56 protein-coding genes (1 of these 56 cut by a window edge) are annotated in these 57,671 nt (G+C 32.9%); 27 read left to right on the forward strand and 29 right to left on the reverse strand.

The window, feature by feature from the left end; genetic code table 11:
* Window positions 1-246 precede the first annotated feature (246 nt).
* The 4 genes from IR010_RS03655 to IR010_RS03670 all read left to right on the forward strand — a co-directional run bounded on the left by IR010_RS03655 (window position 247) and on the right by IR010_RS03670 (window position 4,903).
* Complete coding sequence (locus tag IR010_RS03655) at window positions 247-1,524, forward strand: hypothetical protein (protein ID WP_194601681.1); 1,278 nt, start codon at window positions 247-249, stop codon at window positions 1,522-1,524.
* Window positions 1,525-2,002: 478 nt separating this feature from the next.
* A complete protein-coding gene (locus IR010_RS03660; RefSeq protein ID WP_194601684.1) occupies window positions 2,003-2,590 on the forward strand; it encodes a hypothetical protein in 588 nt (195 codons plus the stop codon).
* A 229-nt stretch (window positions 2,591-2,819) separates the two neighbouring features.
* The gene (locus IR010_RS03665; protein WP_194601687.1) at window positions 2,820-4,349 is read left to right on the forward strand and encodes a S10 family peptidase; all 1,530 of its coding nucleotides are present in this window, start codon (window positions 2,820-2,822) and stop codon (window positions 4,347-4,349) included.
* Window positions 4,350-4,396: 47 nt separating this feature from the next.
* Window positions 4,397-4,903 (forward strand): GNAT family N-acetyltransferase, encoded by a 507-nt coding sequence (locus IR010_RS03670; protein ID WP_194601690.1) that lies wholly within the window; start codon window positions 4,397-4,399, stop codon window positions 4,901-4,903.
* A gap of 155 nt (window positions 4,904-5,058) precedes the next feature.
* On the opposite strand, the gene IR010_RS03675 is transcribed toward IR010_RS03670, so the two are convergent.
* Window positions 5,059-5,628, reverse strand: coding sequence for a Crp/Fnr family transcriptional regulator (locus IR010_RS03675; RefSeq protein WP_194601693.1), 570 nt, complete (start codon window positions 5,626-5,628; stop codon window positions 5,059-5,061).
* A 228-nt stretch (window positions 5,629-5,856) separates the two neighbouring features.
* Between IR010_RS03675 and IR010_RS03680 the strand changes: the two genes are divergently transcribed.
* On the forward strand, window positions 5,857-6,966 hold the full coding sequence (locus IR010_RS03680; RefSeq protein WP_194601696.1) for a polysaccharide lyase family 1 protein: 1,110 nt from the start codon (window positions 5,857-5,859) through the stop codon (window positions 6,964-6,966).
* A gap of 366 nt (window positions 6,967-7,332) precedes the next feature.
* Here IR010_RS03680 and IR010_RS03685 read toward each other — a convergent pair whose 3' ends face one another.
* The 3 genes from IR010_RS03685 to IR010_RS03695 all read right to left on the reverse strand — a co-directional run bounded on the left by IR010_RS03685 (window position 7,333) and on the right by IR010_RS03695 (window position 9,566).
* Window positions 7,333-7,716 (reverse strand): DUF3037 domain-containing protein, encoded by a 384-nt coding sequence (locus IR010_RS03685; RefSeq protein ID WP_194566795.1) that lies wholly within the window; start codon window positions 7,714-7,716, stop codon window positions 7,333-7,335.
* Complete coding sequence (locus tag IR010_RS03690; RefSeq protein WP_194601699.1) at window positions 7,706-8,488, reverse strand: HipA family kinase; 783 nt, start codon at window positions 8,486-8,488, stop codon at window positions 7,706-7,708. The genes IR010_RS03685 and IR010_RS03690 overlap by 11 nt, the downstream gene beginning before the upstream one ends.
* Window positions 8,489-8,720: 232 nt before the next feature.
* Window positions 8,721-9,566, reverse strand: a complete 846-nt coding sequence (locus IR010_RS03695; protein ID WP_194601702.1) for an NAD(P)H-hydrate dehydratase — start codon at window positions 9,564-9,566, stop codon at window positions 8,721-8,723.
* A gap of 296 nt (window positions 9,567-9,862) precedes the next feature.
* Between IR010_RS03695 and gcvT the strand changes: the two genes are divergently transcribed.
* The 4 genes from gcvT (at window position 9,863) to IR010_RS03715 (ending at window position 14,531) form a co-directional block, all read left to right on the forward strand.
* Window positions 9,863-10,945 carry a glycine cleavage system aminomethyltransferase GcvT gene (gcvT, locus tag IR010_RS03700; RefSeq protein ID WP_194566798.1) on the forward strand — a complete coding sequence of 361 codons (1,083 nt, stop codon included), beginning with the start codon at window positions 9,863-9,865 and terminating at the stop codon, window positions 10,943-10,945.
* A 308-nt stretch (window positions 10,946-11,253) separates the two neighbouring features.
* Complete coding sequence (locus IR010_RS03705; protein ID WP_228515077.1) at window positions 11,254-13,188, forward strand: S41 family peptidase; 1,935 nt, start codon at window positions 11,254-11,256, stop codon at window positions 13,186-13,188.
* Window positions 13,189-13,482: 294 nt separating this feature from the next.
* The gene (locus IR010_RS03710; protein WP_029269334.1) at window positions 13,483-14,196 is read left to right on the forward strand and encodes a YebC/PmpR family DNA-binding transcriptional regulator; all 714 of its coding nucleotides are present in this window, start codon (window positions 13,483-13,485) and stop codon (window positions 14,194-14,196) included.
* A gap of 140 nt (window positions 14,197-14,336) precedes the next feature.
* Complete coding sequence (locus IR010_RS03715; protein WP_194566800.1) at window positions 14,337-14,531, forward strand: hypothetical protein; 195 nt, start codon at window positions 14,337-14,339, stop codon at window positions 14,529-14,531.
* 271 nt (window positions 14,532-14,802) lie between these two features.
* On the opposite strand, the gene IR010_RS03720 is transcribed toward IR010_RS03715, so the two are convergent.
* From IR010_RS03720 to IR010_RS03735, 4 genes are all read right to left on the reverse strand, one after another.
* A complete protein-coding gene (locus IR010_RS03720) occupies window positions 14,803-15,714 on the reverse strand; it encodes a LamG domain-containing protein (protein ID WP_194601708.1) in 912 nt (303 codons plus the stop codon).
* A gap of 372 nt (window positions 15,715-16,086) precedes the next feature.
* Window positions 16,087-16,968 (reverse strand): LamG domain-containing protein, encoded by an 882-nt coding sequence (locus tag IR010_RS03725; protein ID WP_194601711.1) that lies wholly within the window; start codon window positions 16,966-16,968, stop codon window positions 16,087-16,089.
* 335 nt (window positions 16,969-17,303) lie between these two features.
* A complete protein-coding gene (locus IR010_RS03730) occupies window positions 17,304-18,344 on the reverse strand; it encodes a PLP-dependent cysteine synthase family protein (protein WP_029269326.1) in 1,041 nt (346 codons plus the stop codon).
* Window positions 18,345-18,414: 70 nt separating this feature from the next.
* Window positions 18,415-20,550, reverse strand: coding sequence for a S9 family peptidase (locus tag IR010_RS03735; RefSeq protein WP_194601714.1), 2,136 nt, complete (start codon window positions 20,548-20,550; stop codon window positions 18,415-18,417).
* 68 nt (window positions 20,551-20,618) lie between these two features.
* Between IR010_RS03735 and IR010_RS03740 the strand changes: the two genes are divergently transcribed.
* Window positions 20,619-20,939 carry a YbaB/EbfC family nucleoid-associated protein gene (locus IR010_RS03740; RefSeq protein WP_194566806.1) on the forward strand — a complete coding sequence of 107 codons (321 nt, stop codon included), beginning with the start codon at window positions 20,619-20,621 and terminating at the stop codon, window positions 20,937-20,939.
* Window positions 20,940-21,027: 88 nt separating this feature from the next.
* Here IR010_RS03740 and IR010_RS03745 read toward each other — a convergent pair whose 3' ends face one another.
* Window positions 21,028-22,047: a threonine aldolase family protein gene (locus IR010_RS03745; protein ID WP_029269319.1), complete on the reverse strand. Its 1,020-nt coding sequence runs from the start codon at window positions 22,045-22,047 to the stop codon at window positions 21,028-21,030.
* Between the two features lie 151 nt (window positions 22,048-22,198).
* Between IR010_RS03745 and prfB the strand changes: the two genes are divergently transcribed.
* The 8 genes from prfB to hemN all read left to right on the forward strand — a co-directional run bounded on the left by prfB (window position 22,199) and on the right by hemN (window position 30,062).
* Window positions 22,199-23,297 (forward strand): peptide chain release factor 2 gene (gene prfB / locus IR010_RS03750; protein ID WP_157494947.1). Its coding sequence is split into 2 segments (ribosomal slippage): window positions 22,199-22,261 and window positions 22,263-23,297, totalling 1,098 coding nucleotides; the frame shifts between segments, so codons are not numbered across the junction.
* A gap of 109 nt (window positions 23,298-23,406) precedes the next feature.
* Window positions 23,407-23,853, forward strand: a complete 447-nt coding sequence (msrB, locus tag IR010_RS03755) for a peptide-methionine (R)-S-oxide reductase MsrB (RefSeq protein ID WP_194566810.1) — start codon at window positions 23,407-23,409, stop codon at window positions 23,851-23,853.
* A gap of 335 nt (window positions 23,854-24,188) precedes the next feature.
* Window positions 24,189-25,187 carry a UDP-3-O-(3-hydroxymyristoyl)glucosamine N-acyltransferase gene (lpxD, locus tag IR010_RS03760; protein WP_194601717.1) on the forward strand — a complete coding sequence of 333 codons (999 nt, stop codon included), beginning with the start codon at window positions 24,189-24,191 and terminating at the stop codon, window positions 25,185-25,187.
* Window positions 25,188-25,353: 166 nt separating this feature from the next.
* On the forward strand, window positions 25,354-26,982 hold the full coding sequence (locus tag IR010_RS03765; protein ID WP_194601720.1) for an acyl-CoA carboxylase subunit beta: 1,629 nt from the start codon (window positions 25,354-25,356) through the stop codon (window positions 26,980-26,982).
* A gap of 120 nt (window positions 26,983-27,102) precedes the next feature.
* A complete protein-coding gene (locus IR010_RS03770; protein WP_029269310.1) occupies window positions 27,103-27,525 on the forward strand; it encodes a DoxX family protein in 423 nt (140 codons plus the stop codon).
* Window positions 27,526-27,646: 121 nt separating this feature from the next.
* Window positions 27,647-27,994 (forward strand): hypothetical protein, encoded by a 348-nt coding sequence (locus tag IR010_RS03775; RefSeq protein WP_194601721.1) that lies wholly within the window; start codon window positions 27,647-27,649, stop codon window positions 27,992-27,994.
* Window positions 27,995-28,100: 106 nt separating this feature from the next.
* Window positions 28,101-28,577 carry a hypothetical protein gene (locus tag IR010_RS03780; RefSeq protein ID WP_194601724.1) on the forward strand — a complete coding sequence of 159 codons (477 nt, stop codon included), beginning with the start codon at window positions 28,101-28,103 and terminating at the stop codon, window positions 28,575-28,577.
* 120 nt (window positions 28,578-28,697) lie between these two features.
* On the forward strand, window positions 28,698-30,062 hold the full coding sequence (gene hemN / locus IR010_RS03785) for an oxygen-independent coproporphyrinogen III oxidase (protein ID WP_194601727.1): 1,365 nt from the start codon (window positions 28,698-28,700) through the stop codon (window positions 30,060-30,062).
* On the opposite strand, the gene IR010_RS03790 is transcribed toward hemN, so the two are convergent.
* The 8 genes from IR010_RS03790 to IR010_RS03825 form a co-directional block, all read right to left on the reverse strand.
* Window positions 30,059-30,760: a sulfite exporter TauE/SafE family protein gene (locus IR010_RS03790; RefSeq protein WP_194601730.1), complete on the reverse strand. Its 702-nt coding sequence runs from the start codon at window positions 30,758-30,760 to the stop codon at window positions 30,059-30,061. The two genes, hemN and IR010_RS03790, sit on opposite strands and share 4 nt — an antisense overlap.
* A 7-nt stretch (window positions 30,761-30,767) precedes the next feature.
* Window positions 30,768-31,217 carry a FixH family protein gene (locus IR010_RS03795; RefSeq protein WP_194566823.1) on the reverse strand — a complete coding sequence of 150 codons (450 nt, stop codon included), beginning with the start codon at window positions 31,215-31,217 and terminating at the stop codon, window positions 30,768-30,770.
* A gap of 12 nt (window positions 31,218-31,229) precedes the next feature.
* Window positions 31,230-32,648, reverse strand: a complete 1,419-nt coding sequence (gene ccoG, locus IR010_RS03800) for a cytochrome c oxidase accessory protein CcoG (protein WP_194601733.1) — start codon at window positions 32,646-32,648, stop codon at window positions 31,230-31,232.
* A 6-nt stretch (window positions 32,649-32,654) separates the two neighbouring features.
* Window positions 32,655-33,596, reverse strand: a complete 942-nt coding sequence (locus IR010_RS03805; protein ID WP_194566825.1) for a cbb3-type cytochrome c oxidase N-terminal domain-containing protein — start codon at window positions 33,594-33,596, stop codon at window positions 32,655-32,657.
* 1 nt (window position 33,597) lies between these two features.
* Window positions 33,598-33,792, reverse strand: coding sequence for a cytochrome c oxidase subunit IV (locus tag IR010_RS03810; protein ID WP_029269296.1), 195 nt, complete (start codon window positions 33,790-33,792; stop codon window positions 33,598-33,600).
* A gap of 4 nt (window positions 33,793-33,796) precedes the next feature.
* On the reverse strand, window positions 33,797-35,986 hold the full coding sequence (gene ccoN, locus IR010_RS03815) for a cytochrome-c oxidase, cbb3-type subunit I (RefSeq protein WP_194566826.1): 2,190 nt from the start codon (window positions 35,984-35,986) through the stop codon (window positions 33,797-33,799).
* A gap of 2 nt (window positions 35,987-35,988) precedes the next feature.
* The gene (gene ccoS / locus IR010_RS03820; protein ID WP_194566827.1) at window positions 35,989-36,180 is read right to left on the reverse strand and encodes a cbb3-type cytochrome oxidase assembly protein CcoS; all 192 of its coding nucleotides are present in this window, start codon (window positions 36,178-36,180) and stop codon (window positions 35,989-35,991) included.
* A gap of 97 nt (window positions 36,181-36,277) precedes the next feature.
* Complete coding sequence (locus tag IR010_RS03825; protein ID WP_194566828.1) at window positions 36,278-38,671, reverse strand: heavy metal translocating P-type ATPase; 2,394 nt, start codon at window positions 38,669-38,671, stop codon at window positions 36,278-36,280.
* 194 nt (window positions 38,672-38,865) lie between these two features.
* Here IR010_RS03825 and IR010_RS03830 point away from each other — a divergent pair, with 194 nt between their 5' ends.
* Window positions 38,866-39,549, forward strand: coding sequence for a Crp/Fnr family transcriptional regulator (locus IR010_RS03830; RefSeq protein ID WP_029269288.1), 684 nt, complete (start codon window positions 38,866-38,868; stop codon window positions 39,547-39,549).
* Here IR010_RS03830 and mazG read toward each other — a convergent pair.
* From mazG to def, 3 genes are all read right to left on the reverse strand, one after another.
* Window positions 39,546-40,316: a nucleoside triphosphate pyrophosphohydrolase gene (gene mazG / locus IR010_RS03835; protein ID WP_194566830.1), complete on the reverse strand. Its 771-nt coding sequence runs from the start codon at window positions 40,314-40,316 to the stop codon at window positions 39,546-39,548. The two genes, IR010_RS03830 and mazG, sit on opposite strands and share 4 nt — an antisense overlap.
* Window positions 40,317-40,416: 100 nt before the next feature.
* Window positions 40,417-40,902: a DUF5606 domain-containing protein gene (locus IR010_RS03840; protein ID WP_194566832.1), complete on the reverse strand. Its 486-nt coding sequence runs from the start codon at window positions 40,900-40,902 to the stop codon at window positions 40,417-40,419.
* 67 nt (window positions 40,903-40,969) lie between these two features.
* A complete protein-coding gene (gene def / locus IR010_RS03845) occupies window positions 40,970-41,560 on the reverse strand; it encodes a peptide deformylase (protein ID WP_194566834.1) in 591 nt (196 codons plus the stop codon).
* 201 nt (window positions 41,561-41,761) lie between these two features.
* Here def and IR010_RS03850 point away from each other — a divergent pair, with 201 nt between their 5' ends.
* The gene (locus IR010_RS03850; protein ID WP_194601736.1) at window positions 41,762-43,984 is read left to right on the forward strand and encodes an FUSC family protein; all 2,223 of its coding nucleotides are present in this window, start codon (window positions 41,762-41,764) and stop codon (window positions 43,982-43,984) included.
* Between the two features lie 37 nt (window positions 43,985-44,021).
* Here the strand turns inward: IR010_RS03850 and IR010_RS03855 are convergent, their stop codons facing one another.
* From IR010_RS03855 to IR010_RS03865, 3 genes are all read right to left on the reverse strand, one after another.
* Window positions 44,022-45,518: a malate:quinone oxidoreductase gene (locus IR010_RS03855; protein ID WP_194601739.1), complete on the reverse strand. Its 1,497-nt coding sequence runs from the start codon at window positions 45,516-45,518 to the stop codon at window positions 44,022-44,024.
* 123 nt (window positions 45,519-45,641) lie between these two features.
* Window positions 45,642-46,058, reverse strand: a complete 417-nt coding sequence (ruvX, locus tag IR010_RS03860) for a Holliday junction resolvase RuvX (RefSeq protein ID WP_029269277.1) — start codon at window positions 46,056-46,058, stop codon at window positions 45,642-45,644.
* A 139-nt stretch (window positions 46,059-46,197) separates the two neighbouring features.
* On the reverse strand, window positions 46,198-46,827 hold the full coding sequence (locus IR010_RS03865; protein WP_194601742.1) for a PAS domain-containing protein: 630 nt from the start codon (window positions 46,825-46,827) through the stop codon (window positions 46,198-46,200).
* A 283-nt stretch (window positions 46,828-47,110) separates the two neighbouring features.
* Here IR010_RS03865 and IR010_RS03870 point away from each other — a divergent pair, with 283 nt between their 5' ends.
* The 3 genes from IR010_RS03870 to IR010_RS03880 all read left to right on the forward strand — a co-directional run bounded on the left by IR010_RS03870 (window position 47,111) and on the right by IR010_RS03880 (window position 49,876).
* Window positions 47,111-47,926, forward strand: coding sequence for a 2,3,4,5-tetrahydropyridine-2,6-dicarboxylate N-succinyltransferase (locus tag IR010_RS03870; protein ID WP_194601745.1), 816 nt, complete (start codon window positions 47,111-47,113; stop codon window positions 47,924-47,926).
* Window positions 47,927-48,032: 106 nt separating this feature from the next.
* A complete protein-coding gene (locus IR010_RS03875; protein WP_228515079.1) occupies window positions 48,033-49,109 on the forward strand; it encodes a glycosyltransferase family 9 protein in 1,077 nt (358 codons plus the stop codon).
* Window positions 49,106-49,876 carry a glycosyltransferase family 2 protein gene (locus tag IR010_RS03880; RefSeq protein WP_194601747.1) on the forward strand — a complete coding sequence of 257 codons (771 nt, stop codon included), beginning with the start codon at window positions 49,106-49,108 and terminating at the stop codon, window positions 49,874-49,876. Before IR010_RS03875 ends, IR010_RS03880 begins: the two co-directional genes overlap by 4 nt.
* On the opposite strand, the gene IR010_RS03885 is transcribed toward IR010_RS03880, so the two are convergent.
* The gene (locus IR010_RS03885) at window positions 49,873-50,640 is read right to left on the reverse strand and encodes a Kdo domain containing protein (RefSeq protein WP_194601750.1); all 768 of its coding nucleotides are present in this window, start codon (window positions 50,638-50,640) and stop codon (window positions 49,873-49,875) included. The two genes, IR010_RS03880 and IR010_RS03885, sit on opposite strands and share 4 nt — an antisense overlap.
* Before the next feature lie 204 nt (window positions 50,641-50,844).
* On the opposite strand from IR010_RS03885, the gene IR010_RS03890 reads away from it, so the two are divergent.
* The gene (locus IR010_RS03890) at window positions 50,845-51,945 is read left to right on the forward strand and encodes a glycosyltransferase family 4 protein (RefSeq protein WP_194601753.1); all 1,101 of its coding nucleotides are present in this window, start codon (window positions 50,845-50,847) and stop codon (window positions 51,943-51,945) included.
* On the opposite strand, the gene IR010_RS03895 is transcribed toward IR010_RS03890, so the two are convergent.
* Window positions 51,942-52,727: a DUF5672 family protein gene (locus IR010_RS03895; RefSeq protein ID WP_194601756.1), complete on the reverse strand. Its 786-nt coding sequence runs from the start codon at window positions 52,725-52,727 to the stop codon at window positions 51,942-51,944. The genes IR010_RS03890 and IR010_RS03895 overlap by 4 nt on opposite strands.
* Window positions 52,728-52,935: 208 nt before the next feature.
* Between IR010_RS03895 and IR010_RS03900 the strand changes: the two genes are divergently transcribed.
* The gene (locus IR010_RS03900) at window positions 52,936-53,496 is read left to right on the forward strand and encodes an L-threonylcarbamoyladenylate synthase (RefSeq protein WP_194566850.1); all 561 of its coding nucleotides are present in this window, start codon (window positions 52,936-52,938) and stop codon (window positions 53,494-53,496) included.
* 82 nt (window positions 53,497-53,578) lie between these two features.
* Here the strand turns inward: IR010_RS03900 and IR010_RS03905 are convergent, their stop codons facing one another.
* Window positions 53,579-54,703, reverse strand: coding sequence for a cysteine desulfurase family protein (locus tag IR010_RS03905; RefSeq protein ID WP_194601759.1), 1,125 nt, complete (start codon window positions 54,701-54,703; stop codon window positions 53,579-53,581).
* An 86-nt stretch (window positions 54,704-54,789) separates the two neighbouring features.
* Between IR010_RS03905 and IR010_RS03910 the strand changes: the two genes are divergently transcribed.
* A complete protein-coding gene (locus tag IR010_RS03910; RefSeq protein ID WP_194601762.1) occupies window positions 54,790-55,788 on the forward strand; it encodes a hypothetical protein in 999 nt (332 codons plus the stop codon).
* 130 nt (window positions 55,789-55,918) lie between these two features.
* Here the strand turns inward: IR010_RS03910 and IR010_RS03915 are convergent, their stop codons facing one another.
* Complete coding sequence (locus tag IR010_RS03915) at window positions 55,919-56,470, reverse strand: Smr/MutS family protein (RefSeq protein ID WP_194601765.1); 552 nt, start codon at window positions 56,468-56,470, stop codon at window positions 55,919-55,921.
* The gene (locus tag IR010_RS03920) at window positions 56,460-56,645 is read right to left on the reverse strand and encodes a hypothetical protein (protein WP_029269253.1); all 186 of its coding nucleotides are present in this window, start codon (window positions 56,643-56,645) and stop codon (window positions 56,460-56,462) included. Before IR010_RS03920 ends, IR010_RS03915 begins: the two co-directional genes overlap by 11 nt.
* A gap of 124 nt (window positions 56,646-56,769) precedes the next feature.
* Between IR010_RS03920 and IR010_RS03925 the strand changes: the two genes are divergently transcribed.
* Complete coding sequence (locus IR010_RS03925; protein WP_228515107.1) at window positions 56,770-57,036, forward strand: DUF2752 domain-containing protein; 267 nt, start codon at window positions 56,770-56,772, stop codon at window positions 57,034-57,036.
* 12 nt (window positions 57,037-57,048) lie between these two features.
* On the opposite strand, the gene IR010_RS03930 is transcribed toward IR010_RS03925, so the two are convergent.
* Window positions 57,049-57,671 carry the 3' portion of a DUF1003 domain-containing protein gene (locus tag IR010_RS03930; RefSeq protein ID WP_194601767.1) on the reverse strand. Its footprint extends 79 nt past the window's final position, so the window shows 623 of its 702 coding nt (coding positions 80-702); the start codon falls outside the window, past its right edge — the gene reads right to left on this strand; it ends in the stop codon at window positions 57,049-57,051.

Genomic DNA, 57,671 nt, shown 5'->3' on the forward strand with positions numbered 1-57,671 from the left:
ACGACTGAGATTTATTTCAGTCGTTTTTTTTATTTTTTTAAGATTTTTTCCTTTCAAAAAAATAAAATCAATTATTCTTTATTGAATTTAAAAATCTTGTAAGAAAAACATATATTTGAAAGTATAGAAAATGAATTAAACCTTCAACTATCTAATCCAATTTAGGTGTAAATACGAAGGTTTGTTTCCTATATACATGTTTTGCAGTAAATTTTAGAAATATGAGTAAGAAAAAACATTTTAGTTATGAATGAAATAAAATTGTTCTTTGATTTTTTATCAAAGCTTACCTTAAAGGATTTAGATTTTCATTTTACAAACGTTGTAAATCTTTATACAAAACCTATTTCTGCGTGGAAAAAAATTATTCTCAATAATGACAATGAGAAAACTTATAATCTATTTTTACTTGTTGTAATATATTATTCGGTAATAATTTTTTTCCTTATTGATAACTCCAAATTTGTAATTCCCATAACAATATTAGAATTATTTCTAACTCTAATACCATTTTCCTTTTTATTTTTTCCATTTATTTTTTTTCGAAACAAATGGTGTAAAAATTTAAAAAGTGAAAATTTATTTAAGTTAATATTTGTTCTAAAAATTCAATTTAACATTCCTCTAATTGCATTAGTTTTACTAGTGAATTGGACTAAAATGGAAAGTATATTCATTTTAATAGATAATTATGTTATTCTAATATTGGGTTCTATTATAATTATCCCACCAATAATTTTAAAAATCAATATATATAAAAAAATAATATGGATCATAACAAATTACATATTTCAAATGCTTTTTTTATATTTACTAGTTTTATTTGCATCTAACGTTACAGATAGTGATTTACTTGCGGACAAAATTACATTACAAACTCCTACTCTTGAATATGATGACTTTCATTTGAAATATAATTATTCCGATATAATTATTGATGACAAGTATTTCATAAATATTATAACTGTAAAAAATAATCAAGCTTATTTTAGAAATTCTCAATTTGCTAATAATCGTTTAGTCTTAAAACTAATGAAAATTGATAGTGCTGATTTAAAAAAGTTTATAAAAAAACTGAAAAATTTAGAAAAGCAAAATATTACAAGTATAGATTCTGACCATCGAAAAACAATTATAAAATTAACTGAAATGGATACTTTACGAATTAGATTCGATAAGTTATTTTATAAAGATTTAAAATTTACAAGTACGATAAAGGCGAAATTTAAATCTAATAGCGAAATTTTTAAACTCCATAATAAACTCTTAAGATATTACGATAGTATTTACCATTCTCAACAATTTATAAATAAAATAGTAACCACTAAGAATGAATTTTCCATCCTATCAAATGACAATAATTACATTGTAATTTATAAAATGAACGAACCGGAAGCCACTCAATTAAAAAATAAAATTCTAGCATTAAGAAATAAATTAATTACACGAGAAAAAAAAGCAAGATTCTTATTTAATATATATATAAAACCAGTTGAGTACGTCACAGATATTTTAGACCTATAAGAAAAACTTCCTACAACACACGCTACAAGCAATTTGCCCACTAGCTAGCGCGAGCGTCCCGCTCGTGAAGACAAATAAATTCAAAAACCAATTGGAACGTGCACGAGCGGGACGCTCGCGCTAGCAAAGGAAATTAGCAAGAGATCATGCAAACAATAATTAAACTACATTGAAAAATATTCAATAGACCCCAGCTTTAGCTGGAGTTTTTTTATGGACATTCAATCGGCTTTAGCCAAAAAAGTTAAGATTAGACTAAAGCCATTTCTACTATTGCAATTTTGTTCTCCAGCTAAAGCTGGAGGCAACTCAAATTTAGAAGCTCTATAGTTTGCTCGCTTGCGGCAGCAATTGCAGTTTGTGTTCAACATAAATTGCATTTTTTTTTCAGACATTTCCTTAAATTATCTTTAAAAACATTTATTTAAAATCAGTAAGTTTTTGTAGATTCGTTTCAATTCAACCTAAAAATTCAATCATGAAAAAATTATTAATACTATTTTCATTAGCTCTTTTTTTCTCTTGTCAAAAAAACGAGAATAACGCTAGTAATAATCAAGAACCAAAGGCATTACAAGAGAAAAGCATTGATATAGGCAGATTCAGAAAAGGAGATGATTTGGTCGATGATTTATATCAGGAGCTTGTAAATAAATCTCCGGAACTGAAAAATTTAGAAGATGAATTGAACTCAATAAACCCAGGAGACACTACCGCTATTTTTAATGATTATGATCGTAAATCTGATAATTATTATACATCTGCCACAGGTCATGCGGAAGGAATTAGAGACAGTATTTTGAAAAATAAAATTCTAAACTTAATCAAAAATAGTTCAACTAAGTATGATGGCAAGAAGTCTGAAGTGGAAAATCTGGTAACAACAATTAATAAAAGAAGAACCGAAATAACAAACTATCATACGGCTTTAAAAATTATTTTAACCTTTCCTCTTATAGAAAAATATCAAAACGATCATTTACCAAAAAAATCTCCTTTTGAAAAGGTGATTGAAAAAGAAAATCAAGTACTTGAAAAAGTCAAAAAAAACATTCCAAATTATTAATTGGATATCATAGACTCTCGCACCAGCAAAATAAAACAAAAAACTATTTCTTCCTTCTTAAACAAATAAAAAATCGTAGCAAGTCACATTTTCCTTTTTCTACTTCTCAGTTAAAAACTTTCTTAGTTATTCCGCTTAGAAATCATCACTTAGTATTTTTTTATATCTTTAAAAACTCTAATTAAATACCTATTTAGAGCATCAAAATTCTATAACAAACCCTAATTCTATGAAAAAAACATTACTCTTATTTCTTTTAGCTGGATTTTTTACTTCATATGCTCAGGATTCAAAACCAAAACCTGCCTCTACTCCTCCTGCTAAGGAAGAAAATTCACCTGCAAACCTTACTTTCAATCCAGATTCTCAAGTCATCACCAATCATACAACCACAATAAAAGGTCAGAAAGTTGCTTATAAATCAACAACAGGTACTATGCCAGTTTGGGACGAAGACGGAAAAGCAATTGCCGGATTATTCTATACGTATTATGAGCGTTCTGATGTAAAAGATAGAGATTCACGTCCTTTAGTTATTTCATTCAATGGCGGCCCTGGATCTGCTTCGGTTTGGATGGAGATTGCTTATACGGGACCAAGTTTGTTAAATATTGATGATGAAGGCTACCCTGTGCAGCCTTACGGAATAAAAGAAAACCCTTATTCTATTTTAGATGTTGCTGATATCGTTTTTGTAAACCCTGTTAACACAGCTTATTCAAGACCTACAAGCAAAGAAATCCCTACTACAAAATTCTTTGGCGTAAATGCCGACATTAAATACTTAGCCGATTGGATCAATGGTTTTGTAACCCGCACCAATCGTTGGGCTTCTCCTAAATACCTAATAGGTGAAAGTTATGGAACCACTCGAGTTTCCGGATTGGCGCTTCAATTACAAAACAATCAATGGATGTATCTTAACGGAGTAATTTTGGTGTCTCCCACTGATTTAGGAATAACGCGTGGTGTTGTTTCTACTGCCGCTCTTAAATTACCTTATTTTGCAGCGACTGCCTGGTATCACAAAATGCTTAGTCCTGATCTCCAAAACAAAGATTTAACCGATATGCTGCCTGAGGTGGAAGATTTTACGATAAACGAACTTCTTCCTGCGCTGAGCAAAGGTGGATTTTTAGACGAGCAAAAAAGAAAAGAAATTGCTGCTAAAATAGCACGTTATTCTGGTATTTCAGAGAAAGTTATCCTGCAAAACAATTTAGACCTTCCTTACGATTATTTTTGGAAAGAGCTCTTAAGAGATAAAGGCTACACAGTAGGAAGACTGGATTCAAGATATAAAGGAATTGACCGCAAAGACTCTGGCGAAAGTCCTGATTTTAATGCCGAACTTACGTCTTGGCTGCATTCGTTTACGCCTGCTATCAATATGTATGTACGTAATAATCTTAACTACAAAACTGATTTTAAATACAATATGTTTGGCCCTGTGCATCCTTGGGACAGAACTAATGATAAAACAGGAGAAAACTTAAGACAAGCCATGGCACAAAATCCGTATTTACACGTAATGGTGCAATCAGGATATTATGACGGAGCCTGTGATTACTTTAACGCTAAATACGATTTATGGCAAATGGATACAAGCGGAAAATTAACGGATAGAATGTCATGGAAAGGCTACAGAAGTGGTCATATGATGTATTTAAGAAAAGCTGACTTAGAAACTGCAAATGAAGACATCAGAACATTCATCAAACAATCATTACCTAAAGCTAACGAACCTGCAAAATATTAAGGCTGGTTTCTAATCCTAAAGAAGCTAAATTACAACTATTATAATTCATGATTACAAAAGCATTACTAGAAGACATTCCAGCATTAACAACCTTAATCAATTCAGCATACAGAGGCGAAACCTCTAAAAAAGGGTGGACTACAGAAGCTCATTTATTAGAAGGAAAAAGAACAACCGAAGAAGAATTGACCGAAATCATTTTAGATACTAAAAATACGTTCCTGAAGTTTACAGCCAATGAAAAAATTATTGGCTCAGTTTTATTAGTTGAGAAAGAACATCAATTGTATTTAGGAATGTTGACTGTTTCACCTGAATTGCAAAATGGCGGTATCGGAAAAAAGATGTTGGCTGAAGCCGAAAATCAGGCTAAAGCTTTAGGATTGTCGAGTATTATTATGACGGTTGTTTCGGTTCGTTCAGAACTTATTGCTTGGTACAAACGCCACGGTTACGCAGAAACTGGCCAAAGAGAACCTTTTCCTTCAAGCGATATTCATATTAATATTTCAGATTCGCCTTTGGAGTTTGTCTTTTTAGAGAAAAAAATTTAAGGGATTTTACCACAAAGAACACGAAGAATTACTAGAAGTCGCAAGGGTTTTTAATCTCTCAAACACACAGAGTCGAAAAGAAAATTTAAACTTTGCGACTCTGCGTCTTTGAGAGATTTTTACTTTAGATAAAAAAAACTTAGAAACTAAAAAACTTAGAAACTCTTTTTAATCTTTGACAAAAATTCATGCGACACTCCCAGATATGAGGATAAATTTCTGTTGTTGATTTTGTCAATTTTATTGGGATAACGTTCTACGAATTCCAAATATCTTTGCTTCGATTTTTTGTTTAATACATCTAAAAGTCTTTGCTGAATGGCAACATTTGCTTTCTCAACCATAATAATGTGAAACTGAATCAGCTTTGGCACTTGCTCAAACAAAAGCGTTTTGTTTGTTTTACTGATAACTAAAATCTCACTGTCTTCTAACGCTTTTATGTTGTAAGTCGTCAGTTTTTGATGGTAAAAACTTTCGAGATCACACATCCATTCGTTTTCAAAGGAGAAGAAAATCACACTTTCAGTTCCGTTATCGTTTAGAATGTAGGTTTTAAACGATCCCTTTAAAATAAATCCTTCGTAAGAGTTATTTGAGTCCTGAATTTGCAGAAACTCATTTTTTTTGAGCTTAATAAATTCTGCTTTCTCTACAATGTTTTTCCATTCTTCATTTGTTAGGTTAATTTTTCGTTCAATGTTTAATCTGAGGGCTTTGTACATTTGTTTTTAGTTTTATTCTTACTCGGGGGCGTAAGTAGTTGAATGAATTAAAAATGATGTAATCGATTACGTAAAAATACTTTTTTTACGCTTTTTTGTCACTTAACAATTGTTAAAAAAACATTTTATCCTAATTTTTTTGTAAAACATTGAACTTGTTCAACTTTTTTAATAATTATTATAAGCAGATTTGTACTGTTAAATATTTATAAACCCCAAATCTTTATTATGAAATTTACATCAAAATGGTCAGTGTTACTATTAGCACTTGTATTAAGCTTTACAAGCTGTAATACGGAAGAAATTGCTTCACCAAGTAGTGAAAGCGCAATTGTCGAAACTGATGTGGCCACTCCTACTGGTATTACTGCAAAAGTGGGCAACTGCGCTCAAGTTCCGGGATGGGCTTCTCAAAACGGCGGAACAACTGGCGGAGGAACTTCTGCTGAAACAACAGTTACAACTTACGCCCAATTAAAAGCAGCAATTGAGAGCAGTTCTGTAAAAGTTATTAAAGTAACTGGTACAATCACCATTACAGCAAGATTGTCTTTCCAAGATCAAACTGGCAAAACCATTTATGGTACAAGCGGTGCAAAATTGGTTTCGACTAATCAGACAAAAGATGCTTCTGGAATCATCAACATTAAAAGATGCAAGAACATTATTATCAGAAACCTTATTTTTGAAGGTCCCGGTGCATATGATACTGACGGCTGGGATAATGCAATTCTGGATGAATGTACAAATGTATGGGTCGACCACTGCGAATTTAGAGATGGTGTTGACGGAAACTTCGACATCAAAAACAAATCAGATTATATCTCGGTTACTTATTCTAAATTTCACTATCTAAAACCGCCGAAAGCTGGAGGTTCTGGAGGTTCTGATGATCACAGATATTCGAACTTAATTGGTTCAAGCGATGGAGCAACTGGAGATCGCGGAAAATTAAGAATAACTTTTGCTCGTTGCTGGTGGGCTCCTGGCTGTAAAGAAAGAATGCCAAGAGTACGTTTTGGCCAAGTGCATTTAATCAACAATTACTTTAATAGTACAGTAAGCAATAAATGTATTGCAGCTGGTTTTGAAGCTAATATCCGTGTAGAAAACAATTCTTTTGAAGGTGTAAAAACACCAATAGATTTAATGACAGGTTATACAGCAGTTACCGCGGTTGGAAATCTTTTTACCAATACAAGCGGTAATCAATTAGGAAGCAAAACCGCTTTTACTCCTCCATATACAATTGTAACACTTGCAGCATCTGCTGTTAAGGCTGATGTTACTGCTGGAGCTGGTGCTACTTTTTCTGGTAACACCTGCGGTTCATTCTAATAAACTCTGGATAGCAAAATATGAGTTAGTTTAGTTTTTTTTTAACCACGAATTACAGTGATGTAGTTCGTGGTTTTTTTAGTTTTCAGTTTTTTTGTTTCAAGTTTCAGGTTTCAGGTTTGAGGTTTCAGGTTTCAGGTTTCAGGTTTCAGGTTTCAGGTTTCAGGTTTCAGGTTTCAGGTTTCAGGTTTCAGGTTTCAGGTTTCAGGTTTTTATTTTGTCATTTCGATCCCAAGGCTTCGGGATCGAAATGACAGAAATGAGTAGATTATCTCAATCAAATAAAAACCTTTGAACCTTTGTCTCTTTGAACCTTTGTCCCTTTGAACCTTTGTCCCTTTGAACCTTTGTCTCTTTGAACCTTCCTTAAAGAACCATTTCTTCAAACAATCTTTGAACCGTTTTTTCTAAATCTTCGCAAAGTCCTGAATGTGGCCTTGAAGTTTGAATTGCTGAACTTCGAATTGCTGTAAGCCAGCGAAAACGAGATGGAATATCCATTTCGCCAATTGGTCCGCCATCTTTATCTCCGGCTGCAATTTTTTTAAGTGCGGTTACATTACAATGCAGCTGTTCAATGTCGAAATCGCTAGAAAGCGCTTCAATTTTAGCATCGTCAATATGCGATAATACCTTAATAAATTTAGCTTTTTTGCAAAATAAAATGATTCCGATATTCAGGAATTCTTCGCGCTCTACCCTTGGTACAACACGAATCACAGCATATTCATATAAGTGATTATCTTGCATTTTGAGCCTGATTTACAAAGATTTCGGAATTATTTAGTCGTGTCTTTAAAAACTGTAAATATACATTGCGCAAAGCTTCTGGCGTTTCATCGGTATCTTCCCATTGCAGCCATTCTTGCGGAATTGTGTTTACAATTTCTTCCAGAATTTCTTCTGTTAAAAGCGCTTTAAATGCAGCATCGACTTCTTTTAAAAGTGAGGCCTGAGGCAATAAAACATGGTCTTTTATTAACGCAAACGGACTTTTAGCATGCTGTTCCCAATTGTTCCAAGAATGATGAAAATACAAACAGGCCCCGTGATCAATCAACCATAATTCTTTATGCCAAATCAGCATATTAGTGTTTTTGAAAGTTCGGTCTACATTTGTAATATAAGCATCAAGCCAAACAATCTGCGACGCCAATTTAGCATCGACAGTTGTAACAACAGGATCAAATGTAATGGCACCAGATAAAAAATGAAGTGCCAGATTTAATCCCTGGCTTCCTTGCAGTAAATCCTGAATTTCTTCATCGGCTTCGGTTCTTCCAAAAGCTTCATCGAGATTGGCGAAAACTAATTCCGGAAGTTGCAATTTTAAGGCTTTTGCAATTTGTCCGCCAACTAATTCGGCTATCAAAGCTTTTACGCCGTGACCAGCACCTTTGAATTTTAATACGTATTTAAAGTCGTCATCGGCTTCTGCCAAAGCGGGTAAAGAACCGCCTTCTCGCAATGGCGTGATATAACGTGTAACATTTACCGTTCTGAGATCGAAGTTGTTTTTCATAGTTACAAACTTAGTAATTTAACCGCAAAGAGCGCAAAGGTTTACGCAAAGAAAGCAAAGCTGTTTTTAGATTGTATTGTTTAGTTTCTCACCCTGAGAGAGGTCGAAGCGGTGCAAGTAACTCGACAAAGAAATTAAACTTTGAGGAATATCTTTGCTGTCCTTCGACTTCGCTCAGGATGACAAAAAATGAGAATAAATCTCTATTAGTAATAATTTGCGTTCTTTGCGGTTAAGCCAAACTCAAAAAAGCTTTCCCTAAATTCTCGATAATATTCGAAGCTATAAAAGATTCATAACCCGTTTCTGGCAAGGCAATATCTGCAGTTAAACCATGAATATAAACACCAAGTTTTGCTGCATATTTTGGTTCGTAACCTTGCGCAAGAAGACTTGTAATAATTCCGGTTAAAACGTCACCGCTTCCGGCTGTCGCAAGAGCAGCGTTTCCTGTGGTGTTTTGGTAAACTTCATTTTTATTGATAATAAAAGTAGGTACGCCTTTCATGACCATAATAACTTTATACTTTTCAGAAAAAGCAATTGTTTTTTGAAATTTTTCAGAATCTGAGTTCCACTTGCCAATTAAACGTTCTAGTTCTTTTGGATGTGGTGTCAAAATCGTGTTTTCTGGAATTAATTCAAGCCAAGATTGATTTTCTGCCAAAATATTCAACGCATCTGCATCGAGAACCAAAGGTGTTTTATTGACTCTTAAAAACTCAAATAACGCTTTTTGAGTGCCCAGCTCCTTCCCGATTCCAGGACCAATTCCGATTGCCTGTGGAATTAACGGGATCTGAATATTAGTTATAAAGTTAGAATTTTCATCGGTGACCACCATAACTTCGGGAATGGAAACCTGCAGAATTTGATAACCACATTTTGGCGTAAAAGTCGTTACGAGTCCACAGCCAGATTTCAGACAAGCTTTTGATGCTAAAACCGCTGCCCCTATTTTGCCGTAACTTCCGGCGATAATAACGGCGTGACCCTGAATTCCTTTATGTGTATGAGAATTTACTGGTTTATAGAATTTCAGTATTTCTTCTTTTGTAATTAAAAAAGGATCTTTCATTTTGAATGATTTTGAATTAAAGTTACGCAAAAATTAAAGAATAAAGATTTTGTTAAGCTCTCGATCCTAGCCCAGATTGCAGTGGAAAGCCCGGAGTAAAAAAAGCAAAAGTTTCTTGTTCTGAAAAAGCGACCGAAGGAAGCTCTTTTTAGAACATTAGAAACTTTGCTTTTTTTATGAGGACTTGAAACGGAAAGCTGGAAATAGCTCCTGATTATTGCGAATTTTATAATTTTGACTAGTGATTTTCGATATTTTTTGAATAAATTTGCGACACAATTTTATAAAAGAACACAATGAAAAATACTGCGCTTACGCACATACATGAGAGTTTGGGAGCGAAAATGCTGCCTTTTGCCGGTTACAATATGCCTATTACTTACGAAGGCGTAAATGCTGAACACGAAACAGTTCGTAACAGTGTGGGCGTTTTTGACGTTTCGCACATGGGTGAATTTTTACTTACTGGACCAAACGCTTTGGCTTTGATTCAGAAAGTGACTTCGAATGATGCTTCTACTTTGACAATTGGAAAAGCGCAATATTCTTGCCTGCCAAACAATGATGGCGGAATCGTTGATGATTTGATCATATATAAAATGAAAGAAGAGCAGTATTTACTTGTTGTAAATGCTTCTAATATTGAAAAAGACTGGAACTGGATTTCATCGCAAAATGATTTGGATGTTGAGATGAAAAACCTTTCTGATGATTATTCATTATTAGCAATTCAAGGACCAAAAGCTGTTGAGGCAATGCAGGCTTTGACTTCTGTAGATTTAGCAGCAATTCCGTATTATCATTTTGAAGTAGGTGATTTTGCTGGAATTGAGCACGTAATTATTTCTGCTACAGGATATACTGGTTCTGGAGGATTTGAAATTTACTGCAAAAACAGCGAAGCAGAACAAGTTTGGAATAAAGTTTTTGAAGCTGGTGCTGCTTTCGGAATCAAACCAATTGGACTTGCAGCCCGCGATACCTTACGTTTAGAAATGGGATTCTGCCTATACGGAAATGATATTAATGATACAACATCTCCTCTTGAAGCTGGTTTAGGCTGGATTACTAAATTCACTAAAGATTTTACAAACTCTGATAATCTTAAAAAACAAAAAGAAGAGGGTGTTTCTAAAAAATTAGTGGCTTTTGAAATGCAAGAACGCGCTGTACCAAGACATGATTACGAAATTGTAGACGCAGAAGGTGCTGTAATTGGTATTGTAACTTCTGGAACAATGTCTCCTTCTATGAATAAAGGAATTGGTTTAGGGTATGTTACTGTAAACAATAGCGCAATTGACAGCGACATTTTTATCAGAATTAGAAAAAATGATGTTCCAGCAAAAGTGGTAAAACTGCCTTTTTACAAAAAATAATTGTAAGAATAAAAATACTGCGAAATGCATTACTATTATGGTAATGCATTTTTTTTTTGCCCGAGATTAAAAAGATTACACGGTTTATTCTAAATACTATTTTTAATCTGTGACATTTTATGATTTATTATCTGTAAGATTTTTTAGAAATAATATAAACCATTATCAAAAAATAAACGTAACTTTAATGTAGATGTATTAAGTTATTGTTTATGAAAAAAATTTGGCTGTTATTTTTGTTTGCTACAACATTTCTATTTAGTCAAAATAGTGATGAAACGTGCCAAATCCTAAATAAAATCAATGCAATGATACAAACTGAGCATATCAGGCCAAAACCTGTAAATGACAGTTTATCAATTTTTGTTTTTGACAATCTAATCAATGAATTAGACCCTTCCCGAAACATTTTTTTTAAAAGTGAATATGACGAAATGTCTAAAAAATACCGTTTAAATTTAGATGATTTAATTCTGGCAAACGACTGCAGTTTTTTAACTGACATTACAGAAAAATATAAAAACGGATTAATTAGAACAAAAGCTGTCTTAGAAAAAATTCAGCTTGGAACTATAGATTACACAAAAAAAGACACTATTCGTTTTTATAAAAAAGCTTTTCCATTTTATCTTAAAAAAGAAGATTTAGAAAAAGTCTGGCTGAAAAAACTGCGTTACCAGATTTTAGATGAAATGGCCGAAACCAGCGAAAATTTAGATTCTATTAAAGCTAATTTCAAATCAATCGAAACCGCTTCAAAAAATTTAATTTTATCGAATGAAATCTGCCGCATAAGCACACTTCTAGAAACCAAAGTTAGACAGGAAGAAAATCTCTATAATTTCTTTTGTACTTATTTTGATCCGCATACTGCCTATTTCAGCGATGACTCTAAAACCAGTTTTGTAGCTTCATTATCTAAAGAACATTTATCTCTCGGGATGAGTGTGAATCTGAATGAAAAAAACGAAATAATTATAGAAGAAATCGATCCGAATGGTCCGGCATATCAAACGGGACAAATTAAAAAAGGCGATCAGATTATTTCGATTTCCAATCAAAAAGAGACTTTGCAGGTTTCTTGTGCGTCATTAGAATCTATTTCGAATATGATTTTATCTGAGTCTAATAAAAGTATTACACTGACCTTAAAACGAAATTCGGGTAAAAATTTTGATGTTTACATTGAGAAGCAAGTGATGAAAGACGAAGATAATTCGGTTTTCAGCTTTATAATCGGGAAAGACAGCAAAATTGGCTATATCAAAATACCAAGCTTTTATGCTGATTTAGATGGAAACAGCAGAAAAGGCTGTGCGGATGATGTTGCCAGAGAAGTAATGAAACTCGAAAGAGATGATATAAAAGGATTAGTTATCGATTTAATTGACAACGGTGGCGGATCTATGGAAGAAGCAATAAAACTAGCTGGAATGTTTGTTGATTACGGTCCGATTTCTGTTGTTATAGACAATAAACAACAAAAATCAATAATTAACGATCCTTACAGAGGATTAATTTATAAAGGCCCAATTGTAGTTCTTGTCAACAGCAATACGGCATCTGCAAGCGAATTTTTCTCAGGAATATTACAAGATTACAATCGTGCGCTTTTAATAGGAAGCAATACATTAGGAAAGGCGACAATGCAAACCATTCTTTCGCTTGACGAAGATAAAAACACTGATTTTTTAAAAATTACAATCAATAAATTTTACAGAGTTACAGGCAAAAGCCACCAATATATTGGTGTTGAGCCAGATGTTGTGCTTCCTGAGTTTTATGAAGATGTTTATCAAAAAGAAAGTGATTTTCCGACTGCCATAAAAAACGACAGTATTGCACCTTTTTTAAAATACAAACCTTACGTAAAGCGAGCTTTAATTAATAAACTAGCCAAAAATTCAACTGCAAGATTGGCCGATAATTTCTATTTCAACGATATCAAAAAAATCAATCAAAAAATTGATCAAATAGTTAATACTCCAAAAGCGGAACTTCCGATGACTTTGGATGCCGTTTTCAAACAGAAAAAAATTGTCAATTCGCTCTGGAAAGAAATCAATACTTTTAATGATGAAAACAATCCGCTGGACGTTTATAATTCTACTGTAAATCAATTTTTGCTTGGCGTATATCCTAACGATAAAACCATAAACCAGTACCAGATTGATAATCTAAAAACCAATCCGTACCTGAATGAAGCGGTGAATGTTATTAATGAATTTAATGCGTCTAAGTAGTTTCAGGTTTCAGGTTTCAGGTTTCAGGTTTCAGGTTTCAGGTTTCAGGTTTCAGGTTTCAGGTTTCAGGTTTCAGGTTTCAGGTTTCAGGTTTCAGGTTTCAGGTTTCAGGTTTCAATAAAAAGTTCAATTCATACCGAATTGAACTTTTTATTTATGGATATTCTAAGCATTCCAACAAAAACCTAAAACCTGAAACGTGAAACTTTTTTAACTTATCTAAAAAAGAATAGAATTGATTTTGGAAAAATAAGGAATAACCGTATTTTTGCATCTCAAAATAAAAAATTAGTAATGGGAAGAGCGTTCGAATTTAGAAAAGGAAGAAAAATGAAACGTTGGTCAGCAATGGCCAAAACATTTACCCGAATTGGTAAAGACATCGTAATGGCTGTTAAAGAAGGCGGACCAAACCCAGATGCCAATTCTAGATTAAGAGCTGTAATACAAAATGCAAAAGCAGCTAACATGCCTAAGGACAATGTGGAGCGTGCAATAAAAAATGCAAGTAATAAAGATACTGCCAATTATAAAGAAATTTTATTTGAAGGATATGCTCCTCACGGAATTGCAATTTTAATTGAAACGGCATCTGACAACAATAATAGAACTGTAGCTAACATCCGCAGTTATTTTAACAAATGCAACGGGACAATGGGAACTCAAGGTTCTGTTGAGTTTATGTTTGATCATACTTGTAATTTTAGAATTGCAAAAGGAGATCTTGATCCAGAAGAATTAGAATTGGAATTAATTGATTTTGGTGCTGAAGAAGTTTTTGAAGACGAAGACGGAATCTTAATCTATGCTCCTTTTGGAAGCTTTGGTGCTTTACAAAAAGAATTAGAAAACAGAGGTTTAGAAATTTTATCTTCAGGTTTTGAGCGTATTCCGCAAATTACAAAAGAATTGACTGAAGCTCAAATTGCTGACGTTGAAAAATTAATAGAAAAAATTGAAGAAGATGATGACGTAATGAACGTTTATCACACTATGCAAGAAGCATAATTTTTTTCTTTATTTAAAATATTTAAAAGCTCTGATTGATTCAGGGCTTTTTTTGTCTTTAATCATTTTAAACTAAGATTTAAAATTATGAAAATTCATTTAAACCATTATATTTGCCTTTCCTCAAAAAAAAAGAATTTATGAAAACATCTAAATTTACCAAATTTGCCGTTATCATTATGGTAATTTTGTTTGTAGTATTAAGCGTTATAAGCTGTACAACACATACACACAGCACAAGTTCATCAAAGGTTCCTCCTGGTCAGGCTAAAAAAATGTCTGGAAGCAAAAGTGCGAAAGCTTATGCACCGGGTCAACAGAAAAAAAGCAGATAATTAAAAGAAAAAATTGATGATTCTGTAAAGTACTTTTAAGTATTGATCGTTTAAACATTCTTCAAATTATTATCAGAGTCTAAAGATATAGTAAAACACTATACAAGAATCAAAAATTCGTTTGATACTAATAGTAATCAGCGTAGTAAGTTAAATCAAAAAAGCCTTCTGAAATTTACTTTTTAGAAGGCTTTTTTCCACTATTCAAAAAATTAAATTGCTACTAATACAATATAAATAACTAACTATTTTATTAACCTAAGTTTTACTCCTATTTTGATGTTACTTTCTTTGAGGAAGAATTTGTTATTTTCAACAAATAAGTTCCTTCTGGCAAATCATTAATGTTTGCATTGTTCCCTAATATTTTTTGTCCTTGAGAGTAAACCTCAACATTTTTTGTTACTCCGTTTAAATCGCTGTTCGTAATAATTGCATTTGATGGGGATTTAGCCACTGCTTTAGTTTTACCAGTACCTTTTGTTTTTACAACTGGTGCCGATTCTGTTGCTGCAACAACTATAGCAGGCTTAGAATCTTCATAAAGAGCTTTTACCTGCTCTTCAGTCAATGCGATATTGTATATCTTTAAATCGTCTATATCAGCGTTAATGCCAATTGTTGTGTTTATTTCACCTAATCTAAAAATAGTACCTTTTGTTGTTCTAGCAATACCGTTCACCGATTTTAAAAGTTCGCCATTGCGATATATTTTGGAAGCTGTTCCATCAATAGTAATAGTGTAGTTGTACCAAACACTTTTTGATAATGGTGCTGAAACAATTACATCATTGCTGGCTCCCCAGCCTGCAAGACTTAAATCAGAATTAGAAGAAACTGTACTTTGCTGCAATAGTCCACAATACTGAGCATTATAGGCAGTGCCATATCCCCAAATATAGTTTGCAGAAGCAATGTCATTAAATTTTACCCAGATAGAAACTGTTCTAGCATTATTATTTTGAGGAAGATCAACTATAATTGCTTCCATCGCTTTTTTAACGAGTCGCTGTGCTCCATTCGCAACTCCATTTCTATCGGCAACAAAATTATTTGTTCCCATAAATGAAGTTGTATTTTTAGTATTAACTAAAGTGCCATCGAAATTAAATTCCTCTATTGGCGTTTGCGCATTAATATTTAAGTAACTTACAAACAGTAAAGAAAACATTAGTTTTTTCATAAAAGTAAATTTTGAGCATTAAAACATTGTGTGATTTTAACACTGCTAAACTATATTTTTATGTTTTTGGTCTAAAATTTTTCCGACAACTAACCTAAATAATCGTTAAAATAACCAAAATTGATCATTTTTACGGCTTAATTATATTTACTTATACTTATTGCAATACTATTAAAATTATAAATTTATCACAATAAAATTCTTTTTTTCTTACGTATAAATACGGTATTTGTAATTATATAAAAAAAACCTCATTAGAAAAAATTCAATATTATGAAAATTTACAACAAAAAAACTCCAAACACTTTACATGAATGGAGCTTTATATTTATAAGTAATATTTATTTCAAATTGCAATCAAAATAGCAATTTTTAATTTTGACCGTTTGTTATTTTCAATAAATAAGTTCCTTCAGGCAATTCACTAATATTTGTTGCATTGCTTCCAATTATTTTTTTTCCTTGAGAAAAAACCTCAACCTTCTTTGCAACAATATTACCTGTTGCAGAAGCTGCAGGTGTAGCCTTTACTTCAGTCTTTGTTTCTGCAACAGCTTTTTTTACTGTCGAAGGTTTTTCAGCTACTACAGCTGCTAATGGTTTTGAACTGTTATAATACTCCATAACCTGCTCATCTGTCATTGCAACATTATATACTTTAAGTTCGTCGATATCAGCATTAATTCCAACATTTGCATTCATTTGTCCTAATCTAAGAATATATCCTTTTGTCGCGCGCGAAATTCCGCCTGAAGATTTTAATAGTTCACCATTGCGATATAACTTAGAAGTAGTGCCATCATAGGTAATACTATATTGATACCAAACACCTTTTTGAAGCGGAACTGACACGATTACATCATTTCCAGTACCCCAGCCTGCTAGACTTACATCAGAATTTGAGTTTGTAGTGCCTTGTTGCAGCAAACCAAAATACTGAGCGTTTGCAGCAGTTCCATAACCGAAAATGTAATTTGCCGAAGCAATTGTATTAAATTTTACCCAAACCGATATTGATCTCGGTTTATTATCTTGTGGAAGATCACCTACAACAGTTTGCAAAGATTTGCCAGAAAGTCTTAGCGCTCCATTCGCAGCTCCCATTCTGTCATTTACAAAAGCAGAGGTTCCTAAAAAGGAAATTGTCTTATCTATATTGCTTAGGTTTCCGTTGAAATTAAATTCTTGAACGGGATTTTGAGCATTTGCATTAAAAAAACTTACAAACATTAATGTCAGTAATAATTTATTCATAGGGCAGATTTTAGGGGTATTAAAAACAGTATTCTTTAACCATGCTAATATTATAATATGTACAAGAATTTACTTAGCAACAAACTTAAATAATCAAAAATGATAATTAAAAATTCTTAATTAAATTTACTTATACTTTTATTAATTTTGTTAAAACTATAAATTTAATTCAACATTACCAAACACTCTTAAAGTATAAATACATTATTCTCATTAAATTAAAAACTACAGGCTTTTAAAAGCATTTACATTTAATATTTGTAAAGACATTTTTACAAAAAAAAACTCCATTTGCTTTTGACAAATGGAGTTGGATATTTAAAAAGTATTTAAATCTACTTTACGAATTCAATTTTTTGAACTTCTTCTTCGTTTACACTATCAAAGAATCCTTGTTCGTTCATCCAGTCATCACTGAATACTTTACTCATATAACGCGAACCATGATCAGGGAAAATCGCAACAATATTACTTTCTTTTGTAAACTCTCCCTCTTCTGCGTATTGCTTAATTGCTTGCATTACAGCACCAGAAGTATATCCTACGAACAAACCTTCTTTTCTAGTAATTTCTCTTGCAGCGTGAGCACTTTCCTCATCAGTCACTTTCATGAACTTATCGATGATATCAAAATCTGTTGCAGATGGAATCAGATTTTTACCTAAACCTTCAATTCTGTATGGGTAAATTTCTTTATTATCGAATTCTCTTGTTTCGTGGTATTTTTTTAATACTGATCCAAAAGCATCAACTCCTAGAATTCTGATATTTGGATTTTGCTCTTTTAAGAATTTTGCAGTTCCAGAGATTGTTCCTCCAGTTCCGCTGCAGGCAATAAGGTGGGTAATTTGTCCTTTTGTCTGTTCCCAAATTTCAGGACCTGTAGAGTTATAGTGGGCATCAATATTAAGCTGATTAAAATATTGATTAATATAAACTGACCCTTTTGTTTCTTCATGCAAGCGTTTTGCTACATTATAGTATGATCTTTCATCATCTGCAGAAACGTGAGCGGGACAGACATACACTTTAGCTCCCAAACTTCTTAGCATGTCAATTTTATCTTTCGATGATTTTGAACTTACAGCCAGTATACAATTATAACCTTTAATAATGCTTACCATAGCTAAACTAAAACCTGTATTACCAGACGTCGTTTCGATAATGGTATCTCCTGGAGAAAGAATTCCTTTTTTCTCGGCTTCTTCAATAATATATAACGCTATTCTATCTTTTGAGGAATGTCCTGGATTAAAAGCTTCTACCTTTGCGTAGAAATTTCCTTCTAAGTCTTCGGTGATTTTATTTAGCTTAATAAGTGGGGTATTACCTATTAACTCTAAAACATTATTATAAGCGTTTATTTCTTCTTTCATAAAAAAATAGTTAATCAAAGGTATTTTTAAATAACCTCGATAGGTTGCAAATTTAACAAAAAATTTCTAATTAGCTTTTAATTTTTTCTAAATCTAATAAAAAACTAAATTCTTTTGCTAAGTCTTTTAAAGCCTCAAAACGTCCTGAAGCGCCACCGTGTCCAGCATCCATGTTAGTATCTAAAAACAAAAGCTTGTCATTTGTTTTTAAAGTCCTCAATTTGGCTACCCATTTGGCTGGCTCCCAATATTGTACCTGTGAATCGTGCAATCCGGTTGATACATACATGTTAGGATAATTTTGCGCTTTTACATTATCGTAAGGCGAATACGACAACATATAATCGTAATATTTTTTATTGTTTGGGTTTCCCCATTCGTCATATTCCCCAGTTGTCAGCGGAATACTGTCATCGAGCATTGTTGTAATAACATCTACAAAAGGTACTTGAGCAATAACTCCATTATATAATTCTGGAGCTTCATTTACAATAACGCCCATCAAAAGTCCTCCGGCAGATCCTCCTTCAGCATACAAATGTTCTGGCGAAGTATATTTCTCGTGTATTACAAATTTAGAGCAATCGATGAAATCTGTAAAGGTATTTTTCTTTTTTAACAGTTTTCCGTCTTCATACCATTGCCTTCCTAAATCCTCACCTCCCCTAATATGGGCGATTGCGTAAACAAAACCGCGATCTAACAACGAAAGTCTTGTAGACGAAAAATACGTATCCATTGTGATTCCGTAAGAACCATAAGCATAAAGCAGCAACGGATTTTTACCATTTTTCTGCAATCCTTTTCTATAAATCATCGAAATAGGCACTTTTACTCCATCTCTTGCAGTAGCCCAAACGCGTTCTTCAACATAATTTTCTTTATCAAATTTTCCTCCTAAAACCTCTTGTTCTTTTAAAACTTCTTTGGTTTTTGTTTTCATATTAAAATCGATTACAGACGATGGCGTTGCAAGCGATTGATAACTGTAACGCAAAATATCAGTATCAAAATCAATATTTGTTGTCGTGAAGGCATTATAAGTTTCACTTCCAAAAGGCAGGTAATAATCTGGCTCGCCGTTCCAAGGCATAATTCGGATGTGATTTAATCCGTTTGAGCGCTCTTCGACAACTAAATAGTTTTTGAAGATTTCAATATCCTCCAGCAAAACATCTTCGCGATGCGGAATTACATCAACCCAATTTCTTTTCTTTGTTTTATTTTCAGGCGTTTTCATCAACTTAAAGTTGGTTGCCTTGTCTTTATTGGTTAAAATATAAAACGAATCCTCAAAATGCGAAATACTGTATTCTAAACCACGTACACGTGTTTGGAATACTTCAAATTCTCCATCTGGATTATCTGAATTCAAAATTCTATATTCAGTTGTCAACGTACTTCCTGAGCCAATTACAATATATTTTCGTGATTTTTCTTTACTGACAGAAACACTGAAAGTATCATCGGTTTCATTAAAAACTAAAACATCTTCTTTAGAATCTGTATTTAATTTATGCCTAAAAACTTTATCTGATCGTAATGTAACTTCGTCTTGTCTGGTATAAAAAATAGTTTTATTGTCGTTAGCCCAAACTGATCCGCCTGTAGCATTTTCAATTTTATCAGATAAAATTTCTCCTGTTTCTAAGTTTTTAATTTGAATGGTGTAGATTCGTCTGCCTACAATATCTACTCCAAAACTGGCAAATTTATTATCTGGACTCACACTTAAACCTCCTAATTTGAAGTAAGCGTGCCCTTTTGCCAATTCATTACAATTGAACAGAATTTCTTCTTCTGCCGAAAGGCTACCTTTTTTTCTGGCAAAAATTGGATAATCCTGACCTGTTTCAAAACGAGTGATATAAAAATATCCGTTATAAAAATAAGGGACAGATGAATCATCTTCTTTAATTCTGCCTTTCATTTCTTCGTACAAACTCTCCTGAAGACCTTTTGTACTTGACGTCATACTTTCGTAGTAAGCGTTTTCTTTATTTAGATAATCGATTACCTCTGGATTTTCTCGGTCATTCAGCCAAAAATAATTATCGACCCGAATCTCTTTATGTTTTTTTAATGATTTTGGAATTTCTTTAGCTTTTGGAGCCTTTATATCGTTTTGCATTGATTGAGCATTAGTTTTTAAATACGAAGGAGCAAAAATACTACAAACGTAATAGAACAGAATTAATTTTTTCATAAAATATTCTATTGATATAATACAGCAATATACTAATTTTGTATGAAATAATTTAAAAAATCAATAAAATGGATTTAATGGGAATGATGGGCAAACTTAAAGAAACCCAACAAAAAATTGAAGATACAAAAAAGCGTCTGGATACTGTTTTGATTGACGAGCAAAGTGCTGACGGATTATTAAAAGTAACATTGACTGCTAATAGAAAAGTAAAATCGATCTCTATAGACGATTCTTTACTAGATGATAAAGAACAATTAGAAGATTACTTAATCGTAACACTAAATAAAGCTATTGAAAAAGCAACGAGTGTAAACGAAAGAGAACTTGACGCTGTTGCAAAAATGGATATGCCGATGATTCCAGGAATGGATAATCTTTTTAAATAAGATACTGAGTTACTAAGGTTCTAAGACTCTAAGTTCCTGTGGAAAAAACTTAGGATCTTAGAATCTTAGCGTCTTAGAATCTTTTTTTTTAAAACTTTGTAAGCGTTTCAATTACATAAGTATGCATTACTTCTTTGTAATCTAAATGTGTTACAATTCTGAGTTTATTGTGTCCTAGCGAACTTATTAAAATATTTTTTTGTTTTAATTTTTCAATCAAAAGCTGGTCGCTATAGCCTTCTGCTAATGAAAAAATCAAAATATTAGTTTCTACTGGTTCTATTGATGCAATCCAAGGTTTTGTACTTAAAACGGCTGCAATTTCTTTTGCTCTTCTATGATCTTCTGCCAATCTTTCTATATTATTGGCTAAAGCATACAATCCGGCCGCTGCCAGATAACCAACTTGGCGCATTCCTCCACCAAGTATCTTTCTGATTCTCAACGCTCTGTGAATATCAGCTTTGCTTCCTAACAAAACAGAACCAATTGGTGCACCTAAACCTTTAGACAAACAAACGGAAATAGTGTCGAAAATCGCTCCAAATTCCTTTGGATTTTGTCTTTTTGCCACTAAAGCATTCCAGATTCTGGCTCCATCTAAATGGAATTTCAAATTATTAGCGTCACAAACCTTTTTTATTTCTTTTAAATCTTCTAATTCATAACACGCACCTCCGCCTTTATTCGTCGTGTTTTCTACACAAACCAAACTCGTTAGCGGACTGTGATAAAATTCAGGATCATTAATCGCACCAGCTACTTGGCGCGCGTTTATCATTCCTCTGTCTCCATCTAATAAACAGCATGAAACACCGCTGTTAAAAGAAACGCCTCCTCCTTCATAATGATAAACATGAGCATATTTATCGGCAATCAGTTGTTCCCCAGGTTGTGTGTGAAGTTTAATGGCAGTTTGGTTAGCCATAGTTCCAGACGGAAAAAAAAGTCCTGCTTCCATACCAAAAAATTCAGCTACTCTAGTCTCTAATTCGATAACTGTAGGATCTTGTTTGTATACGTCGTCACCAACTTGAGCGTTAAACATATACTGCAACATTTCGTATGTCGGTTTGGTAATGGTATCGCTAATTAAATTTATTTCCATATTCTAAAAACTATATCTTATTTTTGTACAACAAAATTACGTAATACTGATAGTTATTCTTTGTGAGTTTTAATAAATTTTAACTCAGCAATAAACTAGAAACCAAATTAACGTAATATTTATAAAAAACATATAAAACTATTATTAATTTATGACAACTACCGAACAAATAAAAGGTATTGTGGAGCGCCTTGGTGCGTTGAGGAGGTATCTTTGACGTTGATGCCAAATTAATTGAAATTGCTAACGAAGAAGAAAAAACCTTTGCTCCCGACTTTTGGAACAATGCAAAAGAAGCTGAAGTCATTGTTAAAAATCTTAGAAACAAGAAAAAATGGATCGAAGATTACAATAAAGCGATCGAGCTTACAGATGAATTGCAGCTCGCCTATGATTTTTATAAAGAAGGAGAACTTTCTGCAGAAGAATTAGACGAGCATTATAACACAACACAAACTCATATTGAAAACATCGAGTTTAAAAACATGCTTTCTGACGAAGGTGACAGTTTAAGCGCCGTAGTACAGATTACAGCTGGTGCCGGAGGAACAGAAAGTTGTGACTGGGCCGGAATGCTGATGCGTATGTATATGATGTGGGGAGAAAGTTATGGTTATAAAATAAAAGAACTTAACTTTCAGGAAGGTGAAGTTGCAGGAATAAAAACGGTGACTTTAGAATTTGAAGGCGATTATTCTTTTGGATATTTAAAAGGAGAAAACGGCGTTCATCGTCTTGTTCGAATCTCTCCTTTTGACAGTAATGCCAAACGTCATACTTCATTTGTATCTGTTTATGTTTATCCGCTTGTTGATGACAGTATCGAAATTGACATTAATCCTGCTGATATCGAAATTACAACTTCGCGCTCTAGCGGTGCCGGAGGGCAAAACGTAAATAAGGTTGAAACTAAAGTACAATTAGTGCATAAACCAACCGGAATTCAGATTCAATGTTCTGAAACACGATCACAGCAAGATAACAGACAGCGTGCCATGCAAATGCTGCGTTCTCAGCTGTATGAAATCGAGTTAAAGAAACAGCAGGCACAACGTGCTGATATCGAAGCCGGCAAAATGAAAATCGAATGGGGTTCGCAAATACGCAATTATGTAATGCAGCCTTATAAATTAGTCAAAGACGTTCGTACCGGTTATGAGACCAGTGACGTTGACGGCGTTATGAACGGAAATATTGATGGATTCCTAAAAGCATTTTTAATGATGATGGGACAGAAAGAGGAAGAGTAGAAATCAGTAGTCATATTTTAAGTATTCAGTCGCAGTTTTCAGTCACAGTAAACTTGAAACTTGAAACCTGAAACCTGAAACTTTAAACGTGAAACTAAAAAAACATATTATGATAAAATGGGCCGATATAATTCGTTTTACGAATAAGGGAAATCCAGTTCCTGAAAAAAGAGTAGAAAAAACAGAAGGAGAATGGAAAGCACTTTTAACTCCGGAAGAATATCAAGTAACACGCTTAAAAGGGACAGAAAGATCATTTAGCTCTGAGCTTTGCAGTTTATTTGATCCGGGAATTTACGAATGTAAATGTTGTGGCACTTTGCTTTTTGATGCGAGCGAGAAATTTGAATCAGGAACAGGCTGGCCTTCTTTTACACAGCCAATAAAAGAAAATGCAATTGCATATCATGCTGACAAATCATATGGAATGATTCGGGTTGAAGTAGTATGTAATACTTGTGATGCTCACTTAGGACATGTTTTTCCTGATGGCCCTGAACCAAGCGGACTGCGTTATTGTATCAATGCAGTTTCTCTTTCAAAAATAAAAGACTAACTATTATCAAAAGCGATTCCTTAATTATAAGTGAATCGCTTTTTTTTAAATTAATTTTTACATTAACAAAATAAATGTAAGTTACTACTTATCAATAAAATAACCAGATTCTAAAGCTTAAAAGTAACCAAATTCATACCTAATTTCACTAAACAACTCAATAACAATAGTGTAACATTAATTTAATAAATTAATAGCTAAAATGTTAATTTTGTAATATTTAAACTGTTATTTTAAATATTTTTCAACAAACACAAAAAAAATATTAGGTAATTAGAATCTAATTGATTTTATTTGGCAAAAAAATAGCCCCCTAAATCAATTAAATTCAAACGATGAAATCCTATTCTATTCAAGAAATTAACGAAGTGATTAATGGCGTAATTTACGGCACAACTTCTCAGAGCATAACTGCAACAGAGCAATTAGAAAAAGCTACAACTTCAGAAATTTCGTTTATAGGAAACAAAAAATATGAAAAATACTGGTCTACTTCAAATGCATCTATTGCTGTTGTAAATGAAGATATTTCTATAGAACCTGGAGAAAATCGTGCTTTTATCAAAGTTAAAAATGCTGATTTAGCAATGTCGCAGATTTTAGCTCTTTTTGCTCCGCCTACTCCAATATTTCAGACCAATATTCACAAAACAGCTACTGTAGATGAAACCGCAATAATTGGCGAAGGTGCCCGAATTGGTGCCGGATGTTATATAGGACCAAAAGTAGAAATTGGTGCTAATGCAACTATTTACCCAAATGTGACTATTTTAGATGAATGCACCATCGGAAAAAATACAATTATCTGGTCAGGAAGTGTGGTTCGCGAGCGTTGTCATATTGGCAACGATTGTATCATTCATCCAAATGCCACTATTGGTGCAGATGGTTTCGGATTTCGTCCTTGTTCTGAAAAAGGTTTGGTTAAAATTCCACAAATTGGAAATGTAATAATAGGAAATGGAGTTGAAATTGGCGCGAACACTTGTGTCGACCGAGGAAAATTCAGTTCTACTGTTCTTGGCGATGGCTGTAAAATTGACAACTTAGTACAAATTGGGCATAATAGTAAATTAGGCAAATTTTGTATTATGGCAGGAAACAGTGGTTTAGCAGGTTCTGTAACCCTAGGAAATGGAGTTATCATTGGCGGAAGCGCATCAATAAAAGACCATACTACTATTGGTGACGGTGCCATTGTAGGTGCTGGTTCGGGCGTTGTTGGCGACGTTCCTGCAGGCAAAACAATGCTGGGCTATCCGGCTGTCGAAGCCCGTGATGCTTTGAAACAATGGGCAATCTTAAAAAGAATGGTTTGCGATTCTAAAAAATGATCTTAAAATCAAAATATATAAAAACAGAAGTTCGCTTCTGTTTTTTTTGTTTACAGCGGTTTCTAAAATCTTAAGATTAGTGTTGTAAAGAAACTTCGAATATTCTGTTTATTTCAATTGATTTTGTAAATTAGCCAACACTATTTTGTAAAAACATCAATTTCTTATGGATTTAAACTTCAATAAAAACGAAGATCACAATAAACTATTACTTTCAGAACTTAAACAAAAATTTGCCAAAGTAAAATTAGGCGGAGGTGAAAAACGCATTCAGAAATTGCATGCCGAAGGTAAAATGACGGCTCGCGAACGTATTGATTATTTATTGGATGAAAATGCTAAAAGTATTGAAATTGGAGGATTTGTTGGCGAAGGAATGTATACTGAACATGGAGGCTGTCCTTCAGGAGGTGTTGTCATCAAAATAGGATACATTAAAGGAAAGCAATGTATTGTTGTGGCTAACGATGCAACCGTAAAAGCGGGCGCTTGGTTTCCTATTACCGGTAAAAAAAATCTGCGCGCACAGGAAATTGCCATGGAAAACAGATTGCCCATTATTTATTTAGTAGATAGTGCTGGGGTCTATTTGCCACTTCAGGATGAAATTTTTCCAGATAAGGAGCATTTTGGACGCATTTTTAGAAACAACGCTCAAATGAGCAGTATGGGAATCACTCAAATTGCCGCTGTAATGGGCAGTTGTGTTGCGGGTGGAGCTTATCTGCCAATTATGAGCGATGAAGCTTTAATTGTAGATAAAACAGGAAGTATTTTCCTTGCCGGAAGTTATTTGGTTAAAGCAGCTATTGGCGAAACTATTGATAATGAAACTTTAGGCGGTGCAACTACGCATTGTGAAATTTCAGGCGTTACTGATTATAAGGCTAAAGATGATAAGGATGCTTTAGACAAAATAAAAAATATAGTGGATAAAATCGGCGATTATGATAAGGCTGGATATAGCCGAATCAAAGCTGAAAAACCTGCTTTAGAACCAAAGGATATTTACGGAATATTGCCAAAAGCCAGAAACGAACAATACGACATGATGGAAATCATCAATCGTTTGGTTGATAACTCGGAGTTTGAAGCTTACAAAGAGGGTTACGGCCAAACTATCATTACAGGTTATGCCAGAATTGACGGTTGGGCAGTTGGAATTGTTGCCAATCAAAGAAAAGTGGTAAAAACCAAAAAAGGCGAAATGCAATTTGGAGGCGTAATTTACTCTGACAGCGCTGATAAGGCAACACGTTTTATTGCAAACTGCAATCAAAAGAAAATTCCACTTGTATTTTTGCAGGATGTTACGGGTTTTATGGTAGGATCAAAATCTGAACATGGCGGTATCATTAAAGACGGCGCTAAAATGGTAAATGCTGTAAGCAACTCAGTTGTGCCAAAATTTACTGTTATTGTAGGGAATTCGTATGGCGCAGGAAATTACGCTATGTGCGGAAAAGCATATGACCCAAGATTAATTTTTGCTTGGCCAAGTGCAGAACTTGCTGTAATGGGCGGAACACAAGCGGCAAAAGTATTAGCACAAATTGAAGCTTCTTCGCTTAAAGCGAAAGGAGAAATTATAGATAAAGCCAAGGAAGCTGAACTTTTTAATAAAATAAAAGCAAGATATGATGAGCAGACTTCTCCTTATTATGCCGCTTCTAGATTATGGACAGATGCTATTATTGATCCGCTAGATACTCGTACTTGGATTTCAATGGGAATTGAAGCTGCTAATCATGCACCTATTCAAAAAGCATTCAACTTGGGTGTTATTCAAGTTTAGTTTTTAGAAATTCTCAAAATACGTTAAATAAATAGTAAAAAACTTGTTTTCAGGTACTTAAAAATAAATATATCACTAAAAATTAGTAACTTAGTATATTATTTTTAATCACGTAGTATCATGGAAAATGTAAAAAGTTTGAATAAATGGGCTAATTCGCACACTTATTTACCAGTAGATTTAGTACGTATTGTATTGGGCGTTTTTTTATTTATGAAAGGAATTTCGTTTGTAACAAATGCGCAATATTTACATGATTTAATTTCTCCAATTGATCAATATGGAGGCGGTATGTTTCTTTTGCATTATATCGCTCCAGCCCACATGATTGGCGGAATTATGATTGTTTTTGGGTTGCTCACCCGCTGGGCAATTGCAGCTCAATTGCCAATTTTATTTGGTGCAGTTCTAATCAATTTTATGGGACATATGCACTCTGAAAGCTTAATATTAGCGATCGTTGTATTATTGCTTTGTGTGTTTTTCTTGTTTTATGGAGGAGGAAAACATTCTGCTGATTATTACTTTAAAATGCAGCAATAACATCAAATTATCCTCAACTCAATCAATAATAAAGTTGAGGATAAATAATAAACGTATTTTTAAGAAGTAATTAGCACTTTAAAATTTCTTTAATTGTGTTTTATGAACTAAATTCGCGTCCATGAATTGGATTCGTAAAACCGTTATTTTTATATCACTTTTGATCATGGCCTTTTTTGCTTCCCAACAAAGCAATATTGTCGTGTGCGAAATTGAGAACCAAAAAACGGATACTAATTTCTCTAAAGATCTTGCTGATTCATTAGCTTTTATACAACCACAAGCAAGTTATCAATTTGTTGCCAACATCAAAACAAACCATCCTGCTATAATTAAATGGTTTGATTCTTTATTGATTGCTGTTCCACAACATCAAGTTGTAAATGTCGCATCAAACTTTGCCAACCAATTTTCTACTCAGAGCAAGAAAGTCTTATTAATGCTCTACCCTTTTCATTTTTTTTGGTAGTTAAATACATGAAGTTGTAGTTCGAAGAATTCGTTTCTTCTCAAGCAATTAAACTGTTTCTTTCTGGAAACTGTTACTATTTCATTTATTTATCAAATCAAAAAACATGGAAACAAGTGTAACCATAATTGGTATTGTGATTGCGGTCATAATAGCCATTCCTGTATATTTCGCGGCACGATCGAGCGCTACAAACAAATCAAAAATTTTAAATATTAAAAAGAAATTCAATCCAACAAATCCGCAAGGTTTTGATTTGACTGAATCTCAAAGCAATAAAACACTTACTATAGATCAAAAACACCGAAGATTTATTTTGATGAATTTCAATCCAAATCAGCAAGAATCAACGTTTTTAGATTTAAAAAGTGTTTCTTCCTGCAAATTAGTTTTAACAACAGATTGCAATTCAGATACAATTCTTAAAATCGATTTTGAATTTCAGGATAAAGAAACTCCAAGAAAAATTACAATTCCATTCTATGATTTTGATGATGACCGTATTAAACAAATAAGCGCGTACCAAGATCATATGTTTGCAAAAAAATGGCTTAAAATCATCCAAGATTCTATTTCACGTTAGTTATTTAATTCAGTAAAAGAGGCTCGTTTTTGAGTCTCTTTTTTTATGTTCTAATATGATATTTATCATTTTAAATCTTTTAATGATGAGGTAATTTTGATGGATACAAAATCCGTTTTTATGAAAATTTCTCTCACTCAAAAATACAATGTCCCCGGTCCGAGATATACCAGTTATCCAACAGTTCCTTACTGGAATGAAAATGATTTTTCAGAACAAAAGTGGATTGCTTCTTTTCAGAAAGCATTTTCAGAAAGCAATTCTCAAAACGGAATCAGTTTATACATTCATTTGCCCTTCTGCGAAAGCATGTGTACTTTTTGTGGCTGCAACAAACGTATTACTAAGAACCATTCGGTCGAAGAGAATTATATAAAAGCACTTATAAAAGAATGGAGCCTGTATTGTAAGTTACTCCCAGAAAAGCCAATTATTAAAGAAATTCATTTAGGCGGCGGCACCCCCACTTTCTTCTCAAAAAATAATTTAGAGCATCTTATCAACGGTATTTTTTGCTTTGCAAACAAAGCTGAAAAATATGAATTTAGTTTTGAAGGCCATCCCAATAATACCACTTACGAACAGCTTAAAAAATTATATGAATTAGGCTTTCGCCGAGTGAGTTTTGGCGTTCAGGATTATGCTGAAAAAGTGCAGAAAGCCATTCACCGCATTCAGCCTTTTCATAACGTTGCAAAAGTCACTTTTTGGGCAAAAGAAATTGGTTATACTTCTATTGGTCACGATATTATATTTGGATTACCTTTTCAAACAATTGAAGATGTTGTCGATACTGTTGAGAAAACCAATTCCTTAAAACCAGATCGTTTGGCATTTTACAGCTACGCGCACGTACCGTGGATCAAGGGAAATGGACAACGTGGATTCAATGAAGAAAACCTTCCAAAAGATGCTGAAAAAAGAAAGTTGTACGAAATTGGAAAACAGCTTCTTTCTAAAAACGGTTATCACGAAATTGGAATGGATCATTTTGCCTTAGAATCTGACAGTTTGTTTAAAGCCACAGAAAACAAAGAGCTTCATAGAAATTTCATGGGTTACAGTGCTTCAAAAACACAACTTATGATTGGATTGGGTGTTTCATCAATAAGCGACAGCTGGTACAGTTTTGCTCAAAATACTAAAAACCTAGAAGATTATTATCAATTACTAGAATGGGATAAACTGCCAATTGTAAAAGGGCATGTTTTAACCGACGAGGATTTAATTATAAGAAAACACATTCTGAATTTAACCTGTGAGTTTGAAACTTCCTGGACAGATGAAAGTCTTTATTTTAAAGATATTTCAAATGTTTTAGAAGATTTAAAAGAAATAGAAAAAGATAAATTAATTGTCATTGAAGAAAATAAAATTAAAATCACAGAAGCTGGAAAACCTTTTGTCCGCAATATTTGCATGGCTTTTGATTTGCATCTTAAAAGAAAATCGCCAGAAACAAATTTGTTTTCAATGACAGTTTAATGGCAATTAGGAGTTCCTTGAACGAACAAACTCATATTTGATGGCGATATGTAAGGAATTCCTAAACCTAAGCCTCTAAGGATAAATAAAACACCAATTATTACTGCAACATAAGGAATTGCCTTTTGAATTTTATTCCGAAAAGGTAATTTTATTAATGAGTGAATGTATACTACAATCGTCATCAAAGGAATAGTTCCTAATCCGAATAAGAGCATATATAAAACTCCAAAACTTGCACTCTGCATGGCGATTGCGCCAAACAAAGCAACATACACAAGACCGCAAGGCAGAAATCCATTTAACAGCCCAATTGTAAAGAGAGATTTATAACTTTTGTTTTTAAACTGATTTCCCAGACTTGACTTTATTTTTGAAATCACGTTATAAACTGGTTTTGAAAAATTATATCTTGAAAATAATTTTTCAGGAAGCAGAACAGCAATTATCATGGCAATGCCTATAATAATAGACATTTTTTGCTGTAATCCAGCCAAGAAAAAACCTCTTCCTAATAATCCAAAAATCAGCCCAATTGTCGCATAGGCAGATAATCTTCCTAAATGATATGTAATAAGCTGTGCGATCTTTTTTGCTTCATTATGGTGATCTACAGGCAACATCATAGCAATTGGTCCGCACATTCCAATGCAGTGAAAACTACTGATTAAACCTAATATTATGGCAGAATAAAGCATTTTTTTATCAATTTACGTAAATTACTTGTTTAGTTAAATATTTTTTGCCGTTGTACTCCCATTCGATATTGACATCCCAGCGTCCCTTAACCAATTTGTTTTTTGGTATCAATAAAGTTGCATTCTTCAACGAAATTGGAGTATTAAAATCAAATTTTTTGTTTGAAGGACGATACAGTAAAACATTTCCTTTTATTTTATCATTTTCAAAAGAAGCAGGAAAAACAACTTTAACCCCTTCTTCATTATATGTAATGGAAGGCTTTTGCTGTAAATCATGCGCATTTTGAACGCGTGCCATTTCTTCTTGAAAATGCGAATCGTGTTTGTAATATTCTTCTACAACCAAATCATTATCGTATTTGCTGTTAGACTGAACTTCAAAAACAAAAAACAAAATAAAAGACATAAACAATGCAAAAGCAATGACAATTCCGGTTCCCCAATTTATTTTCATATTTGTAGATTTTTAATTAAAACTTCGTGGTCCTAAAAAATTTGTGGTGGTAGTTTCGAGTAAATCTTTACCGTTGTAAACGCCAATTTTAACTTTGGTTTTATCGCTTTGTAAAAGAGCTTCCTCTATTTGTATAAATAAGGTTCCTTGCGAAATGCCTTCTTTTTGTATTTTAAAATGCTCTTTTCCAACGTTTTTAATCTCGCCTTTCTGTCCTATTAGTTCAAAATGAATGTCTGTATAATCTTTTACGGTTTTATTGACAATTTTGTACGTATAGATATTACTAATTTTATCTCCTTTATGTTCATATAACTGTCCTGGCAATCTTAAAATAATGGCCTGAACATTAGTTCTTAAAAATAACATCCCGACGAAAACACTTAATAGAATCAATAAAACTGCAGTGTAGCCTTTCATTCTTATAGTGAATTTAAAAGGCTCTTTTTTTGCAATTTCATCTTCAGATGCATAACGAATTAGTCCTTTGGGCAAACCAACAGTTTCCATTATGCTGTCACATTCATCTATACAAGCAGTACAATTGGTGCATTCTAACTGAGTGCCATTTCGAATGTCAATTCCCATTGGGCAAACGTGCACGCATTGATGGCAATCGATACAATCTCCTTTCCCTGTTATTGCTCTATCCTCTTTTTTGTTGAACTTGGCGCGTCCATCTTCCTTTTCTCCACGAATAAAATCATAAGCTACGTTTATAGATTTATCATCTAAAAGTACGCCTTGCAATCTGCCGTACGGACAAGCAATAATGCAGACTTGTTCTCGAAACCAAACAAATACAAAATAAAAAACTGCCGTAAAAATTAGAAGTGCAACAAAATTACTCGACTGCGTGATTGGTCCTTCCTCTATCATTAAAAACAAAGTGTCACTTCCAACTAAATAAGCAAGAAATACATTTGCGATTCCAAAAGAAATCAAGAAAAATATTGCCCATTTGATGAGTCTCTTTCTTATTTTTTCTGCATTCCATTCTTGTCTCGATAATCGCAGTTGAGCGCCTCGATCTCCGTCAATCCAATATTCTATACGACGGAAAACCATTTCTAAAAAAATAGTCTGCGGACAAATCCATCCACAAAAAATTCTTCCAAAAACAACCGTAAATAAAATAACAAACACAACGCCAACAAGCATTGATATTACAAACAGATAGAAATCTTGAGGCCAAAAAGGAAAACCAAAAATATTAAACCGACGTTCCATAACATTGAACATCATAAATTGATTGCCATTTACTTTTATAAAAGGATTTGCAATCAAAATAGCCAGTAGAACGTAACTTACTATTTTTCGATAATTATAAAACTTACCAGACGGCTTTTTCGGGAAAATAAATTTTCGATTACCGCCTTCATCAATAGTTGCGATGGTGTCTCTAAAAGCTTCGTCTGATAAATTTGACATGGATTTTTATTTTTTAACTTCTGTGCTATCTTTCGATTTACTCGCAGCGACATCCTTTTTAGGCGCACTTTCATCAACCCAAACTTCTCCTTCTGGTTCTTTCGGATCTTTAGGTTTGCTTCCCTGTAAAGACAAAATATAACTTGCTACTTTCTGGATTTCTTTTGGTTTCAACCCATTTGTTTTCCAAGAAACCATTCCTTTTCCATCACGCCCACCATTGGTTATTGTATGAAAAATATTTTTAATTCCGCCTCCTAAAATCCAGCGATCATCTGTTAGGTTTGGTCCAATTTGTCCTCCGGCATCGGCTCTGTGACAAGCCGCGCAATTTGTTGTAAAAATTTCTTTTCCAGCGGCTAAACTGGGTTTATCTGTCAATAAAACCACTGTTTTTTCATCCATTAAATCTGGAGCAGTTTTTAAATATTCTTCAACATCAATTTTTGCTTGTGCCATTTCTTTTTTAAGCTCCATTTCCTGATCATCTCCACCAAAAATTTCATAACGGGCGAAATATAGTACTCCAAAGACAATACAGATATAGAATAAATAGACCCACCAAGGCGGAAGATTGTTGTCCAGCTCTTTAATTCCGTCATAATCATGATCCATCAAAAGATCACCCTCTTTTTCAATTGGCTGCGTTTTAGTAAGTTTGTGCATTACGTTTTTATACCAAGTGCTTTCTTTCAAACTTAAACTGCTTTCATACTCCAGTTTTGCTTTTTCTTCAGGTGACATCAATTGATACATTACGCGATTAACCGCGCTCATTGTGATTTCAATAGCAATTATAATAAACAAGAAAACAAACAAAAAGACTGAAACCATTGGATATTTAATAAAAGCTGGCCTGTCGCCTGAATCTATAAAATATTCCATCAAAGCAAAAACAATGAAGAATATGATTGGAACTCTTACATATACTGGGAAAAATTTTTTCATATTAAATATCTTTTGAAATTATACTAAACCCTTCATTCAAAGGAATTTCACTCATTTCTTTGATCTTATCTTTTTTATAAGAAAACACCCAAAAGGCTAAGCCTACAAAAAAGAAAAAGAAAATCAAAAGAGAGATTATCGGGTAAATTTCTATACCCGATATGTTCTCCATATTGTGTTTTATCTGTTCAAACATGACGTTATTTTTTAGAAGTATCTTTTACTTTAATATCAGTTCCTAATCTCTGCACATAGGCAATTAAAGCCACAATTTCTCTTTCATTCATAGGAACAAATTTCTCTCCTTTTGCTGCTGCTTTTTTCTTGCTTTCCTCATAACTTTTTACAAAATCAGGGTCGTTTTCTAAGCTTTTTTCGATAGAAATAGCTTGAGTTCTTAATAATTTTTGAGCATTTGCAACTTCTTCTTTGCTATACGGAACACCAAGTGTAACCATAGCCTGCATTTTCTTTTGAGTCAATGAAATATCCATTGGTTCGTTGTCAAACAGCCATTTATAGCCCGGCATAATTGAACCTGCAGAAATACTTTGCGGACTCCAAAAGTGATTAAAATGCCAGTTGTTATTGTATTTTCCTCCTACCCTTAATAAATCAGGACCTGTTCGTTTTGATCCCCATAAAAAAGGATGATCATAAACAAATTCTCCTGCTTTAGATTGTGGTCCGTAACGTTCAACTTCGCTTCTAAACGGACGAACTGATTGTGAATGACAGCCCACACAGCCTTCTCTTATATATAAATCACGTCCTTCAAGTTCTAAAGGTGTATAAGGTTTTACGCTTGAAATTGTCGGAATATTAGATTTTACCATAATTGTGGGTACAATTTGAATAATACCTCCTATTAAAATTGCAATCGTCGCTAAAATCGTCAACTGAATTGGTTTTCTTTCCAGCCATGAATGGAATTTTTCTCCATTTAGTCTGTTTTTGCTGATTCTTTGCAATGCTGGAGCTTGAGCCAATTCATCCTCGATAACATTCCCTGCTCTTACAGTCATGATAATGTTATAAACCAAAGTCAACATTCCGATGAGATATAAAGTTCCTCCGATCGCTCTCATCCAATATAATGGCATAATTGCAGTAACTGTTTCAAGAAAGTTTCCGTAAGTCAAAGTGCCATCAGGATTAAACTGTTTCCACATTGAAGCTTGTTGAAAACCAGCAACATACATTGGCAAAGCGTATAAAATGATTCCTAAAGTCCCAATCCAGAAATGGAAATTGGCTAATTTCTTTGAAAATAAAGTACTTTTTGTCATTCGCGGAATTAACCAATAAATGATACCAAAAGACATAAATCCGTTCCAGGCTAAAGCACCTACGTGAACGTGTGCAATAATCCAATCTGTATAATGCGCAATAGCATTTACATTTTTTAAAGAAAGCATTGGACCTTCAAAAGTCGCCATTCCGTAACCCGTAATTGCTACCACGAAGAATTTCAAAACAGGTTCTTCACGCACTTTATCCCAAGCACCTCTTAAAGTTAAAAGTCCGTTTATCATTCCTCCCCAAGATGGCGCAATAAGCATTACAGAAAATGCAACACCCAAATTTTGAGCCCAATTTGGCAGAGCCGAATATAATAAATGGTGCGGTCCAGCCCAGATGTAAATAAAGATTAAAGACCAAAAGTGAATAATTGACAATCTATAAGAATAGATAGGACGGTTTGCTACTTTGGGAACAAAATAATACATCAGCCCAAGAAATGGAGTGGTTAAGAAAAATGCAACTGCATTATGACCATACCACCATTGCACTAACGCATCTTGAACACCAGCATAAACAGAATAGCTTTTTAGGGCTGAAACTGGCAACTCAATATTGTTGAAAATATGCAAAACGGCAACTGTAACAAAAGTCGCTAAATAAAACCAAATAGCAACATATAAGTGACGCTCTCTACGTCGCAGCATTGTACCAATCATATTGATCCCCATTACTACCCAGATTAAGGCTATGGCAATATCGATAGGCCATTCTAACTCTGCATACTCTTTTGAAGAGGTGTAACCCAAAGGCAATGTTATAGCAGCAGCAACAATGATCAGCTGCCATCCCCAAAAGTGCACATTGCTTAAAAAATCGCTGAACATTCTCGCTTTCAGCAAGCGCTGCAAGGAATAATACATACCTGCAAAAAAGGCATTTCCGACAAAGGCAAAAATAACAGCATTGGTATGCAAAGGTCGTAGACGTCCGTAGCTAAGCCACGAAATACCATCTGTCATGTTGGGAAAAAGGTACATAACCGCCAAGGTCAGACCTACTAACATACCTACTACTCCAAAAAGAATAGTGGCGTAAATGAATTTTTTTACAATTTTGTTGTCGTAATAAAACTGTTCCATTTCCATAATTATACTTGTTTTTCTTCGGTTGGTGAAAGGTTATTGTGAGAAGTAATTTTGGTTTCGTCGTCAAAAAGTATTCTGACTGAAGGCGTATAATCATCGTCGTACTGTCCAGATTTGACAGCCACTATAAAGGCAATGAAAAAGCCGATTGCTACGAAAATACTAACTGAAATTAATAGATAAATTACACTCATACCTTAAATTTATGTTAACAAAAGTAAGGGTCAAACAACGTTTAAAATATGATAATTATCATAGTCACCGGACTTATTCAAATTAATTTTAAAAGCATTAAAACGACTTCAATTTTTTACTGCTGAAGTAGTTAGACATGAAAGTAACAAAGCTTACAATTGTAATTGTACTTAGAGGCATGATGATAGCAGCTACTAAAGGAAGCAGGTTTCCTGTAATGGCGAAAGACAATCCCACAATATTATAAAGAAGCGATAAAACAAAACTCATTTTGATTATCATAATCGATTGATGAGACAGTTTTAAAAAGTAATCTAAACGTGAAAACTCACCTGCATCTAAAATTGCATCGCAAGCAGGAGAAAAAACATTGACATTTTCTGAAATCGAAATTCCAACATTACTTTGGGCCAATGCTCCAGCATCATTCAAACCATCGCCAACCATCATTACATTTTGTCCTTTTTCCTGCAGTTTTTTAATAAAATCCAGTTTTTGTTCTGGTTTCTGATTAAAAATCAACTCAGTATTTTCAGGCAAAATAGCTTTTAGATTAGCTCTTTCGCCATCGTTGTCTCCAGAAAGTACTTTTATATGATACTTTTTACTGAGTGTTAAAAATAATTTTTCTAGACCTTCACGATATTGATTTTGAAAATTAAACTGTCCAAAATAAACACCATCAATTTTAATATGAAGCGCTGTTTTTTCGATTTCTGAAGACTCTAAATATGAGCTTTCAACAAATGTGGCAGAACCTATTTTAATGGTTTTATTTTTAACAGAAGCCAGAATTCCCTTTCCGGTTATTTCTTCAAAATGATCAATTATGATTCTTTTTGATTCGGGAAGAAAGTCATATAACATTCGGCTTAAAGGATGGTTTGAAGCGCGCAGTACATTCTTTATGAGAATAGCCTCTTCATCGGAAAAACTATTTCCGTCGTATGTAATATTTGATTTTTTATTAGTTGTAATGGTGCCGGTTTTATCAAAAACTATGGTATCGACTTTAGCCAATTGTTCTATGACCAAAGCGTTTTTAAGATACATTTTCTGCTTGCCCATAATTCTTAAAATATTCCCGAAAGTAAAAGGTGCTGTCAGGGCGAGTGCACAAGGGCAAGCAACAATTAGTACGGCTGTAAAAACATTAAAGGCCGTATTAGCATCAATAAAAATCCAATAGCCAAAACCTGCAAAAGCTATTATTAATAACAAAGGCGTAAAATAACGGCTAATTTTATCGGTAATGGTTTTGTGTTTTTGTAATACTTTTTTCTGAAAAATTTCATTGCTCCATAACTGTGTCAGATAGCTTTGTGAAACAGAATTCAAAACTTCCATTTCAACTATTTTTCCTATTTGCTTTCCTCCTGCAAAAACTTTGTCTCCAGACTTTTTTGTAATTGGGTCTGCTTCACCGGTTACGAAACTATAATCAATTTCAGCTTTTTCACTGATTAAAATACCATCAACAGGAATCAATTCTTGGTTTCTTATTAAAAGTCGATTTCCCTTTAAAACATCATAAATAGGAACACTTTCTTCGGATGCATCCGAGTTAATTCTTGTAACAGCAATAGGAAAATAAGATTTAAAATCTCTTTCAAAACTTAAAAAGCTATAGGTTTTAATTTGAAACATTTTACCTAGCAGCATAAAGAAAACCAAACCTGTTAAACTATCAAAAAAACCTGATCCGTAATTCATTACAATATCAAAAGTACTTCTTATAAACATAACAATGATTCCCAGCGCAATTGGAATGTCAATATTCAGCATTTTCGATTTTATGCTTTTATAAGCCGAAACATAATAACCGCTTGCAGAATATAAAAAACTTGGCAAAGCCAAAATAAAAATTAAAACTCTAAAAAATGGTTTGTAATTATCTAGCCAAAATTCTTTTATTTCGAAATATTCTGGAAAAGAAAGCAACATGATATTTCCAAAACAAAAGAAAGCCACACCAAGTTTATATGTTAAACTTCTGTCTACATTATTTTTTCCTGTTTCGTAGTTTTCTAAACTAATATAGGGTTCATAACCTATTGAACTTAAAAGATAAACTATTGATTTAAGTGAAACTACATCAGAATTGAAGGTGATTCGAACTTTTTTTTCTGGAAAATTAACTTGTGATACACTAATTCCAGATTGAATGCGACTGAGATTCTCTAGAATCCAAATACAGGAACTACAGTGAATATAAGGAATATTTAAGGAAACAATAGCAGTATTACCTTCCTGAAAATCTAATACTTTTGACAATATGGCTTCATTATCTAAAAAGTCATATTTCCCCTTAATATCTTGCGGAGTAGCACCTGGTGATTTTTCAAAATCATAGTAACGAGTTAAATCATGAAGACTAAAAATTTCATAAACAGTTTTACAGCCATTGCAGCAAAACTTTTTTTCATCAAAATTGATCAATTCATTTTTAGGAATGGTAAGTCCGCAATGAAAACAACTTTGCTCACTCATAATTTGTTTCTTTTTAATAAAACAAAGATTCAAAATATGAAGCGACAATAATATGACATTTATCATATCATAAATGAATCAAATCTATTGCAAACAATAGACAAATTAATCCACCAAATTTTTTATATCTTTTTTAAGAGATATAATGCGTATAAATGATAAGAATAGTTAATTTTGCTGTAAATTATTTCGCCATGAATAAATGTGATCAATGTATCGTACGTCAGCTTTCTTCCTTAAAAGCCCTTAATAAAGAGGAAGTTGTAAAATTGGCTAATAGTAAAACTACTTATAAAATTAAAAAAGGCGAGGCCATTTTTGAAGAAGGCGAAGTTACAAATGGTGTTTTTTGCGTAAAAGACGGTATTGGAAAACTTTCTAAATTAAGCGCAAACGGAAAAGATCAAATTGTAAAATTGGTAAAATCTGGAGAGCTTTTAGGACAGCGTTCTATGATCAGTAATGAACCTGCAAATTTATCAGCCAAAGCAGTGGCTGATATGGAGGTATGTTTTATTCCAAAATCAGAAATTATTCATTTTTTTAATAACAACAATCAGTTCTCGATGAATTTGATGCAGTCTGTTTGTGAAGATTTAAAAGAATCTGAAAACGATAAAATTGCATTAGTTCAGAAAACTGTAAAACAACGTTTAGCCGAAACTTTATTACACTTACATGAAGCTTTTGGTGAAAACGAAGACCAAACCTTAAAAGTTCAATTGTCAAGAGAAGAACTTGCAGGCATAATAGGAACAGCAACAGAAAGCTGTATCCGTTTACTTTCTGATTTTAATAAACTGGAACTAATTGAATTATCTGGAAAAAAAATTATACTTAAAAACGTAAAAGCACTGAAAAAACTGGCTGCTGATTAAAGTTTTTTAGCTTCATTCCAAAATACATCCATTTCGGCTAAAGTCATATCTGCCAAAGGTTTTCCTAATTCGCCAGCTTTGCTTTCTAAATACTGAAAGCGTTTAATGAATTTTTTATTGGTTCTCTCTAAAGCATCTTCTGGATTTACATTTAAAAAACGGGCATAATTGATCATTGAGAATAATACATCTCCAAATTCAGCTTCAATTTTATCTTGATCACCAGATTTTACTTCAACTTGCAGTTCTTCGAGTTCTTCCTGTACTTTATCCCAAACTTGGTGCGGTTCTTCCCAATCAAAACCTACGCCTTTTACTTTGTCTTGAATTCGGCTAGCCTTTACCAGAGCCGGCAAACTTTTAGGCACTCCTTCCAAAACTGATTTTTTACCTTCTTTGAGTTTGAGTTTTTCCCAATTTTGTTTTACTTCTTCTTCATCTTTAACAACCGTATCACTGTAAATATGTGGATGACGATGAATTAGTTTATCGCAAATTTCGTTACAGACATCTGCTATATCAAAATCATTAGTTTCCGAACCAATTTTTGCGTAAAAAACGATGTGAAGTAATAAATCTCCAAGTTCTTTTTTAACTTCACTCAAATCATTATCTAAAATAGCATCACCCAACTCATACGTTTCTTCAATCGTGAGATGTCTTAAGGTTTGCAAAGTCTGTTTTTTATCCCACGGACATTGTTCACGCAATTCATCCATAATAATTAATAATCTTTCGAAGGCTTTAAGCTGGAGTTCTTTGCTCATTTTTTATGAAGTTTTTTAATTGTAATCGAATAATGTAAAAGTAAAAAATCCTGTCAAGAAAACATCTTAACAGGATTATATATTTAAAGACAGCAGAATACTATTCTTCTTTTTTAGCTTTTGCTTTTTTAGCTGCTGGCGCTTTTTTTGGTTTTTCTTCAGCAACTGGAGCTTCTTCTGGAGTTTCTGCCGGAGCCGGAGCTAAATCAGTAACTAAACCTTTAGATTGAAGTGTATTATACCAGTTTAATACTTTTTTAATATCTGAAGGATAAACTCTTTCTTCATCATATTCAGGTAAAATTTCTTTAAAATAAGCACTTAATTTTGCGTTATCTTCTTTGTGCGAAAGAGCTTGACCTTTGTTTTCTTTAGCCGCAATTTTTTGCATTACTTCAGTCAATGGTTTTTCTCCTTCGTACGTGTAAATTGAAATCTCTGACAATAAACTTACATTGCTTTTTAAGTTTACTGTAATTTTTTTTCCGTCTGTTAATGATTCTGCCACGAAACCTGTACGAGTCTGCACTTTCAATACATATAAACCTGGTTTCCCAGAAATGGCTAAAATTTTATCTAAATTCATGTTTATTAAAATTAGTATTAAGAATTTCTTTTTTATGTTTTATTCTGTTCTATTTATTTAGAACAATTTACCTTCCTTTTTTAGCGGCAGCAAATTTCATTCTGTACTCCTGAAAAGTTTTGCCTTCTGTAATATTTTTTAATTTCTTTTGAATCAAACGTTTTTTCAGAGAAGATATTTTATCTGTAAATAAAACGCCTTCGATATGATCGTATTCGTGTTGAATAACTCTTGCAATCAAACCATCAAAAACTTCAGTTTTCATTACAAAATCTTCTTCACAATATTCAATCGTAACGGTTGGCTTTCTATACACATCTTCACGAACGTCTGGAATACTCAAGCAGCCTTCATTAAAACTCCACTCCTCACCTTCTTCTTTAACAATCTTAGCATTTATAAAAGTTTTTTTGAAACCTTTTAAATCTTTCTGCTCATTTGAAGGTAAATCTTCATCATCACTAAAAGGAGTCGTATCAATAACAAACAAACGAATTGCCATACCTACCTGCGGTGCAGCAAGTCCAACACCATAAGCGTTGTACATGGTTTCATACATGTTTGCTATTGTTTCTTTTAAGTTTGGATAATCTGGCGTAATCGCCTCACCTACTTTTCTTAAAACCGGATCACCATATCCTACAATTGGTAAAATCATTTGTATTAATTTATGTATTATCTACTGAAAAACCCTGAAATTATTTCTCATAATTCAGCTGGCAAAAATAGTAAAAAATAGTCAATGAATAATTCTAAACAGGATATAATATCTTATTTTTTGATTGTCTGTTAAAATCTCATCTATAATTATGCCAAATTAATTCGTACAATTCTTACCTTTGTTAGTAAACCTCAATATATGTTTGATCGCATCTCAAAATTTACCAACAGCACTTCTTTTCTAAACGCCTCAAAAGTAACCATTGCTTCTGTCGTACCAGTGCTGATTTTGAACTTTTTAGGGCATTTTGAAATTGGTTTTACAATTGCTCTTGGTGCATTTTATACTTACCCCAGTGATATTCCGAGTTCGCTGAGTCATAAAATAAAAGGACTTATAGTAGCTTCATTTATAGTTTCAGGAGTCAATTTACTTGTGAATTTTGCCTATCCGTATCCTTTGTTATTTTATCCTTTTTTAGGTTTTTTATTGTTTTTATGTTCTATGATTTCAGTTTATGGTCAGCGTGCAACTCTGGTTTCGTTCTCTGCCTTATTATCAATTTCATTATCATTTGGGCATCTTCATACTGGATTAGAAGCTTTTGAATATTCTGGCTTTATCTTTATTGGAGGAATCTTATACCTTATCGTGTCTCTGGTTTTTCACTTTATACAGCCTTATAAATATGTTGAATTACAAATTGCCGAAGGGATTAAGTTAACTGCAAAATACTTAAAATTAAGAGGCGATTTATGGAGTCCAGAAGCCAATCGCCAAAACATAATTGAAAAACAATTAGCCATTCAGGTCGAATTGAATTTGATTCATGAAGATTTAAGAAAAATGCTGATTGGCAATCAAAATGCTTCTGGAACTACTACTCAAAACCGAAAAATGTTATTGGTTTTTATTACGCTAGTTGAAATTCAAGAACTGGCACTATATACCTCATTTGATCACAGCAAACTGCATCAAAAATTTGCTAAGCATCCGGAAGTTCTTCGAACGTATCAAAACGTGGCGTATAAACTGGCATCGACTTTAAAAAAATTGTCTAAAAATGTACACCATATTGCCGTTTATGTAGACAAAAATGATTTAAAAAACGAATTGGATGCACTTGAATTTGCCATTTTTGATTACGAAAAAACTTTAGGCAAAGAAGAAGCCTCAGAAGGTGTTTTGATGTTGACTAATATGCTGAAATACGCTAAAAACCAAGTTGGTAAAATCAAAATTATTCAGCGAGCTTTTTCATTGGCGATGCAGTCTTATAAATTAAAAGATAAAGACAAAGAACTTGAAAAATTCCTGACTCCACAATATTATCCGTTGCGAACCTTGACTGAAAACTTAAGCTTTTCATCTTCTATTTTCAGGCATTCTTTGCGATTGACCATTACGATTCTGATTGGTTTTATTGTTGGAAAAATACTTCCATTTCAAAACGTTTATTGGATTTTACTAACCATTGTCGTAATTATGCGACCGGGCTACGGTCTAACAAAAGAACGATCCTACAACCGAATTTTCGGAACTATTCTGGGAGGTTTATTAGCGTTCGGAATTGTATCGCTTGTTCAGAATCACGTAGCGTTAAGCATTTTTTCTATTGTTTGCATGCTTCTTGGAATTTCGTTTACACAAATTAATTACAAAATCAGTGCAACTTTTGTAACGATGTATGTTGTATTTATCTACGGAATTTTAACGCCAAATGTTGTTGAAGTAATTCAGTTTAGAATTCTAGATTCGCTTGCTGGAGCAATTTTAGCTTTCTTGGCAAATCAATTTTTATGGCCGGCTTGGGAATTTATAAATACACCTATTCATATTGAAAATTCGATTCGTGCCAATAGAAATTACTTAAAAGAAATAGCTGATTTTTATAATAAAAAAGGAGAAGTTCCAACCTCATATCGATTAGCTCGAAAACATGCTTTTGTTGAAATTGGCAATTTCATGACTTCATTTCAAAGGATGATGCAGGAACCAAAATCAAAACAAAAAACACTGCCTTTGGTCAACAAATTGGTAGTTTTAAATCATTCTTTGCTTTCTGCACTGGCTTCTTTGTCTACGTATATTCAGTCTCACCAAACTACATCAGCCTCAGAATCATTCAATTATATCATAAAAACCATTTTATCAAACTTAGATCAGTCGATTTCAATTTTAAAAAATGAAACAATAATAAAAGATACTTTTTTTGAAAAAGAAGATGTTACACTGCAATTTGAAGAGCTCAAACGCAAAAATTTCACTCGTTTGGTAGAAGATGATGAACTTGATAAAGAAACACGACAAGCTAAAATGCAGGAAGCCCAAATGGTGATTGAGCAATTGATCTGGATGAGCAATCTAGCCGAAAAGATTTTGAAAATTACAAAAGAACTAAAAACAGTAAATCCAGATTAATTCATCTGGATTTATTGTTTTTATATAAGATTTAAGCTTAATTACTTAGTTTTAAAACGTCAGAAGTATGTTTTCTAAGTTCTACCAAAAGCTCTGGTTTATCATTTAAAGTCTGACCATAAGAAGGAATCATATTCTTCATTTTTTCTTCCCATTCTGGTGTTTTAATTTGATTGGCAAAACATCTGCTGATTAAGTCAATCATAATTGCAACAGCAGTCGATGCTCCTGGAGAAGCTCCTAAAAGAACTGCTAAAGTTCCATCATGTGTATTAATTACTTCCGTTCCAAATTCCAAAACGCCACCTTCTTTTTCATCTTTTTTAATAACCTGAACACGTTGTCCTGCTCTTTCTAATTTCCAATCTTTAGAACGTGCTGTCGGCAAATATTCACGAAGTGCAGTCATTCTATCTTTTGGAGACTGGCGCACCTGCTCAATTAAATATTTCGTTAATGGAATATTATGAAATCCCGCTGATAACATCGGAATTAAATTGTTTGCTTTTATAGATAATGGTAAATCTAAATAAGAGCCATTTTTTAAGAAACGAGTTGAAAATCCTGCAAATGGGCCAAAAAGAAGTGCTTTTTCACCGTCAATTACACGCGTATCAATATGAGGAACAGACATTGGAGGCGCTCCAACGCTTGCTTTTCCGTATACTTTTGCCTGATGTTTTGCAATAACCTCTGGATTAGTACATTTTAGCCATTGCCCGCTTACTGGGAAACCGCCATAACCATTTCCTTCAGGAACATTTGCTTTTTCTAATAAAGGCAATGAACCTCCGCCTGCACCTATAAAAACAAATTTAGTATAGGCTTTTCGTGTTTTACCAGTAGCGATATCTGTGATTTTAATTCTCCATGATTTATCATCACGCTGTTTTAATTTCTGTACTTCATGATTAAAGTACAAAGATACGCCGTCAAGTTTTTCTAAATAATTAAACATGCTTCTGGTTAGAGCCCCGAAATTAACATCGGTACCAATTTCCATGTGCGTTGCAGCTAATTTTTCGTTAGCTTCTCTGCCTTCCATAACAAGCGGCATCCATTTTTTTAATTGCTCAAAATCAGTACTGAATTCCATTTGAGAAAAAATAGGATTGCTTTGCAAAGCTTCAAATCTCTTTTTAAGATATGCTACATTTTTATCACCCCATACAAAACTCATATGAGGAACACTTTTAATAAAATTATCGGGAGATGGAACTTTATTTTGTTCCACTAAGTACGACCAGAACTGGCGAGAAATCTCAAAAGACTCTGCTATACTTATTGCTTTTTTAGGATCAATACTTCCATCTGCCTTCTCTGGAGTATAATTTAATTCACAAAAAGCAGAATGTCCTGTTCCAGCGTTATTCCAAGCATCAGAGCTTTCGGCCGCAGCAACATCTAATCTTTCGTAAATTTCAATTTTAATATCAGGTTGTAATTCTTTCAAAATTACTCCAAGAGTGGCACTCATAATTCCAGCTCCAATGAGTACTACTTCACTATTTGAACGTATGGTTTCGTCAGGCATAACAGTATTTTATTTAAAGTGCAAAGGTACTTTATATAATTGCAAAAAAAAACTAAAATTTACATGATAAAAGTTAGAAAATTATAAAAAATAAAATGGCATAAGAATTTAAGCAGGAAGTTTTTAAAATCTTTTAGATGAAAGATAATCTTGAAGCATAATTGTGGCTGAAATTTCATCTATCAATCCTTTATTTTGTCGCTGTTTCTTACTCAATCCGCTGTCGATCATCGTTTGAAAAGCCATTTTTGAGGTAAAGCGCTCATCAACACGAACTACTTTCATATCTGGAAAAATATTAGAAAAGTGCGTTACAAAACCTTTAATTATCGGTGCACTTTCTGATGGCTGACCATTCATTTGTTTGGGTTCACCAATCAATACAACTTCTACTTTTTCTTTTGCGAAATAATCTTTTAAAAAGTCGATTAAAGTATTCGTAGGAATAGTAGTTAAGCCCGATGCAATAATTTGCATTTCGTCTGTAACGGCAATTCCGGTGCGTTTTTGTCCGTAATCTATGGATAGAATTCTTGGCATTTTGTAATTTTTATCAAAGATAAGTATTTTAGTTTTCTCATTCTTCACAAAAAATAAACCGTAACTCAATAAAAAATCCGCCTTGAGAACTCAAAACGGATTTATGCAAATATTCAAAACCTAAAAAAAAACAATTTATCTACCTATTAAATAATCTTTTAAAAAAACCTCTTTCTTCCTCTTCTTCATCTTCTTGCTCTTCGTAATGCGCGAATTTAGACTGTGCTTTTTCATGTTCGTAAATCAGCTCTTTAATATACTCTACATAAGATCTCTTTTTCTCTTCTAAAAACCCGATCAAGTATTTTTCACTAAATTCTACACCGCTTGCTGCTTCAATTTGAAGTAACTTTTTATACAAAGGCTCAATGTGCATCGCAACAACTTCTTGCGGTACTGATTGTCTTCTTCCAAAATAATTTACAATCGCGCCATTTTCATCTTTTGCAATTTCAAAATCAGTAATTACCCAGTAATATCGGCCTGATTTGGCAAGGTTTTTTACAATTGCATGGAAGTTTTTTCCCTTTTTCAGGTTTTCCCAAAGCACTTTAAAGATAACTTTTGGCATATCGGGATGGCGAATAATATTGTGTGGCTGTCCCATCAGCTCGTAATCTTCATAACCTGAAACATCTACAAAAACTTCATTGGCATATTCGATAATACCAAAAGCATTTGTTTTGCTCATGATTACCTGGGTTTTGTCCCATGTAACTTCTTTGTCAATTACTGTAATTCTGTTCTGAAGTTGATTTTCCTGATTCATATTTACTTCTTATAATTTGTTTTGGAATGGTATTTATAATTCCGCTTTCGCTGTTTCGGAATCACAGTGCGAAAGTAAAAAGAAGAAAAACTTAGAAATCTGACTTTTGTCATATTCTAACAATAAAAAAACTTTTACAGGCAATTTATGTTCAAATAAATTTAAATGTGAACAAAATTTATTTATCAAATTAAAAACAAAATGTTACATATATAACATTTTCAAAAGGTTTTACTTTTCTGCTTTTCTACAAATACGCTATCTTTGCCAAAAATTAAAACTTATGAATTCTTTACAGACTATAATTGAACAAGCTTGGGAAAACAGAGCTTTATTAGAAGAAACTACAACAACTGATGCCATTAGAGAAGTTATCGAATTGGTTGATGCTGGAAAATTACGTTGTGCTGAACCAGTTGGTGACAAATGGCAAGTAAACGAATGGGTTAAAAAGGCAGTTGTAATGTATTTCCCAATTCAAAAAATGGAAACATGGGAATCTGGTATTTTTGAATATCATGATAAAATGTTGCTGAAAAGAGGTTATGCTGAAAAAGGAATTCGTGTAGTACCAAATGCTGTTGCACGTTACGGAGCTTATATCTCAAGCGGTGTTATCTTGATGCCAAGTTATGTAAATATTGGTGCTTATGTCGATGAAGGAACTATGGTTGACACTTGGGCAACTGTTGGTAGCTGTGCACAAATTGGTAAAAATGTTCACTTAAGCGGTGGAGTTGGAATCGGTGGTGTTTTAGAACCATTACAAGCTGCTCCTGTAATTATAGAAGATGGCGCTTTTATTGGTTCTCGCTGTATTGTTGTAGAAGGTGTGCATGTTGGTAAAGAAGCTGTTCTTGGCGCTAACGTTTGCTTGACTGCTTCAACAAAAATTATTGATGTAACTGGTGACGAACCTGTTGAAATGAAAGGTTTTGTTCCTGCACGTTCAGTTGTTATTCCAGGAAGTTATACTAAAAAATTCGCAGCTGGAGAGTTTCAAGTGCCATGCGCTTTAATCATTGGTACTCGTAAACCATCTACAGATTTAAAAACTTCATTAAATAATGCGCTTCGCGAATACGACGTTGCTGTATAAATTTTAAGGAAAAACATATTAAAAAATCCAAATTCCAATTGAATGATTGGAATTTGGATTTTTTTTGCTTCAATTTGTAATCTCTTAAAAAGATTTAATTCTCTATATGAAGATACTTGTAATTCAGCAAAAAATGATTGGTGACGTTTTGATCAGCAGCATAATATGCAACAATTTGCGTACTGCTTATCCGGAGGCTCAAATAGATTATTTGGTTTATGCCTCAACAACGCCAGTTTTAGAAGGCAATTCAAGTATTGACAATATTATTTTGTTTGAAGAAAAACATCGAAAAAGCAAAAAGGAATTATTAAAACTTGGACTTCAGATTCGGAACGAAAAGTACGATTTAGTAATTGATGCCTATTCGAAATTAGAAAGCTGGATATTGGTTTTGTTAAGCAATGCAAAACGAAAAATATCATATAAAAAACCAGGAAGAAAGTTTTTATATACAGATAATGTTGCGTTTGAACCTTTTCCTAAAACAAATTTGGGTTTAGCTATTGAAAGACGCCTTTCGCTATTAGAACCTTTAGATCTGAAAATTCAAATCGATCCGATTCCGAAATTATTTGTTTCTGAAAAAGAAAATCAGCAAGCTTTGGCACTTTTTGAAAAACACAACGTTCGAAAAGATCGAAAAACTGTTATGATTAGTCTTTTGGGCAGTGAAAAATTAAAAACATATCCTTTAGAGTTTATGTCTAAAGTTGTCGATTACGTAGCTGATACCGCAGATGTAAATATTCTTTTTAATTATTTTCCGAAACAGTTAGAAGATGCCAAAGCCGTTTTTAACACCTGCAAACCTTCAACGCAAGCAAAAATTTATTTTGATTTATTGGGAGGAGATTTGCGCTCATTCATCGGACTAATGAATCAATGTGATTTGATTGTTGGAAATGATGGAGGTGCAATAAATATGGCAAAAGCACTTGAAAAACCATCGTTTATTATTTTTTCTCCGTGGATTGAAAAGAAAATCTGGGCCACTTTTGAGGACGGAATTCATCATCTTTCTGTTCATTTAAAAGATTATCGCGCTGATTTATTTGAGCAAAAAACCGAAAAAATGCTCAAGAAAGAAGCTTTATCTTTATATCAGGAATTTAAGCCTGAATTTTTTGCACAAGAAATAGAGTCGTTCTTAAGTCAAAATTTAAGCGCTTTAATACAATGATTTTGGCAGAAAAACAACCATTAACCGCATTGGTTATTACCTATAATGAAGAACAAAATATTAAAGATGTTTTGGATCATTTGGCTTTCGCCGATGAAATAATCGTTGTAGATTCTTTTAGCACAGATAAAACTTTTGAAATTGCTTCTTCTTTTAGCAATGTAAAAGTAGTGCAGCGTGCTTTTTATAATTTTGCTTCTCAACGTAATTTTGCTTTAAGCCTTTCTTCAAATTCGTGGATTCTTTTTGTTGATGCTGACGAAAGACTGACGCCTGAACTTCAAAAAGAAATCAGTTTTGTGATTAATCAAAAAGACAGTGCTTCGGCTTATTTTGTTCGCAGAAACTTTATGTTTCAAAATAAAAAACTGCGTTTTAGCGGCTGGCAGACTGATAAAATCATCCGACTTTTTAAGAAAGAAAGTGCTATTTATAATCATGAAAAAATTGTTCACGAAAAATTAATTGTAAATGGAAAAATTGGTCAATTAACAACTAAACTGATTCATTATTCGTACTCGAAATATGAAGACTACAAGCAAAAAATGGTCTTTTACGGAAAACTGAAAGCTCAGGAAGAGCTGTTAAAAAATACCAAACCTAACTTTTTTCATTTTTACATTCGTCCGGCTTATCAATTTTTAAATCAATATATACTCCGATTAGGAATCTTAGATGGAAAAAAAGGAATTATAATTTGCTATCTTAATGCTTTGAGTGTTGCAGTGCGTTTTCAGGAGCTTAAAAAAATCAGATCTAATAACTAAGATTTCCAGAATTTAAGTTTCTTTTTCAGCCTTTTCTTTTTTGCAAATTCTTCTTGAAAATGAGTAGTTGCCTGCCACATTTTTTCGAAAATTTCAGTCTCCGTTTTATCCGTGTAATATTTAGCATACTCATTGCTCATTACCGCAATCATTTCTTTTTTAGGTGTCAGACGTCTAAAATTATCCATACGCTGTTCAAAACTCATAGCGTCGTGAAAATTCATTCTATTCAAATCCACTAAGAAAAATGCGTATTGATTTTCAGAAACTTTTTTAATTAAAGTATTTCCTGGAGAGTGATCTAAAAACTCTACTCCTTTTTCATGCAGATCAAAAGAAAATTTGGTGAATTGTCTTAAGATATTATCATGATCTGGATAGTTAGGAATTTCTACCAATTCTCTATATGTCAATTCGGTTACTAAATGCTCACTTGCATAATAACTGTCTTTTAAACCAATAAAATTAAAATTTTCAAGAAACGCAATTGGTTCTGGGGTTCCAATTCCTTTTTCTAACAAAAGCGTAGCATATTCAAATGAGCGTCTTGCTTTAGATTTTCTAAAGTATTTATAAGCAATTTTGTTTATGATATTCGGGATTTTGAACGATTTGATATTGACAGTTTTTCCGTTTAAATCAAACAATTTAATTTTATTACGATCTCCATTGCCAAAAAGTTCTCCAGAAGTTTGAAAACTATTGATAATCTGTGATATATAATTTTCGTCGGACTTATATTTTTCGTTGATTTTTAAAGGCATAGCGAGTATCTGTAATATTTAAAGTTCAAAAATAACTAAATGCTTTCATTCTAATAATAAAAACCTTTATTTATTAAGTTCTGTATTCTTTTATGACAAATATTTTCTTGGATTAAAAAAGCTTATTCTGTTGTTTTTAAAACTTTTACAACAAATATTTTATAATTGTCTTCTATTATTTTGCAATCGAAAATATGACGTACAATGAAAATATTAAATATTACATCAATAACTGAACTAAGAGGTGGTGATGCTCAGATGTATACTGTTTATAAACTTTTAAAAGAAAAAAGTGAATTAAAACAATACATTTTATGCCCTCACAACTCCATATTAGCCGCAATTTGCAAAAATGATAATGCCATTTTTTTTACTTATAAAAAAAACAAATTTAAACTCTTCAACCTAACTGTGGCAATTGTAAAAATCTGTAAAAAAGAATCAATCAACATTGTGCATATTCATGACTCTTCTGCACTTAATGCAGGTTTAATAGCTTTAAAATTCCTAAAAAAATGCACTTCTTTAATCTTAAGCAGAAAAAGAAACAACAAAATCAAAGATAAATTTTTGAATCGATATAAATATTCACATCCTAAAATTCAGAAAATTGTCTGTGTATCAAAAGCTGTAGAAGACATTTTCGATAAAATCATTCCGAATAAAGAACGTTTAGTAACGATTTATGACGCTATTAATGTTGAAGAATTTACCCATAAATCAAATCAAAATCTACTGCATAGAGAGTTTAATTTTTCACCAGACACCAAAATTGTCGGTAATATTGCCGGATTGACTAATCAAAAAGATATCTATACTTTTATTGATACAGCAAAAAAAATTAAAACGAATAATGAAACAAACTATCCTATAAAATTTATTGTTATAGGTGATGGACCGCTAAAAAAGGATCTAATTAAATATGCAAAAGCTGCTTCTTTAGAGAATGATCTATTCTTTACAGGATTTAGAAGCACAATAGATCTTCTTCCTGAGTTTGATGTGTTTTTGTTAACTTCAATTACTGAAGGTCTTCCGCTGACAATTTATGAAGCATTTGCAAGCAAAATTCCAGTTGTTTCTACAAAAGCTGGAGGAATTCCAGAAGTTATTGTTGACGGAAAAACAGGATTTTTAGCTTCGATAAAAGATACGGAAACACTATCCAAAAGGGTGCTCGAAATTTTAGAAAATCCTGATTTGGAGGAAAACATAAAAACGAACGCTTTTCAATTGGTAAAACAAAATCATGATTTGAATGTTATGCAAAAAAACTATTATGATTTTTACAAAAGCGTATCCTAATATTGATCAATTAGTGGTTTCCAAAACTCGATTACTTTAGGTTTATTTATTCCGTGACAGCCAAACGGAAGTTCGTTGTTTGTTAATTTCATTGCTAGATTAGGTTTTCGATCAATAGCAAAGTAAACAGCCTCCTTATAACCGGGAATTTTAAAATTCGGATCTAATTCAGGACCTTTTAAAGACCAAAAAACGTCTTCGATTGCATAAATTTTCTTTTCTTTTTCATTTAAAAAATCAAAAATAAATTGTTGATGCTGTTTTGCAATTGCATAATGAGAAGCTACTTTTCGTAATGAAAGTCCGCCATTGCCAACTTTAAAGAAAGTCTGTTCGCGTTCATTCTTCTTTTTTGACCTGAATAATCTTGCTACTTTGTTGAAGATATTCATTCCAAAAGAATCTGTAGAAGTTGCGATCCAAGGTGCTCCAATGTAATCATATCCTTTTTTGCACCATTTTATTAATTCATTTTTAAAAACAAAAGCATCCAATTGATAGATTAAAATGTATTCGAAATCTAAAAAAGCTTCATAAAATAGATCTGACAACAGCAATTCATTGTAACCGTTAATGTTAGCAAAATATTTTTTAGGAAAACTTTTAGCAGTAATATTATCAAACTTATCCGTTAAATAAGAATGATTCAATCCTTCTGGATGCACAATTACAATTTCGTAGTCTTTTAAGACTTTACAGCATTGTAAAAACGATTTTTCTTCAAGTTCACCAAAATACTCCTTATAGACAGGAATAATTATTTTTACTAATTTTTCAGACATGTGGTATTTTAAAATTAAATCTGTTAAAAAAATTATTGCCTACTATTAAAAGCATTTTTTTACAATAAATTTCTTTTTGATATTCTGACTTAAAGAACAAAAATAATCTTATAAATAAGAAAAACTTCATTATTCTAAATTAAATTTAAACTTTATACCAACAAGAAAGATTATTTTTGCCACATAATAAGTTATCAAACATTTTACAATGAACGAAGAAATAATCAACGCTTACGACGTTATCAAAGAAGGCGGCATCATTCTTTATCCGACAGATACGGTTTGGGGAATTGGTTGTGATGCTACTAATCCAGAGGCAGTTGCAAAAATATACAAGCTAAAACAGCGTGCTGAAACACAAAGTATGATTGTTTTGATGAATGGCGAAAAAATGATGTATAATGTATTTAAAAACATTCCAGAAGTAGCTTGGCAAATTTTAGATTTATCTGAAAAACCAACTACATTAATTCTAGACGAACCAAGAAACGTTGCTAAAAATATAATTGCAGCTGATAATTCGCTTGGAGTTCGCATCGTAAAAGAACCTTTTTGTTTTAAATTATTAGAGCGAATGAAAAAGCCATTGGTTTCAACTTCGGCTAATATTTCTGGACAGCCCACTCCTATTGCTTTCAAAGACATTAATCCTGAAATTATTAACGGAGTTGATTATGTTGTAAAATTGAATCAGGATAAAGTTGCAGGAAAACCTTCAACCATTATAAAATTGACAAATGATTCACAGGTAAAAGTGATTCGAAAATAGTGATTTTTTCTGTTTTAAGTTTCAAGTTTCAGGTTTCAAGTTTTATCCAGAACCTGCAACTTGAAACTTGAAACCTGAAACTTTAAACAACCTTAAGACTCTCAATTAGCCAATCGATATCTTCTTTGGTGTTGTAATGACTAAATGAAATTCGGAGATTTGGTAATTTTAAATCAGTCTCCGAAAGCATTTCTTTTAAAACATGCGATGGTTTTATGCTTCCGGATTGGCAGGCGCTTCCCCTTGAAACTGCAATTCCCTTCATGTCTAGACTAAACAAAAGCATAGAAGTTTTATCTGATGAAAAAGGCAAAATAATGTTTATAAGATTATAAAAATCGTCTCTTTTTCCAATGATTCTAAAATCTGGAAAATAAATTTTCAACTCCTGAATAAGATAGGTTTTAAGACCTGAAATATATTCTCTTTCGCGATCTAAATTCTCATAAGATAGAGACAAAGCTTTTGCCATTCCAGCAATTTGATGCACGGCTTCGGTTCCGGCACGAAGTCCTTTTTCTTGTTCTCCACCAAAAATTAAAGGCTGTAAACCAGAGTTTTTGCGAATAAAAGCAAAACCAACACCTTTTGGTCCGTGAAATTTATGTGCACTTGCTACAATAAAATCTACAGCGGTTTTTTGCAGATCAATTTCTGTTTTACCAACCGATTGTACGGTATCAGAATGAAACAAAGTATTATACTGCTTGCAAATTGTTCCCACTCGATCAAGATCTAAAACAGTTCCCGTTTCATTGTTAACATGCATTAAACTAACAATTGTCTTTTTTTCTTCTGCCAATAAATTAGACAAATGTGTTAAATCGATACTTCCGTCAGAATTAATTTTCACATAATCAACCTGAATATTATAATCTGCCTGTAAAGCCAAAACAGCATACAAAACAGCGTGATGTTCTACTTTAGAGGTAATAATTCGCTCTACTTTTAAATCTTCAACAGCAGATCTCAGAATCCAGTTATCTGCTTCAGTGCCGCCAGAAGTAAAAATAATCTCCTGTGCAGAACAATTTAAATTTTTGGCAATACTTTTTCTAGAAAGTTCTAAAATAGTTTTTCCGTTACGGCCAAAACTATGCGTAGAAGACGGATTACCAAAATCTTCTGCCATAATTTTGGTCATTTCCTGAATAACTTCAGGGCGTATAGCAGTAGTAGAGGCGTTATCGAGGTATACTTTTTTCATCATTGCAAAGTTATGAAATATCAATTGTCTAATCTTAAATATCATTTGCCAAATTTTTCACTATTTTTGACCCAAATAAAATTACGATGAAAAAATATGCATGCCTTTTGTTTTTTGGCCTTTTATTAAACGGTTGTGATGATGGCGACTTAACTATAGAAACTATCGATTTTGCAGATGTTACCTCGACAAGTTGTGATACAACCAGCACTTTAATTTATAAACTTAAGACTCAGGAATCACTTCTTCTGCAATTGCCTTCAGGCAGTATTAAAAACAATCCTACTACCCCAGGCGACACCTTAACCTATGACATTGACAATAGCAGTTATCGTGTTGTTTACAGAGCATATGACGGTACTGTAGCAAAAGAAAACATATGCGGTACAATACCTCCAAAAACGCCTAATGTTACTGAAGAATGGATTGGAAAATCTGGAAAAATTGTCATCGCAACATCGCCAGTTTATAAATCACCAGCACCAGATGATGGGCATACTGAAATTACAGGTTACAGTCATAATATTGTTTTTAGAAATATTACGTTTTTAAAACCACAAGAACAAATTGAAAAAGAATATATTTTCGGAGACTATTTGTCATCGGTTACACCAGTTGTCGTAACTGTTCCTGATGAAACAGCTGATTATTGTTCTGAACAAAAGAAAGTTTACAACAACAATCTTTCAAATTCATTAGTACTTGAAAACTTTGATGCAACTTCTTTATTTATCAATGAAGATACTCCAACTGGCAAACCTAGAACAAGTTTAATTAATGCGGCCACAAACACAACTGCAACTTTAAATAATTTATATTACAGAACATACAATGGTAATTTGCCAACAAGCCCAAAAGACTATTATTGTGTAACATTAACGCCAACGACTCCTACAGTAAAAGATACATGGGTAGGTGAAACAGGTGTTGCAAGTGTAAGTGGAATTATAGAGGTAACAACAACACATACTAATAATGTTTACAAACATACCGTTGTTCTTAAAAATGCAAAACTTAAAAAAGGAAACAGTATTTTTAATCTAGCTACAACTTTTGTTTTAGGAACAGTAACAATAGTTATTTAGTAAAAAAAAAGCTTTTTCATTCTTACAAAAAAACATCCGTTTTTCAACTTGATTTCTATTAAGAATTAGAGTGAAAAACGGATGTTTTTTTATGTATTAAATCCAATAATTTATACTCGATAAAACAGTCTTATTTATTGCTTTGTCTAAAATAAACTTCGGTGGCACCTAAACCATATTTTTGATAATTGGCGTCTTGAAAATCTATTCCATCATAACGGCCCAATAAAAAATCAAGTTCGGCTTTTAAGATTCCTTCGCCAACGCCGTGAATAAAAACAATTTTTGGAATGCGATTTCTGATCGCAAATTCAATGTGTCTTTTTGCGGTTTCAGTCTGTAAAGTTAAAATGTCATAATTTGACATACCGCGTTTATTTGGAACTAGCTTTTCGATATGCAAATCAAATTCTGGAGCCGAAATTTCGCGTTTATCTTTCTTTTCTTTTACAAAACTTCTAGGTTTTGGCTCTGTTTTTTCTTTCGAAATCTCATCTAAATTAATTCTTTTAATAGAATTCATTAAATTACTGGAATCGTGAATTTTAAGCAATTCATTGACAAAAAATGTCATCATAAATCCATCTTCAGTTTCAATCAAAACTTCCTTGTTTTTAACTGAAACAACTGTTCCGTTTATGGCTTCATCTAAAACTGAAACCTTATCTCCTTTAGTCAACATCCTGCTCCTCTTTATCTTGATTTTTACTCGGTGTTTTTGCACTCAGTTGCATCATTCCATACATGAAAACTACAATTGCAATTACCATTATATAGATATTTTTTTCTTCAGAAACCTGCTCATATAACGCAACCGAAATAGCAAGAATCATTATTAAAATTTTAAACGCTTTCATTTTCTTTAAGTATAAGTTTTCAAAAGTATGAAACTTTAAAATAGCAGTTCTCAACTCTTGAAATGATATCCAATATTTTTTTGTAAAATTGCACAAAACAATCACCGTGAGTTTAGAAAAATATATGATCCCTTGCCTCTTCAAAACCCTCTTCGGAATAGAGTGTTTAGGCTGTGGTTTTCAGCGTTCTTTATTCTTACTTTTTAAAGGTGAATTTTTAGCCGCTTTTTATATGTATCCGGCGGTCTATTCTATGCTTTTATTTTTCATTTTTGTGGCTTTGTATTTTTTAGACAGATCGAGAAATTATAAAAAAATAGTTTGGAATTTAGCTTTCTTCAACTTGATTTTTATGGTTGGCGGTTACTTTTATAAACACTTTTACATCTAATTTTTGTAAGAATTATTTTTTGATCTGATTCAAAATATCGTTCATCATTTCAATCTGTACTTTTTGAATTTCGATTAATTCCTGCTGTTGATGCATAATCAAATGATCAATTTTATCATGAATCATTCTGATCTCTAATTCTGATTTTAAGTTGATCATATAATCTTTTTTTGCACGATTTCTATCTTTCTCTTCCTGACGATTTTGGCTCATCATAATGACTGGCGCCTGCAATGCGGCAATACAGGATAAAATCAAATTCAGCAAAATAAACGGATAAGGATCAAAACCTTTATTCAATAAAATATAAACGTTTGCCCCAATCCAAAGCACAATAAAAAATAAAAAAGAAAGAATAAACGTCCAGCTTCCGCCAAAGTCAGCTACTTTGTCAGCTATTTTTTGACCAAAACTTCTTGTTTCTGCTTCATCTTCAATAATACTCACTATTGATTTATCTTCTTTTAAGGAAGCAATAACACTCTTCTCAAGATCAGAAAGCGCTCCTATTTCTGTAGACAAATAATTCGAAATGTATTTTTGGCGGTATTCATTTAATTCTTTTACGGCAATGCAGTCATTATCATTAAACGACGGAAAATCTTTTATTATAAGCCCTAAAATAGGGTCGTGTA

This window comes from Flavobacterium sp. MR2016-29 (genome assembly GCF_015350695.1).
Classification (GTDB): Bacteria; Bacteroidota; Bacteroidia; order Flavobacteriales; family Flavobacteriaceae; genus Flavobacterium.

Bases quoted from the DNA above. Each gene is read 5' to 3' on its own strand.
- IR010_RS03655 (WP_194601681.1), top strand. From the start codon at position 247: ATGAATGAAATAAAATTGTTCTTTGATTTTTTATCAAAGCTTACCTTA.
- IR010_RS03660 (WP_194601684.1), top strand. From the start codon at position 2,003: ATGAAAAAATTATTAATACTATTTTCATTAGCTCTTTTTTTCTCTTGT.
- IR010_RS03665 (WP_194601687.1), top strand. From the start codon at position 2,820: ATGAAAAAAACATTACTCTTATTTCTTTTAGCTGGATTTTTTACTTCA.
- IR010_RS03670 (WP_194601690.1), top strand. From the start codon at position 4,397: ATGATTACAAAAGCATTACTAGAAGACATTCCAGCATTAACAACCTTA.
- IR010_RS03675 (WP_194601693.1), bottom strand. From the start codon at position 5,628: ATGTACAAAGCCCTCAGATTAAACATTGAACGAAAAATTAACCTAACA.
- IR010_RS03680 (WP_194601696.1), top strand. From the start codon at position 5,857: ATGAAATTTACATCAAAATGGTCAGTGTTACTATTAGCACTTGTATTA.
- IR010_RS03685 (WP_194566795.1), bottom strand. From the start codon at position 7,716: ATGCAAGATAATCACTTATATGAATATGCTGTGATTCGTGTTGTACCA.
- IR010_RS03690 (WP_194601699.1), bottom strand. From the start codon at position 8,488: ATGAAAAACAACTTCGATCTCAGAACGGTAAATGTTACACGTTATATC.
- IR010_RS03695 (WP_194601702.1), bottom strand. From the start codon at position 9,566: ATGAAAGATCCTTTTTTAATTACAAAAGAAGAAATACTGAAATTCTAT.
- gcvT (WP_194566798.1), top strand. From the start codon at position 9,863: ATGAAAAATACTGCGCTTACGCACATACATGAGAGTTTGGGAGCGAAA.
- IR010_RS03705 (WP_228515077.1), top strand. From the start codon at position 11,254: ATGATACAAACTGAGCATATCAGGCCAAAACCTGTAAATGACAGTTTA.
- IR010_RS03710 (WP_029269334.1), top strand. From the start codon at position 13,483: ATGGGAAGAGCGTTCGAATTTAGAAAAGGAAGAAAAATGAAACGTTGG.
- IR010_RS03715 (WP_194566800.1), top strand. From the start codon at position 14,337: ATGAAAACATCTAAATTTACCAAATTTGCCGTTATCATTATGGTAATT.
- IR010_RS03720 (WP_194601708.1), bottom strand. From the start codon at position 15,714: ATGAAAAAACTAATGTTTTCTTTACTGTTTGTAAGTTACTTAAATATT.
- IR010_RS03725 (WP_194601711.1), bottom strand. From the start codon at position 16,968: ATGAATAAATTATTACTGACATTAATGTTTGTAAGTTTTTTTAATGCA.
- IR010_RS03730 (WP_029269326.1), bottom strand. From the start codon at position 18,344: ATGAAAGAAGAAATAAACGCTTATAATAATGTTTTAGAGTTAATAGGT.
- IR010_RS03735 (WP_194601714.1), bottom strand. From the start codon at position 20,550: ATGAAAAAATTAATTCTGTTCTATTACGTTTGTAGTATTTTTGCTCCT.
- IR010_RS03740 (WP_194566806.1), top strand. From the start codon at position 20,619: ATGGATTTAATGGGAATGATGGGCAAACTTAAAGAAACCCAACAAAAA.
- IR010_RS03745 (WP_029269319.1), bottom strand. From the start codon at position 22,047: ATGGAAATAAATTTAATTAGCGATACCATTACCAAACCGACATACGAA.
- msrB (WP_194566810.1), top strand. From the start codon at position 23,407: ATGATAAAATGGGCCGATATAATTCGTTTTACGAATAAGGGAAATCCA.
- lpxD (WP_194601717.1), top strand. From the start codon at position 24,189: ATGAAATCCTATTCTATTCAAGAAATTAACGAAGTGATTAATGGCGTA.
- IR010_RS03765 (WP_194601720.1), top strand. From the start codon at position 25,354: ATGGATTTAAACTTCAATAAAAACGAAGATCACAATAAACTATTACTT.
- IR010_RS03770 (WP_029269310.1), top strand. From the start codon at position 27,103: ATGGAAAATGTAAAAAGTTTGAATAAATGGGCTAATTCGCACACTTAT.
- IR010_RS03775 (WP_194601721.1), top strand. From the start codon at position 27,647: ATGAATTGGATTCGTAAAACCGTTATTTTTATATCACTTTTGATCATG.
- IR010_RS03780 (WP_194601724.1), top strand. From the start codon at position 28,101: ATGGAAACAAGTGTAACCATAATTGGTATTGTGATTGCGGTCATAATA.
- hemN (WP_194601727.1), top strand. From the start codon at position 28,698: ATGAAAATTTCTCTCACTCAAAAATACAATGTCCCCGGTCCGAGATAT.
- IR010_RS03790 (WP_194601730.1), bottom strand. From the start codon at position 30,760: ATGCTTTATTCTGCCATAATATTAGGTTTAATCAGTAGTTTTCACTGC.
- IR010_RS03795 (WP_194566823.1), bottom strand. From the start codon at position 31,217: ATGAAAATAAATTGGGGAACCGGAATTGTCATTGCTTTTGCATTGTTT.
- ccoG (WP_194601733.1), bottom strand. From the start codon at position 32,648: ATGTCAAATTTATCAGACGAAGCTTTTAGAGACACCATCGCAACTATT.
- IR010_RS03805 (WP_194566825.1), bottom strand. From the start codon at position 33,596: ATGAAAAAATTTTTCCCAGTATATGTAAGAGTTCCAATCATATTCTTC.
- IR010_RS03810 (WP_029269296.1), bottom strand. From the start codon at position 33,792: ATGTTTGAACAGATAAAACACAATATGGAGAACATATCGGGTATAGAA.
- ccoN (WP_194566826.1), bottom strand. From the start codon at position 35,986: ATGGAAATGGAACAGTTTTATTACGACAACAAAATTGTAAAAAAATTC.
- ccoS (WP_194566827.1), bottom strand. From the start codon at position 36,180: ATGAGTGTAATTTATCTATTAATTTCAGTTAGTATTTTCGTAGCAATC.
- IR010_RS03825 (WP_194566828.1), bottom strand. From the start codon at position 38,671: ATGAGTGAGCAAAGTTGTTTTCATTGCGGACTTACCATTCCTAAAAAT.
- IR010_RS03830 (WP_029269288.1), top strand. From the start codon at position 38,866: ATGAATAAATGTGATCAATGTATCGTACGTCAGCTTTCTTCCTTAAAA.
- mazG (WP_194566830.1), bottom strand. From the start codon at position 40,316: ATGAGCAAAGAACTCCAGCTTAAAGCCTTCGAAAGATTATTAATTATT.
- IR010_RS03840 (WP_194566832.1), bottom strand. From the start codon at position 40,902: ATGAATTTAGATAAAATTTTAGCCATTTCTGGGAAACCAGGTTTATAT.
- def (WP_194566834.1), bottom strand. From the start codon at position 41,560: ATGATTTTACCAATTGTAGGATATGGTGATCCGGTTTTAAGAAAAGTA.
- IR010_RS03850 (WP_194601736.1), top strand. From the start codon at position 41,762: ATGTTTGATCGCATCTCAAAATTTACCAACAGCACTTCTTTTCTAAAC.
- IR010_RS03855 (WP_194601739.1), bottom strand. From the start codon at position 45,518: ATGCCTGACGAAACCATACGTTCAAATAGTGAAGTAGTACTCATTGGA.
- ruvX (WP_029269277.1), bottom strand. From the start codon at position 46,058: ATGCCAAGAATTCTATCCATAGATTACGGACAAAAACGCACCGGAATT.
- IR010_RS03865 (WP_194601742.1), bottom strand. From the start codon at position 46,827: ATGAATCAGGAAAATCAACTTCAGAACAGAATTACAGTAATTGACAAA.
- IR010_RS03870 (WP_194601745.1), top strand. From the start codon at position 47,111: ATGAATTCTTTACAGACTATAATTGAACAAGCTTGGGAAAACAGAGCT.
- IR010_RS03875 (WP_228515079.1), top strand. From the start codon at position 48,033: ATGAAGATACTTGTAATTCAGCAAAAAATGATTGGTGACGTTTTGATC.
- IR010_RS03880 (WP_194601747.1), top strand. From the start codon at position 49,106: ATGATTTTGGCAGAAAAACAACCATTAACCGCATTGGTTATTACCTAT.
- IR010_RS03885 (WP_194601750.1), bottom strand. From the start codon at position 50,640: ATGCCTTTAAAAATCAACGAAAAATATAAGTCCGACGAAAATTATATA.
- IR010_RS03890 (WP_194601753.1), top strand. From the start codon at position 50,845: ATGAAAATATTAAATATTACATCAATAACTGAACTAAGAGGTGGTGAT.
- IR010_RS03895 (WP_194601756.1), bottom strand. From the start codon at position 52,727: ATGTCTGAAAAATTAGTAAAAATAATTATTCCTGTCTATAAGGAGTAT.
- IR010_RS03900 (WP_194566850.1), top strand. From the start codon at position 52,936: ATGAACGAAGAAATAATCAACGCTTACGACGTTATCAAAGAAGGCGGC.
- IR010_RS03905 (WP_194601759.1), bottom strand. From the start codon at position 54,703: ATGAAAAAAGTATACCTCGATAACGCCTCTACTACTGCTATACGCCCT.
- IR010_RS03910 (WP_194601762.1), top strand. From the start codon at position 54,790: ATGAAAAAATATGCATGCCTTTTGTTTTTTGGCCTTTTATTAAACGGT.
- IR010_RS03915 (WP_194601765.1), bottom strand. From the start codon at position 56,470: ATGTTGACTAAAGGAGATAAGGTTTCAGTTTTAGATGAAGCCATAAAC.
- IR010_RS03920 (WP_029269253.1), bottom strand. From the start codon at position 56,645: ATGAAAGCGTTTAAAATTTTAATAATGATTCTTGCTATTTCGGTTGCG.
- IR010_RS03925 (WP_228515107.1), top strand. From the start codon at position 56,770: ATGATCCCTTGCCTCTTCAAAACCCTCTTCGGAATAGAGTGTTTAGGC.